This is a genomic window from Sphingomonas sp. GlSt437 (genome assembly GCF_048015635.2).
GTDB lineage: Bacteria > Pseudomonadota > Alphaproteobacteria > Sphingomonadales > Sphingomonadaceae > Sphingomonas.
Genome location: NZ_JBPGYA010000002.1, coordinates 226,015 through 283,212 on the forward strand (window position 1 = coordinate 226,015; position 57,198 = coordinate 283,212).

Annotated in this window: 50 protein-coding genes and 1 tRNA gene (2 of these 51 cut by a window edge); 33 read left to right on the forward strand and 18 right to left on the reverse strand. The window is 63.7% G+C overall.

Annotated features, from left to right (window positions below; translation table 11 throughout):
• The 4 genes from ACLB0R_RS10595 to ACLB0R_RS10610 form a co-directional block, all read right to left on the reverse strand.
• A protein-coding gene (locus tag ACLB0R_RS10595) for a phasin family protein (RefSeq protein ID WP_416643721.1) crosses the window boundary here: on the reverse strand, positions 1-317 show its 5' portion. The gene continues 34 nt to the left of window position 1, outside the view; only the first 317 of its 351 coding nucleotides appear in the window; the start codon lies at positions 315-317; its stop codon lies off the left edge, out of view.
• A complete protein-coding gene (locus ACLB0R_RS10600) occupies positions 317-1,876 on the reverse strand; it encodes a WS/DGAT/MGAT family O-acyltransferase (protein WP_416643720.1) in 1,560 nt (519 codons plus the stop codon). The genes ACLB0R_RS10595 and ACLB0R_RS10600 overlap by 1 nt, the downstream gene beginning before the upstream one ends.
• 115 nt (positions 1,877-1,991) lie before the next feature.
• Positions 1,992-5,189 carry a cytochrome P450 gene (locus ACLB0R_RS10605; RefSeq protein ID WP_416643719.1) on the reverse strand — a complete coding sequence of 1,066 codons (3,198 nt, stop codon included), beginning with the start codon at positions 5,187-5,189 and terminating at the stop codon, positions 1,992-1,994.
• Positions 5,190-5,356: 167 nt separating this feature from the next.
• Complete coding sequence (locus tag ACLB0R_RS10610) at positions 5,357-6,226, reverse strand: HpcH/HpaI aldolase/citrate lyase family protein (protein ID WP_416643718.1); 870 nt, start codon at positions 6,224-6,226, stop codon at positions 5,357-5,359.
• Positions 6,227-6,394: 168 nt separating this feature from the next.
• Between ACLB0R_RS10610 and ACLB0R_RS10615 the strand changes: the two genes are divergently transcribed.
• The 15 genes from ACLB0R_RS10615 to ACLB0R_RS10685 all read left to right on the forward strand — a co-directional run bounded on the left by ACLB0R_RS10615 (position 6,395) and on the right by ACLB0R_RS10685 (position 22,041).
• Positions 6,395-7,579, forward strand: coding sequence for an acyl-CoA dehydrogenase (locus tag ACLB0R_RS10615; protein WP_416643717.1), 1,185 nt, complete (start codon positions 6,395-6,397; stop codon positions 7,577-7,579).
• A gap of 82 nt (positions 7,580-7,661) precedes the next feature.
• Positions 7,662-9,704 (forward strand): DUF3857 domain-containing protein, encoded by a 2,043-nt coding sequence (locus ACLB0R_RS10620; protein ID WP_416643716.1) that lies wholly within the window; start codon positions 7,662-7,664, stop codon positions 9,702-9,704.
• A gap of 100 nt (positions 9,705-9,804) precedes the next feature.
• The gene (locus tag ACLB0R_RS10625) at positions 9,805-10,938 is read left to right on the forward strand and encodes a CaiB/BaiF CoA transferase family protein (protein WP_416643715.1); all 1,134 of its coding nucleotides are present in this window, start codon (positions 9,805-9,807) and stop codon (positions 10,936-10,938) included.
• Between the two features lie 43 nt (positions 10,939-10,981).
• Positions 10,982-11,527 (forward strand): (2Fe-2S)-binding protein, encoded by a 546-nt coding sequence (locus ACLB0R_RS10630; RefSeq protein ID WP_416643714.1) that lies wholly within the window; start codon positions 10,982-10,984, stop codon positions 11,525-11,527.
• A gap of 124 nt (positions 11,528-11,651) precedes the next feature.
• Complete coding sequence (locus ACLB0R_RS10635; RefSeq protein ID WP_416643713.1) at positions 11,652-12,587, forward strand: RcnB family protein; 936 nt, start codon at positions 11,652-11,654, stop codon at positions 12,585-12,587.
• Between the two features lie 95 nt (positions 12,588-12,682).
• Positions 12,683-13,357: a prolyl hydroxylase family protein gene (locus tag ACLB0R_RS10640; RefSeq protein ID WP_416643712.1), complete on the forward strand. Its 675-nt coding sequence runs from the start codon at positions 12,683-12,685 to the stop codon at positions 13,355-13,357.
• 105 nt (positions 13,358-13,462) lie between these two features.
• Positions 13,463-14,362 (forward strand): cobalamin B12-binding domain-containing protein, encoded by a 900-nt coding sequence (locus ACLB0R_RS10645; RefSeq protein ID WP_416643711.1) that lies wholly within the window; start codon positions 13,463-13,465, stop codon positions 14,360-14,362.
• Between the two features lie 160 nt (positions 14,363-14,522).
• Positions 14,523-16,289, forward strand: a complete 1,767-nt coding sequence (recJ, locus tag ACLB0R_RS10650) for a single-stranded-DNA-specific exonuclease RecJ (protein ID WP_416643710.1) — start codon at positions 14,523-14,525, stop codon at positions 16,287-16,289.
• Between the two features lie 19 nt (positions 16,290-16,308).
• Complete coding sequence (locus tag ACLB0R_RS10655) at positions 16,309-16,701, forward strand: VOC family protein (protein WP_416643709.1); 393 nt, start codon at positions 16,309-16,311, stop codon at positions 16,699-16,701.
• A 43-nt stretch (positions 16,702-16,744) separates the two neighbouring features.
• A tRNA-Glu gene (locus ACLB0R_RS10660) sits at positions 16,745-16,820 on the forward strand.
• Positions 16,821-16,984: 164 nt separating this feature from the next.
• The gene (locus tag ACLB0R_RS10665) at positions 16,985-18,202 is read left to right on the forward strand and encodes a tyrosine-type recombinase/integrase (protein ID WP_416643708.1); all 1,218 of its coding nucleotides are present in this window, start codon (positions 16,985-16,987) and stop codon (positions 18,200-18,202) included.
• A 104-nt stretch (positions 18,203-18,306) separates the two neighbouring features.
• Positions 18,307-19,722, forward strand: coding sequence for a phospholipase effector Tle1 domain-containing protein (locus ACLB0R_RS10670; RefSeq protein WP_416643707.1), 1,416 nt, complete (start codon positions 18,307-18,309; stop codon positions 19,720-19,722).
• A 171-nt stretch (positions 19,723-19,893) separates the two neighbouring features.
• Positions 19,894-21,201: a hypothetical protein gene (locus ACLB0R_RS10675; RefSeq protein WP_416643706.1), complete on the forward strand. Its 1,308-nt coding sequence runs from the start codon at positions 19,894-19,896 to the stop codon at positions 21,199-21,201.
• Complete coding sequence (locus ACLB0R_RS10680; protein WP_416643705.1) at positions 21,194-21,532, forward strand: STAS-like domain-containing protein; 339 nt, start codon at positions 21,194-21,196, stop codon at positions 21,530-21,532. Before ACLB0R_RS10675 ends, ACLB0R_RS10680 begins: the two co-directional genes overlap by 8 nt.
• Before the next feature lie 5 nt (positions 21,533-21,537).
• Positions 21,538-22,041, forward strand: coding sequence for a hypothetical protein (locus ACLB0R_RS10685; RefSeq protein ID WP_416643704.1), 504 nt, complete (start codon positions 21,538-21,540; stop codon positions 22,039-22,041).
• 139 nt (positions 22,042-22,180) lie between these two features.
• Here the strand turns inward: ACLB0R_RS10685 and ACLB0R_RS10690 are convergent, their stop codons facing one another.
• On the reverse strand, positions 22,181-22,390 hold the full coding sequence (locus ACLB0R_RS10690; RefSeq protein ID WP_416643703.1) for a helix-turn-helix transcriptional regulator: 210 nt from the start codon (positions 22,388-22,390) through the stop codon (positions 22,181-22,183).
• Between the two features lie 442 nt (positions 22,391-22,832).
• On the opposite strand from ACLB0R_RS10690, the gene ACLB0R_RS10695 reads away from it, so the two are divergent.
• A complete protein-coding gene (locus ACLB0R_RS10695) occupies positions 22,833-23,153 on the forward strand; it encodes a DUF736 domain-containing protein (RefSeq protein ID WP_416643702.1) in 321 nt (106 codons plus the stop codon).
• Here ACLB0R_RS10695 and ACLB0R_RS10700 read toward each other — a convergent pair.
• Entirely contained in the window at positions 23,131-23,340 is a 210-nt protein-coding gene (locus tag ACLB0R_RS10700) for a hypothetical protein (protein ID WP_416643701.1), read from the reverse strand. The genes ACLB0R_RS10695 and ACLB0R_RS10700 overlap by 23 nt on opposite strands.
• Positions 23,341-23,447: 107 nt before the next feature.
• Positions 23,448-23,693, reverse strand: coding sequence for a helix-turn-helix domain-containing protein (locus ACLB0R_RS10705; RefSeq protein ID WP_416643700.1), 246 nt, complete (start codon positions 23,691-23,693; stop codon positions 23,448-23,450).
• A gap of 60 nt (positions 23,694-23,753) precedes the next feature.
• Here ACLB0R_RS10705 and ACLB0R_RS10710 point away from each other — a divergent pair, with 60 nt between their 5' ends.
• Positions 23,754-24,329, forward strand: a complete 576-nt coding sequence (locus tag ACLB0R_RS10710; protein WP_416643699.1) for an RNA polymerase sigma factor — start codon at positions 23,754-23,756, stop codon at positions 24,327-24,329.
• Between the two features lie 15 nt (positions 24,330-24,344).
• Positions 24,345-25,328, forward strand: a complete 984-nt coding sequence (locus ACLB0R_RS10715) for a FecR family protein (protein WP_416643698.1) — start codon at positions 24,345-24,347, stop codon at positions 25,326-25,328.
• Here ACLB0R_RS10715 and ACLB0R_RS10720 read toward each other — a convergent pair.
• Both ACLB0R_RS10720 and ACLB0R_RS10725 read right to left on the reverse strand, forming a co-directional pair.
• On the reverse strand, positions 25,325-25,573 hold the full coding sequence (locus ACLB0R_RS10720; RefSeq protein WP_416643697.1) for a conjugal transfer protein TraD: 249 nt from the start codon (positions 25,571-25,573) through the stop codon (positions 25,325-25,327). The two genes, ACLB0R_RS10715 and ACLB0R_RS10720, sit on opposite strands and share 4 nt — an antisense overlap.
• On the reverse strand, positions 25,551-25,874 hold the full coding sequence (locus tag ACLB0R_RS10725; RefSeq protein WP_416643696.1) for a conjugal transfer protein TraD: 324 nt from the start codon (positions 25,872-25,874) through the stop codon (positions 25,551-25,553). The genes ACLB0R_RS10720 and ACLB0R_RS10725 overlap by 23 nt, the downstream gene beginning before the upstream one ends.
• A 171-nt stretch (positions 25,875-26,045) precedes the next feature.
• Here ACLB0R_RS10725 and traA point away from each other — a divergent pair, with 171 nt between their 5' ends.
• On the forward strand, positions 26,046-28,937 hold the full coding sequence (traA, locus tag ACLB0R_RS10730; RefSeq protein WP_416643695.1) for a Ti-type conjugative transfer relaxase TraA: 2,892 nt from the start codon (positions 26,046-26,048) through the stop codon (positions 28,935-28,937).
• 82 nt (positions 28,938-29,019) lie between these two features.
• On the opposite strand, the gene ACLB0R_RS10735 is transcribed toward traA, so the two are convergent.
• Positions 29,020-30,627 (reverse strand): hypothetical protein, encoded by a 1,608-nt coding sequence (locus ACLB0R_RS10735; RefSeq protein ID WP_416643694.1) that lies wholly within the window; start codon positions 30,625-30,627, stop codon positions 29,020-29,022.
• A gap of 182 nt (positions 30,628-30,809) precedes the next feature.
• On the opposite strand from ACLB0R_RS10735, the gene ACLB0R_RS10740 reads away from it, so the two are divergent.
• Entirely contained in the window at positions 30,810-31,220 is a 411-nt protein-coding gene (locus ACLB0R_RS10740) for a MerR family transcriptional regulator (protein ID WP_416643693.1), read from the forward strand.
• Positions 31,221-31,300: 80 nt separating this feature from the next.
• Here the strand turns inward: ACLB0R_RS10740 and ACLB0R_RS10745 are convergent, their stop codons facing one another.
• Positions 31,301-31,501, reverse strand: coding sequence for a hypothetical protein (locus ACLB0R_RS10745; RefSeq protein WP_434953837.1), 201 nt, complete (start codon positions 31,499-31,501; stop codon positions 31,301-31,303).
• 12 nt (positions 31,502-31,513) lie between these two features.
• Between ACLB0R_RS10745 and ACLB0R_RS10750 the strand changes: the two genes are divergently transcribed.
• From ACLB0R_RS10750 to ACLB0R_RS10780, 7 genes are all read left to right on the forward strand, one after another.
• Positions 31,514-32,638: a zinc-binding dehydrogenase gene (locus tag ACLB0R_RS10750; RefSeq protein ID WP_416643692.1), complete on the forward strand. Its 1,125-nt coding sequence runs from the start codon at positions 31,514-31,516 to the stop codon at positions 32,636-32,638.
• The gene (gene chrA, locus ACLB0R_RS10755; protein ID WP_416643691.1) at positions 32,638-34,020 is read left to right on the forward strand and encodes a chromate efflux transporter; all 1,383 of its coding nucleotides are present in this window, start codon (positions 32,638-32,640) and stop codon (positions 34,018-34,020) included. Before ACLB0R_RS10750 ends, chrA begins: the two co-directional genes overlap by 1 nt.
• 398 nt (positions 34,021-34,418) lie before the next feature.
• A complete protein-coding gene (locus ACLB0R_RS10760; protein ID WP_434953838.1) occupies positions 34,419-35,828 on the forward strand; it encodes a TolC family protein in 1,410 nt (469 codons plus the stop codon).
• Between the two features lie 10 nt (positions 35,829-35,838).
• Positions 35,839-38,994 carry an efflux RND transporter permease subunit gene (locus ACLB0R_RS10765; RefSeq protein WP_416643689.1) on the forward strand — a complete coding sequence of 1,052 codons (3,156 nt, stop codon included), beginning with the start codon at positions 35,839-35,841 and terminating at the stop codon, positions 38,992-38,994.
• Positions 38,991-40,106 carry an efflux RND transporter periplasmic adaptor subunit gene (locus tag ACLB0R_RS10770; RefSeq protein WP_416643688.1) on the forward strand — a complete coding sequence of 372 codons (1,116 nt, stop codon included), beginning with the start codon at positions 38,991-38,993 and terminating at the stop codon, positions 40,104-40,106. The genes ACLB0R_RS10765 and ACLB0R_RS10770 overlap by 4 nt, the downstream gene beginning before the upstream one ends.
• A gap of 55 nt (positions 40,107-40,161) precedes the next feature.
• Positions 40,162-41,643 carry a multicopper oxidase family protein gene (locus tag ACLB0R_RS10775; RefSeq protein ID WP_434953839.1) on the forward strand — a complete coding sequence of 494 codons (1,482 nt, stop codon included), beginning with the start codon at positions 40,162-40,164 and terminating at the stop codon, positions 41,641-41,643.
• A 124-nt stretch (positions 41,644-41,767) separates the two neighbouring features.
• Positions 41,768-43,606, forward strand: coding sequence for an alkaline phosphatase family protein (locus ACLB0R_RS10780; protein WP_416643687.1), 1,839 nt, complete (start codon positions 41,768-41,770; stop codon positions 43,604-43,606).
• Positions 43,607-43,808: 202 nt separating this feature from the next.
• Here ACLB0R_RS10780 and ACLB0R_RS10785 read toward each other — a convergent pair whose 3' ends face one another.
• A complete protein-coding gene (locus ACLB0R_RS10785) occupies positions 43,809-44,165 on the reverse strand; it encodes a PadR family transcriptional regulator (protein ID WP_434953840.1) in 357 nt (118 codons plus the stop codon).
• A 264-nt stretch (positions 44,166-44,429) separates the two neighbouring features.
• On the opposite strand from ACLB0R_RS10785, the gene ACLB0R_RS10790 reads away from it, so the two are divergent.
• Positions 44,430-44,798 (forward strand): hypothetical protein, encoded by a 369-nt coding sequence (locus ACLB0R_RS10790; RefSeq protein ID WP_416643686.1) that lies wholly within the window; start codon positions 44,430-44,432, stop codon positions 44,796-44,798.
• A gap of 32 nt (positions 44,799-44,830) precedes the next feature.
• Positions 44,831-45,046 carry a hypothetical protein gene (locus ACLB0R_RS10795; RefSeq protein ID WP_416643685.1) on the forward strand — a complete coding sequence of 72 codons (216 nt, stop codon included), beginning with the start codon at positions 44,831-44,833 and terminating at the stop codon, positions 45,044-45,046.
• Between the two features lie 381 nt (positions 45,047-45,427).
• On the opposite strand, the gene ACLB0R_RS10800 is transcribed toward ACLB0R_RS10795, so the two are convergent.
• The 4 genes from ACLB0R_RS10800 to ACLB0R_RS10815 form a co-directional block, all read right to left on the reverse strand.
• Positions 45,428-48,835: an error-prone DNA polymerase gene (locus tag ACLB0R_RS10800; RefSeq protein WP_416643684.1), complete on the reverse strand. Its 3,408-nt coding sequence runs from the start codon at positions 48,833-48,835 to the stop codon at positions 45,428-45,430.
• Positions 48,832-50,346, reverse strand: a complete 1,515-nt coding sequence (locus tag ACLB0R_RS10805; protein WP_416643923.1) for a DUF6504 family protein — start codon at positions 50,344-50,346, stop codon at positions 48,832-48,834. Before ACLB0R_RS10805 ends, ACLB0R_RS10800 begins: the two co-directional genes overlap by 4 nt.
• On the reverse strand, positions 50,279-51,049 hold the full coding sequence (locus ACLB0R_RS10810; protein ID WP_416643683.1) for an ImuA family protein: 771 nt from the start codon (positions 51,047-51,049) through the stop codon (positions 50,279-50,281). The genes ACLB0R_RS10805 and ACLB0R_RS10810 overlap by 68 nt, the downstream gene beginning before the upstream one ends.
• Positions 51,050-51,164: 115 nt before the next feature.
• A complete protein-coding gene (locus tag ACLB0R_RS10815) occupies positions 51,165-51,713 on the reverse strand; it encodes a DUF4337 domain-containing protein (protein WP_416643682.1) in 549 nt (182 codons plus the stop codon).
• A 113-nt stretch (positions 51,714-51,826) separates the two neighbouring features.
• Here ACLB0R_RS10815 and ACLB0R_RS10820 point away from each other — a divergent pair, with 113 nt between their 5' ends.
• The 4 genes from ACLB0R_RS10820 (at position 51,827) to ACLB0R_RS10835 (ending at position 54,286) form a co-directional block, all read left to right on the forward strand.
• Complete coding sequence (locus tag ACLB0R_RS10820) at positions 51,827-52,342, forward strand: DUF1003 domain-containing protein (protein WP_434953841.1); 516 nt, start codon at positions 51,827-51,829, stop codon at positions 52,340-52,342.
• A gap of 323 nt (positions 52,343-52,665) precedes the next feature.
• Positions 52,666-53,181 (forward strand): 50S ribosomal protein L10, encoded by a 516-nt coding sequence (rplJ, locus tag ACLB0R_RS10825; RefSeq protein ID WP_416643921.1) that lies wholly within the window; start codon positions 52,666-52,668, stop codon positions 53,179-53,181.
• A 90-nt stretch (positions 53,182-53,271) separates the two neighbouring features.
• Complete coding sequence (rplL, locus tag ACLB0R_RS10830) at positions 53,272-53,655, forward strand: 50S ribosomal protein L7/L12 (RefSeq protein ID WP_416643681.1); 384 nt, start codon at positions 53,272-53,274, stop codon at positions 53,653-53,655.
• A gap of 253 nt (positions 53,656-53,908) precedes the next feature.
• On the forward strand, positions 53,909-54,286 hold the full coding sequence (locus ACLB0R_RS10835) for a low affinity iron permease family protein (protein WP_416643680.1): 378 nt from the start codon (positions 53,909-53,911) through the stop codon (positions 54,284-54,286).
• 9 nt (positions 54,287-54,295) lie between these two features.
• Here the strand turns inward: ACLB0R_RS10835 and ACLB0R_RS10840 are convergent, their stop codons facing one another.
• Both ACLB0R_RS10840 and ACLB0R_RS10845 read right to left on the reverse strand, forming a co-directional pair.
• On the reverse strand, positions 54,296-56,200 hold the full coding sequence (locus tag ACLB0R_RS10840) for a CocE/NonD family hydrolase (RefSeq protein ID WP_416643679.1): 1,905 nt from the start codon (positions 56,198-56,200) through the stop codon (positions 54,296-54,298).
• Between the two features lie 119 nt (positions 56,201-56,319).
• Positions 56,320-57,198 carry the 3' portion of a hypothetical protein gene (locus ACLB0R_RS10845; protein WP_416643678.1) on the reverse strand. The gene runs 117 nt beyond the window's last position, so only the last 879 of its 996 coding nucleotides appear in the window; its start codon lies beyond the right edge, outside the window; the stop codon is at positions 56,320-56,322.

Here is a 57,198-nt window from a genome sequence, read left to right on the forward strand (position 1 = left end):
TTGCCGATCGACAGGATCAGCTCGCCGATTTCGCGCGCTTGCGTCATGCTGCGGGCGCCTTGTTCGCGCAGGAAATCGCCCTGGATTTTCATGACTTCGGTCAAGTCCTTGGCTTTGGTCGCGGCGCGCATCGCGGCGAAGGCTTCGCGGGTGTTGGCTTCGGCATGATCGATGATCTTGCTGCCGATCGCGGGGCCGCTTTCGGCGAGCTTGGCGCCCGAGGCGCGGGCGCGTTCGCCGGCTTGCTTGGCGGGTTCGACCAGCTTTTCCTGGATCGTCTCGCGGACTTTTGATGTGGGCTTTTTGGGCGTGGCCATCACACGGTCTCCTTGGTCTTGCGGGTAGTGGATGCGGGTTTGGCGGCGGGCTTTGCCGCAGCGGCCTTGCGCGGCGCGGCCTTGGGCGCCGCCGCTGCCTTGGGTGCCGCCGGCTTCGGCTTGGCCGGCGCAGCCGATGCGGCGGCCGCCGTCGCTGCCTTCAGTTCCTCGAACGCGCGGCGCAAGCCATCGGCATAAGCTTCGGGATCGGGCAGCATGTTGCGATCGGCGGTGAACGAAATCGCGATGGTGTCGACATAGGAATAGATGGTGTTGATCAGGCCCATCGAGTCGAAAATCGGCCCGAGCCCGTACATCGCCACCATCTGCGCGCCGCAGAAATAGAGCGGAATGCGGCTGCCCGGCACGTTGGTCGCGACCACGTTGAACAGCGGGGCATGCGCATTCGCCGCGCCGACCCGCGTGTAGAGCCGCGCCGAGAGCCCCGCGAGGCCCGAGGGGATCAGCTGGCTGTAATCGGTCAGCGTCCGCGCGCCGACCGCGCCGGTCATCGCCTTCGAATTCTGCGCTTCGTCATGGACGAATTGCAGCCGCTGCAGCGGATCGGCGATCTGCGTGCCGAGGCCGACGACCATGGCCGACACGAGATTGCCCAGCGCTTCCTTCTCGCCTTCGCCGCGCACCGAGATCGGCGCCATAGCGGAGAGCGTATCGCTCGGCAGTTCGCCCTTCGCGTCGAGATAATGCCGCAAGCCGCCGCCGATAATCGCGAGGATAACGTCGTTCACCGTCGCGCCCGGCACCGCTTCCTTGATCGCGCGAATGTCTTTCAGCGGAAAGGGCGCGGCGTCGAACACGCGATGCGCCGACACCTTGGCGTTGAAGCGCGTCTTGGGCGCGAGCCGGGTGTTGGACAAGCTGACTTCGCCCTTGCCGACGGTTGCCGCGAGCCGCGCCATGCCGGGCAGCGAGCGGCCAATCGTTTCCATCACCCGCATCGGCTGAACGAGCGAATTGAAATAGCTGCGCGCGAGCAGATCGGCGACGCGCGGCATATTCTCCGGTTTCCATTCGTCGGGCGCGTTGCGCGGCGTCATGAAGCGATCGATATCGTGGATCGCCGCCGACATCTCGACGCCCGACATGCCGTCGATCGCGGCATGGTGCACCTTGGCGACGAGCGCGAAACAGCCGGGCGGCAGGCCGGCGACATTGTCGAGCCCTTCGATAATCGTGAATTCCCAGAGCGGCTTGTTGAGATCAAGCGGGCGCGAATGGAGGCGCGCGACCTGGATGGCGAGCTGGCGCCAATCGCCCGGCTTAGGCAATGCGATGTGGCGGACATGATATTCCAGATCGAATTCCGGGTCCTCGATCCAGTAAGGATGGTCGAGATCGAACGGCACGCGCACCAGCCGCTGACGGAAGCTCCGCGCCCCGCCCAGCCGGCTTTCGATGAAGCGCAGGATATCTTTGAAGCGGACGAAACCGCCCGGCGCGGTGGACGGATCATAGATGCCGACCGAGCCGATATGCATCGGCGTGTGCGGCGTTTCGAGATAGACGAACGATGCGTCCTGCCCGGATAATTGCTGCATTTTTTCTCTCTCCCGCGCCTCTTATGGACGCCAAAATACAACTCCGTTACCCCAGCGAAAGCTGGGGTCGCTAGCCGATCAAAACGACCCCAGCTTTCGCTGGGGTGACGAAACGCTACTTCCCGAACCCGAACACGTCCTGGTGGAACCTGCCCTGCTCGATCATCGCTTCCAGCCAGTCCGATCCGCTGTCATGGTCGCCGCCCGATTGCTGCGCAGCAATCCGGATCAGCGTACCACGAACCGCCGGCGCCATATACTTGCCGTCGCCGCACACAAAGATATGCGCGCCCGCCTCGATCGCCGCCCAGACGCGCTCCTGCTCGTCCCACAGCGCGTTCTGGACGTATCGCCAGCGATGCCCGGCCAGCGCGGAAAAAGCGATGTAAGGCTCGATCACGCCCGTCGCGCCCCAGGCTTCCATCTCGGCGCGGCAATACCAGTCGTGATCGGGGTGGCGGCAACCGAAGAACAACAGGCTGCGAGCGATGGGTGCGCCGGCGGCCGCTTGTGCGGCGCGCTCGGCAATGAAGCCGCGCAACGGCGCAAAGCCGGTGCCGGGGCCGATCAGGATCATCGGCACCGCAGGGTCAGCGGGCGGCGCGAACGGCGGATTGGGGCGGCGGACATAGCCGAACACGTGATCGCCGGGCTTGACCATCTGCATATAGCTCGACGCGAAGCCGCGATGCTGGCCCAGGCCCGACCATGCAGGCGCTTCCATCGTGCCGACGATGAGATCAGCGATATGCGGGTCGTTAAGCGGTGACGAGGCGATCGAATAGAAGCGCGGGGCGATTGCGGCGGAGAGTTCGACAAGATTGTCGAGCGACAATTCGGCCGCCGGATAGAGATCGAGCAAATCGAGGATGGTCAGCCGCTTCGCCGCCACCTGCGCGTCGAAATCACTCTCGAGCGCGGCGAGCTTGGCCTTGGTATCGGGGCAACGGGTCTGCTCGGCGATCACCGCGAGTGCGCGGCGCGGCAGCGTGTCGCTGAGTTCGACGAATTCGCTGAGCAATTGCCGCACCGTCACCGTTTGCCCCAGCGGCAAGTGGCGGAAGCGGCCGCCCTGCCCGTCGATCCGCAGCATCGCCGCGCCGTCGAGCCCCAGCCGGGCAATCGCGCGCTCGACCAGATCGGGCCGGTTCTGCGCATAAATCGCGATGTGGTCGCCGGTGTTGTAGCTCTGCCCTTCCGGCAGCCGCAGCCGCACGAAGCGCGTGGAGGGGCGCGGCGGCTCGATGGCGAAATCCCACAGGCCGTCCGCCGGTTGGACCATCTCGTCATTGGCGACGATTTCGAGCTGCTGGGCATGCTCGGGCAGCACTTGCAGCCGCGCCTCGGCGGTATCGACCGGCTGCAGCGACAGCGTCGAGCGCGCTTCGGACGGGGCGACATCGCTGCCCAATGCCTTCCACAGATCGCGCACGAACGCCGCGACCGCGCCGTCGAAATCGCCCTGCCCATCCGCCTCGCCGCGCGGCAACAACCGCTTCGCCCCCAGCGCGGCAATCGTCTCGTCGACGCGCTTGGGGAAATGCTGGTAATTGGGCCATTGGCTGTTGCCGATGCCGAGCACGGCATATTGCGCGCTCGTCCAGTCGAGCTGATCGACCTGGCCCGAATCCATCAACCGCTCGATTTCGACCGCGCTGTCGGGCGCGCGACCGTTATAGGTGGCGGTCACGATGACGATCACCTTGTCCTCGGGCAGATAGCCGCCGGTAAAGCCTTCATCCATCGAGCGGACGGCGGTTTCGAAGCCGTCGACATTGGCGCGCTCGGCGATTTCCTCGGCAATGTCGCGCGCGGTGCCCAGGCTGGTGCCGTAGAGGACGACGAAGCGCCGGCCATTGCCCGAAACGGCCGCGGCGGGCGCCGCCTCCGCCTTGGGTGCAGGGGCGACCGGCACCACCATCCGCTCGTGCGGCCCGCGCAACCGCACGCGCATGTAGAAACCGTCCGGCTTGATCGACAGCGTTTCCTTGATGCGCAGCCGGTAGATATTGGGATCGCTGATCGCGAATTTCTGCAGGATCATCGCGAGGCAAAGCTTGGCCTCCACCATCGCGAACTGGCGGCCGATGCACGCACGCTCGCCATTGCCGAACGGCTTGTAGCTGTGCGGGTGATGCTGCGCTTCGTTCTCGGGCAGCCAGCGATCGATGTCGAACTCTTCGGGGTTCTCCCACGCGCCGGGGAAGCGGTGCAGGCCGGGCGAGAAGATGTTGACAGGGCGGTCCTTGCGCATCAGCCATTTGCCTCCGATCACTTCATCCTCGAAGGGCGCCAGGCTGAATGAGGGCGCGGTCGGCCACAGCCGCAGCGCTTCCTTCAGGATGCGCTCGACCACATCCAATTGCGCGTAGTGGCTGTAATCGGGGCGGGTGTCGCCCGGCAGCACGCGATCGACCTCGGCATAGGCCTGCGCCAGCACATGCGGGTTGCGCAGCAGATAATGGAAGGCGAAAGTCAGCATGCCCGACGTGGTTTCGTGCCCCGCGATCAGGAAAGTCAGCACCTGATAGCGGATGTTGACGTCGTCCAGCCGCTCGCCCGTTTCCGGGTCGGTGGCGGTCAGCATCAGGTTGAGCAGGTCTTTCCCGTCGCTCGGATGCGCACGGCGCTCGGCGATGATGCCGTCGACCAGCGCGTTCATCTCGGCGATGTCGGCATCGAACTGGCGCGCCGCGCGGCCCGCGAACGGCTTCTGGAACGGCATGCGCGTGATGATGTTGAGCGACTCACCGAGCGCCCGACCGAGCGCTTCCAAGAACGGATCGAGCTTGTCCTTCTCGAAGCTGTGGAACTGGTGGCCGAACCCCGCCAGGGCGATCGAATCGAGCGTGAAGCGCGTCATGTCGTCGGCGACGAGCACGTCGGCCCCCGAGGCGCGCGACCATTTGCCGACCAATGCATCGGCGGTCTCGAGCATCAAGTCGAAATAGCCCTTCATCGCGCGCTGGCTGAACGCCGGCAGCAGGATGCGGTGCGCCTTGCCCCAATTCTCCTCCTCGCTGAACGCAGTGAACAGCCCGTCGCCGGCGAATTTGCGCACCACGCGCAGGCCGGGGCCAGGCATCTTGCGGAAGCGTTTCTCGTCGCACAGCTCGGCGGCGAGATCGGGGTTGGTGACGAAGACGCCGATGCGGCTGCCGAATTTCAGCTTGAAGATGCCGTCGGGGAAATCGCGGCTGACGTGGAGCAGATAGCCCATCAGCCCTTGCCGCGCGATGAGCGGCAAATGCCCGACAATCGGCAAGGCAGGCGGCGACGGGATCTGCGCAACGTCGTCGATCAGCGTGGCCATCGTCGCTCCCCGTCTTATGCTGCGCACAAGACCATAGGTTGGGGGAGAGTGCAATTGGGGGGTGCGGTTGCCCAGGCTTTCCCCGTCACCCCGGACTTGATCCGGGGTCCCGCTGCCATAACCAACGGAAGAATAAGCGGGACCCCGGATCAAGTCCGGGGTGACGTTTAGGGAAAGGGTTTGTCTGGGGCGCCCGCCATCCCCAGCACCCGCTCAGCCTCGACCAAATGCAGCCGCTCGACCATGCGCCCGTCGATCTGGATCGCGCCCTTGCCGGCATTGGCCGGGTCGGCGAAGGCGGCGGCAATGCTGCGGGCGCGGGCGATTTCGGCGTCGGTGGGCGAGAACGCCGCGTTGCACGGCTCGATCTGCGCCGGGTGGATCAATGTCTTGCCGTCAAACCCCAGCGCCCGCCCCTGCTCGGCTTCGGCGCGGAAGCGATCGAGGTCGTGGAAGTCATTGCACACCCCATCCAGCACCGCCAGTCCGCGCGACCGCGCCGCCGCGACGCTGAGCGCGAGATAGGGCAGCAGCCCCGCCCGGTCGGCGCCCCGCCGCGCGCGCAGCTCCAGCGCGAGATCATTGGTGCCGATGACGAACCCGCCGAGCCGGGACCACAAGGCGCCATCGGCAATGTCCTGCAGATGCCCGATCGCCAGGCACGTCTCGATCATCACCCACAGCTTCAGGCCCTTCGGCGCCTTGCGGAGCGCGGCATCGGCGCGGCGCACATCCTCCGCCTCGTTCACCTTGGGCAGCAGCACCGCGTCGATCGGCAGCGCGGCGGCGGCTTTCAGGTCGTCGGCACCCCAGGGCGTGTCGAGGCCGTTGACGCGCAGCACGGTCGTCCGCTGCCCAAACCCGCCCTCGCGGAACGCCGCCGCCGCTCCGTCGCGCGCGGCAGTCTTCTGGTCGGGTGCGACCGCATCCTCCAGATCGAGGATCACCGCATCGCAAGCCAGCGTCCGCGCCTTCTCAATCGCGCGCGGGTTGGAGGCAGGGAGATAGAGCGCAGAGCGAAGCGGGCGTGTGGTCATGCCCCAACCTCACCCCAAAACACCGTTCGTGTCGAGCGCAGTCGAGACACGCTTCGCTCAGCCCCCGCCCCTCGACTTCGCTCGGGGCGAACGGTGGTGTATGGTCGCGGCTGGACAAATAAGACGCGGCGGGCATAGGCCGCCCGGAGAGAAACGCAGGAGCACGCGATGAGCACCATGGGCCGGTTCGATTGGGCGGACCCCTTCGACATCGAGGACCAGCTGAGCGAGGATGAGCGGCTGATCCGCGATACCGCGCATGCCTATGCCGAGGACAAGCTCGCCCCGCGCGTGATCGAGGCGTTCAACAACGAAACCAGCGATCCCTCGATTTTCCGCGAGATGGGCGCGCTCGGCCTGCTCGGGCCGACCATCCCCGAGGCTTATGGCGGCGTCGGCGCGACTTATGTCGCTTATGGCCTGATCGCGCGTGAAGTCGAGCGGATCGACTCGGGCTATCGCTCGATGATGTCGGTGCAGTCGAGCCTCGTCATGCACCCCATTTACGAGTACGGCTCGGAGGAGCAGCGGCTGAAATATCTGCCTAAGCTCGCGACGGGCGAATGGATCGGCGCGTTCGGCCTGACCGAGCCCGATGCCGGCTCCGACCCCGGCGGCATGCTGACCCGCGCCGAGAAGACCGCGACCGGCTACAAGCTTTCCGGCACCAAGACCTGGATTTCGAACGCGCCGATCGCCGACGTGTTCGTCGTCTGGGCGAAGAGCGACACGCATGGCGGCGGCATTCGCGGCTTCATCCTGGAAAAGGGCATGGCGGGGCTGTCGACCCCCAAGATCGAGGGCAAGCTCAGCTTGCGTGCGTCGATCACCGGCATGATCGTGATGGACGAGGTGGAAGTCGGCGAGGACGCCTTGCTCCCCAATGTGCAGGGGCTGAAGGGGCCGTTCGGCTGCCTCAACCGCGCGCGTTACGGCATCAGCTGGGGCAGCATGGGCGCGGCGGAATTCTGCTACCACGCCGCGCGGCAATATGGGCTCGACCGCAAGCAGTTCGGCAAGCCGCTCGCCGCCAACCAGCTCTATCAAAAGAAGCTCGCCGACATGGCGACCGAAATCGCGCTGGGGCTGCAGGCGAGCCTGCGCGTCGGCCGGCTGATGGACGCGCACAAATTCGCGCCCGAGATGATCTCGATCGTCAAGCGCAACAATGTCGGCAAGGCGCTCGATATCGCGCGGGCGGCGCGCGACATGCACGGCGGCAACGGCATCTCCGCCGAATATCAGGTGATGCGCCACCTGATGAACCTGGAGACGGTCAACACCTATGAAGGCGCGCACGACGTGCACGCGCTGATCCTGGGCCGGGCGATTACGGGGATTGCGGCGTTTTAGGGGGCGCTTGGGGCGCCGCAACAACCCCTTGGAAGGCGAGGCTTAATCTGCCACCTTCGCTCCCGACCGGGGGTAACTTTTCATGCGAATCATCGTTTTCGGGCTGTTGTCGCTAGTGGCTGCCGCAGCGCATGCGCAGGCCAAGGACGCGCAGGATGATAAAGTGCATCGCGGACCACCTCCCGATTGGACGAGGCCGTCTGCACTGCTCCCGGTGCCCGCGTCACCTAGTGGCGCGGTTTTTATTCGACGACAGGATCTGGAGACGCATCTATCCAGTCATGGCGCACTGAATTATGTCGGATACCGCGTCGCGATCCTGCAGCCGAGCGCGCTTGAGGCTGGTAACATTGCTATATCATGGAATCCGGCAGCCGGCGCGCCGACCGTTCATGAAGTCAAGGTGTATCGCGGTGGTCAGGCGATTGACGTCCTTGCCAGCACGTCGTTTGACATCCTGCGCCGCGAAAATCAGCTCGAAGCAGCCATGCTGGACGGCGTCCTCACCGCCGTGCTGCGCGTTCCCGATCTGCGGGTCGGTGATGAGCTTGAGGTCGATCTAACCGTCCCGGACAGCGACCCAACGCTTGGAGCAGACACCGCCGGCTTGCTGACGATCGGACAGAGCATTGCGCCCGGGCGCTATCATCTTGGTCTTAGCTGGGAAAATGAACAAACGCCTCAGATTAAGATCAGCGACGATCTGGCGAAGGCGATCACCAGAGGCGATCGTGCCCTGGATGTGCAGCTCGACAACCCCACGATAATCTCGCCTCCCAAAGATGCGCCTCCACGCTATCAGTGGCAACGGGTGGTGCAGTTCAGTCGATATGGAGATTGGGCCGCGCTTTCCCGAAAGTTTGCGCCCCTCTATGTCAGCGCGGCGAAGCTCGCCCCTGGCTCACCGCTCAAGGCCGAGGCAGCACGTATCGCTGCGGCGCAGCCCGATCCCATGGCGCGAGCAGCGGCGGCCCTAAAGCTGGTACAGCAGGACGTGCGCTATGTTTATGTCGGATTGAACGGAGGTAACCTGACGCCCGCAACGGCTGAGGAAACGTGGCAGCGCCGCTATGGCGACTGCAAGGCCAAAACTGCGCTGTTACTGGCGCTGCTCGGAGAGCTCGGCATCAATGCGGAGCCGGTGATTATCAACAGCAGCGGCAACGACGACGATTTGCAGGATCGGCTCCCGATACCAGCGCTGTTCGATCACGTCCTGGTCAAGGCGACGATCAACGGCGCCAGCTATTGGATGGACGCCACGCTGCCCCCCGTTGCCGTGCCGACGCTCCGCCCGCGTTATTCGTTTGGCTGGTATCTGCCATTGACGACGCAGGGTAGCCCTCTGCAAGAGATTAAGTGGGCACCGCAAGCGACCCCGGACGAAATCCATCTATTCGAAATCGATGCACGCACCGGCTTCGACAAACCGGTGCCGATTACGTCGACAACAATTATCCGCGGCATTGAGGGGCTGAAGCAACAGATCGCCTTGTCGGCGGCATCGCCCGATCAGCTTCTCAGCGCATTTCGACAGCACGCAGTTGGCGACACGTTTCAGCAGATCGACGCTGTCGACTGGCGATATGATACGGGTGCCGGCGCCAGCATTTTGACAATAAAGGGTATGGGCATCGTAAATTGGGATAAAGACGGCGACGGGGCGCGGTCACTTGCTCTGCCAGGGGGCGGATTTTCGCCACCCGAGCGCCGCGTCCGCTCCAGCGACCAGGATCAGCAGGCACCATTTTACCAAAAGCCAGAATATGAGTGTTACGCGACAACGGTTCGCCTGCCGATCGCAACAGCGCCTGCCAATTGGGAATCCAAAGAGGGCTTTGACACCATATTGTTTGGGCGGCACTACTTTCGCGCATGGGAAATGCGCGACGGCGCCATCCGCATGATACGCACGTCGCGCGTCGAGGATCGGGAAATCAGCCCCACCGTGGCGCGGCGCGATAATGAGCGAATTGCTCAGTTCGACAACAGCATGGGCTATATCTTTTACAGCCCGACGCGCCATAAAATGGCCGTTGGCGATGGCCAGCGAGTACCGGCAACATACGAGGGTGATTGGGCTCGCGACGACGTACCTTGCCTGCTGGCCAAGACTACCAAATAGCAGGCGTCCCAGCCGGGCAGACAGATCGCACTAGGATAAGGCTTGCAAAGCGCTCAAGCGATGCTTGACCAAGCCGCAGCTGAGGTCGAGTTAAGGAGGTATGTCCCCCCCTCCCCTCACCGGCATCAAAGTCGTCGAGCTCGCCCGCATCCTCGCCGGGCCCTGGGCGGGGCAGACGCTGGCGGACCTCGGCGCCGAGGTGATCAAGGTCGAAAGCCCCGAGGGCGACGACACGCGCATCTGGGGACCGCCCTTCGTCACCAATCCCGATGGCAGCCGCGATGCGGCCTATTACCATGCCTGCAATCGCGGCAAGCGCTTGGTCGTCGCCGATTTCCGCAACGCCGACGATCTGGCAAAAGTCCGCGCGCTGATCGCCGACGCCGATATCGTCATCGAGAATTTCAAGGTCGGCGGGCTCGCCAAATTCGGGCTCGATTACGCCTCGCTCGCGGCCGAGCACCCGCGCCTCGTCTATTGCTCGATCACCGGCTTCGGGCAGGATGGGCCGTACGCGCATCGCGCCGGCTATGATTACATCATCCAGGGCTTGTCGGGCTTCATGTCGATCACCGGCGAGCCCGATGGCGCGCCGCAAAAGGCGGGCGTCGCGATCGCGGATATCTTCACCGGCGTCTATGCGGTCGTCGCGATCCAGGCGGCGCTGATCCAGCGCGCGGCGACCGGGCGCGGCCAGCAGATCGACATGGCGCTGCTCGACACGATGACCGGCGTGCTCGCCAACCAGGCGCTCAACTATTTCGTCAGCGGCGAGAGCCCGCACCGCGTCGGCAACGCGCATATGAACGTCTCGCCCTATGCGGTGTTTCCGTGCCGCGACGGGTGGTTCATCCTGGCGGTGGGCAATGACGGGCAGTATCAGCGCTTTTGCACGGCGCTGGGGCTGAGCGAGCTCGGCGCTGATCCGCGCTATACGGCCAATGAAGGCCGCATCGAGCATCGCGAGCCTTTGTTCGCGGCGATCCGTGAGGCGACGGCGAAGCACCCGCGAGCCTGGCTGCTAGCGACGCTGGAGGCGGCGGGCGTGCCGGCCGGGCCGATCAACACCATTGAGCAGGCGTTCGCCGATCCGCAGGTGCAGCATCGCGGCATGGCGCTGAAGCTGGACCGCAACGGCCAGCCACTCCCGGGCCTGCGCACCCCGATCCGCTTTTCGGACGCGCCGCTCGCGCTCGACCGGGCGGCGCCGATGCTGGGGGCGGATGACGACTGACTCGCGCTCGACACGAACGGATCGCTTGGGCACATAGGCCGGGATGACCAAATTCACCGTCAACAACCAGCCGGTCGAGTATCTGATGGACCCGCAGACGCCGCTATTATGGGCGTTGCGCGATGCGTCCAACCTCACCGGCACCAAATATGGCTGCGGCAACGGCGCGTGCGGGGCGTGCACGGTCGATATCGACGGCGCTGCAGTGAGGGCCTGCCAAGTAACGATCGGCGCGATCGAGGGCAGTTTCGTCACCACCATCGAGGGGCTGTCGCGCGAGCGCGATCATCCCGTGCAGCAGGCCTTCATCGCCAACAGCGTGCCGCAATGCGGCTATTGCATCCCCGGCATCATCATGGCGGCCGCCGTGCTGATCAAGAAGAACCGCACGCCGAGCGAGGAAGAGATCGAAGCGGCGATCCCGCATATCTGCCGTTGCGGCATCTATCCCCGGCTGATCGAGGCGATCCAGCGCGCCGGGCGCATCGCGGCGGGCGATGAGACGGTGGCGATCGGCGCGCGGCCGGGCACGGATCCCAGCGAGGCGGCGCGCGTGGTGCCGGCACTGACCCCGGCCGGGCGCAGATAACGCGGCTGGCGAACAAATCCTTTCGCATTGCTGACAACCGAATTCAGATACGGCTCATCGACTCACTCGTAATTGGGCTTCATCAGCAAAGTCGGGGGTTCCGTCGGCGCTGGAGGAGGAAAACATGCGTAAGATGATTTTGATTGCGCTGCTCGCCACAGCCACCCTGACTCCGTCGGTCGCGATGGCCCAGCAGGAAGAGCGCCACCATGACGGCGGCGGCAATGGCGGCAATGGCGGCTGGCACAATGGCGGCGGCGATCGTGGCCAGGGCCAGCGACCGCAGTTCCAGGCCCCGCCCCCGCAACCCCAGGCGCAGCGCCCGCAATTCCAGGCGCCGCCGCAGCCCCAGGCCCAGGCTCAGCCGCCGCGCTTCAACACGCCGGCGTACCAGGGCAATCCCAACTGGCGCGGCGGTGATCGTGGCCAAGGCTGGCGGGGCGGTGATCGGTCGCAAGTCGTCCAAGCGCCGCCGCCCGCACCGACGCCGCAGGTCCAGCAGCAGCAGGGTTGGCGCGGCGACCGTCGCGATGGCGGCGCGGGCGACCGGGCGCGTGGTGATTGGAACAACGGTCGCGGCGACTGGAACCGTGATCAGGGCCGCAGAGGGGATTGGCGCGGCACCACCGATGCCCAGCGCGGGCGTGACAGCTGGCCCGGCGACAATCGATGGCAGGAGCGCGGCGAAGGCGGACGCGGCTATTACAATAACGGCCGTGGCTTCTATGGCGACCGCGACGGCGACCGCCGCTGGAACAATGACTGGCGGCGCGACCGGCAATATGATTGGCACGGCTATCGCGATTACAACCGCCAGCTCTACCACCTGCCGCGCTACTACGCGCCTTACGGGTGGAACTATGGCTATCGCCGCTTCACCATCGGGTTCACGCTCGACTCGATCCTGTTCGGTGAGAATTACTGGATCAGCGATCCATATTATTACCGCTTGCCGCCGGCTTACGGCCCCTATCGCTGGGTCCGCTACTACGACGATGCGCTGCTGGTGAACATCTACACCGGCCAGGTGGTCGACGTGGTGTACGACATCTTCTGGTAAGCACGGCCCGAAGATAAACTTGACGAGGGGGTCGGCGCCGCGGCGCGCTGGCCCCCTTGCTTTTTGCGGCCCGCGCCGTGATGCAATCGCGCATTATGGCACTCTTCAAGAAAGCGAACGGGCCGAGCCGCATCCGCGCCGACATCGGCCGCAAGGTAAGCGAGAAGCTGGCGCGCGAACCCGCCGTCACCGCTGTCCCCATCCCCGGCATACAAATCTATTATTGCGACGGCTTCCTCGACGAAGCGCGCTGCAAGACACTGATCGGCATGATCGACACCAATCGCCGGCCGTCGACGCTGCTTAGCGACAAGCCCGATTATGCGTTCCGCACCAGCGAAAGCTGCGACATGGATCGCTGGTCGCACGACGTGCGCCCGGTCGACGAAGGCATCGCCGCCTTGCTCGGCATCGCGCCCAAGCAAGGCGAGACGATGCAGGGCCAGCGCTATGCGCCGGGTCAGCATTTCCGCGCGCATCACGATTTCTTCTACGAAGACCAGCAATATTGGCAGCAAGTGAAGCATGAAGGCGGCCAGCGCACCTGGACCGCGATGATCTACCTCAACAATGTCGAAGAAGGCGGCGCGACGTGGTTCCCGACCGCCGGCATCAAGGTCGCGCCCAAGCGCGGCCTGCTGCTCATCTGGAACAACATGGCGGCCGACGGCAGCCCCAATCAGCTGACCCTGCACGAGGGCATGCCGGTGGTGCGCGGCGTGAAATATGTCGTCACCAAATGGTTCCGCGAAGGCGACTGGATCAAATAAAGGCGCCTTTGCGACAAAAATGCGGCTGCGCTCGCCAGACCGGTCGATAACGCGCGACAACCCCTTTTATTGGCGATATCATCCGCGCAACGGGAGAGAGCCAAAATGGCCTTGGCGACGCGGGTGAGGGAGTTGTTTCGGCTCGACCGGGGCAGTCTTCGTGTCCTTGAACGCCGTTATGTCGCGCCGCGAATCGCTGCTCGCGAGGATATTCATGATCGCCGCGCCAAGCTTGCCGCGATCATCGCCGGCGAAATCATTCCGCATCTCGTCCGCCTGCATCGCGACGTGCCGCTGAGCGAGATTATTCCCGACGTCCACCCGACCGAAGCCGACATCCATGAGCTCGCGCACATCGTGCTCGGGCCGGAAGGAGATGCCGCGGCAGCCTATGTCATGGCACTGCGCCATCGCGGCGTTTCCGCCGAGACATTGTTCGTCGAGCTGCTGGCGCCGACCGCGAAATTGCTCGGCGAGATGTGGCATCGCGACGAGTGCGATTTCATCGACGTGACGCTCGGCGTCGCGCGGCTGCAAAAGCTGCTGGCGGTGGGCAATGCGACGCATCGCGCGGCGATGCCGACCGATCGTCGGTCGATCCTGGTGGCGACGGCGCCGGGCGAGCAGCACCATTTCGGCGTCGCGATGCTCGAGCAGCTGCTCGATGCGAATCGCTGGACGATCGTCAGCGATCATCATGCGAGCTTTGACAGCTTGTGCACGGCGGTGGACGAGCATTGGCTCGCCGTCGTGGCACTGTCGCTCGGCACCGATTCGCTGGCCGATGATCTGAAGCACGCGATCGGCCTGATCCGCTCGCATTCGCGCAACAAGGCGGTGCGGGTGATGGTCGGCGGTTCGTCGATCAGCCGCCGTCCCGAGCTTGCCGACTGGTGCGGCGCTGACGCGAGCGCGCTCAACGCGCCATCGGCCGTGCTCCTCGCGCAAAAGCTGTTCGACGAGGGCGCAGTGGCGCATTGGGGCGAAGCGCGCTTGTCGGCCTAAAGAACCACGATCTCGCTCAACTAATCCACCGTCATTCCCGCGCAGGCGGGAATCCATTTGGTTGGTCGTTGATGCAGACTATTCCGATCAGCGACAATGGATCCCCGCCTGCGCGGGGATGGCGGTTTGACCTTGGCGTCCAGGGGGGTAGACGACTCAGGTGCCCCCTGTCCTGAACATCAGCCAATCAATCCTCGGCCAGCCATGGCGCTGGCGTGCGCTGGCGGCCGATCATCGCGACGCGGGAGCAACGCCGGACGATCTGACGACGCAATTGCTGCTCGCGCGCGGGGTTGCCAGGGCCGAGCTCGACCAGCATCGCGCGCCCAGCATCCGCGCCTTCATGCCCGATCCGTCGATCTTCAACGATATGGACCGGGCGGCCGAGCGACTCGCCGATGCCGTCACGGGCGGTGAAGCGATCGCGGTGTTCGGCGACTATGACGTCGATGGCGCCACCTCAGCCGCGCTGCTCATCCTGCTGCTGCGCGCGCTGGGCGTGGCGGCGCGGCCCTATATCCCCGACCGACTGATGGAGGGCTATGGCCCGTCGAGCGAGGCGCTCGTCCGGCTGGGCGCGGAAGGCGCGCGGTTGATCGTCACGGTCGATTGCGGCGCGCAAGCGTTCGAGGCGCTGGCGATGGCGCGCGAGGCCGGCGTCGACGTGATCGTCGTCGATCACCACAAATGCCTGCCCGCGCTGCCGGTGGCTTATGCGCTGGTCAATCCCAACCGGCTCGACGAGGTCGACGGCGCCGCCGCGCATGGCCACCTCGCGGCGGTCGGCGTCGCGTTCCTGCTCGGCGCCGCGCTGCTGCGGGTGCTGCGGGCGCGTGGCTATTTCGCCGAGCGTGCCGAGCCGCGCTTGCTCGATCTGCTCGACATCGTCGCGCTCGGCACCGTTGCCGATGTCGCGGCGCTCAAGGGCCTCAACCGCGCCTTCGTGGCGCAGGGGCTGAAAGTGATGGCGCGCGGCGGCAATATCGGGCTCACCGCGCTGGCCGAAGCCTCGCGCCTCACCCGCGCACCGACCGCGACCGATCTCGGCTTTGCGCTCGGGCCCCGGATCAACGCCGGCGGCCGCGTCGGCAAGGCCGATCTGGGCGTGCGGCTGCTGACGACGACCGACGCAGCCGAAGCCCGCGCCATCGCCGCCGAGCTCGACCGCCTGAACGAGGAACGCCGCGCGATCGAAGCCGTCGTGCAGCAGGAAGCCGAGGACGCCGCCCGCCACCAGAGCAATCGCGCGGTCGTCGTCGCCGCCGGCCATGGCTGGCACCCCGGCGTGATCGGCATCGTCGCCGGCCGGTTGAAGGAGAAATTCGGCCGCCCCGCCATCGTCATTGCGCTCGATGAGCATGGCGTCGGCAAGGGATCGGGTCGGTCGGTCTCGGGCGTCGATCTCGGCGCGGCGGTGCTGTCCGCCAAGGATCAGGGCTTGCTCGTCGCCGGCGGCGGCCATCCGATGGCGGCGGGGCTGACCATCGCCGCCGATCGCGTCGAGGCATTCGGCGATTTCCTCGAAGATCGGCTCGCCAGTGCCGTCGCCAATGCTGCTGACGGCCGCGCGCTGCTCGTCGACGCCATCGTCGCGCCCGGCGGCATTACCCCGGCGCTGGTCGAGGCGCTGGATGCCGCCGGCCCCTATGGCATGGGCTGGCCGGCGCCGCGCATCGTCGCCGGGCCGGTGCGGGTGGTGAAGGCGGATGTGGTCGGCAACGGCCATCTCCGCGCGGTGGTGGCAGGCGATGATGGCCGCTCGATCAAGACCGTCGCGTTCCGCCAGGCGCACAGCGCGCTGGGCGAGATGCTGCTCGGCGCGCCCAGACATCGCCGGCTCTGGGTGGCCGGCCGCGCCAAGATCGACGACTGGAACGGCCGCACATCCGCCGAGCTGCACCTCGACGATGCCGCCTGGGCCGACTGACTTTTAGGGGAAACGCGCCATGTTCAGCCACATCACGCTTGGCACCAGCGATTTCGCGCGATCGCGCCGCTTCTATGAGCCGGTGATGGCGGCGCTCGGCCTGACCGAGCCGTTCAAGATGGACGACGCAATCGTGTTCGGCACGCTCACCGGCCCTAAATTGTTTGTGGTCGCCCCGTTCGATGGCGGCGCGCCCTCCCCCGGCAACGGCCCACACGCCGCCTTGCTCGCGCCCGATCGCGCTGCGGTCGATGCATTCCACGCCGCCGCGCTCGCTTATGGCGGCAGCTGCGAAGGCCCACCCGGCCCGCGCCCGCAGTACCACGCCCATTATTACGCCGCTTATGTGCGCGACCCCGACGGCAACAAGCTGCAAGCGGTCTGCCACAGCCCGGCCGCCAAGCCAGCTTGACCCGCAAGCCCAAGCCGGTATAGGGCGCGCTCTGCTTCGGCATGGCCCCTTCGTCTAGCGGTCTAGGACGCGGCCCTTTCACGGCTGAAACACGGGTTCGATTCCCGTAGGGGTCACCAAGATGCCATCCCAGGGGGTGTCTTGGCATACCATAAATGGCTGTTTTTCGGCCATTTTACGTGGTATAAGCGTCGCATCGGGATGGACGCGATACCAGCAGATACCAACAAATCGATGGTAGTTTTGATGGCACGCCTCGGTCCTTGCGATCGGAGATACCATCATGGCTGGATTGTCGGTGCTGGCGATCAAGGCGGCGAAGAGTCGCGATAAGGCGTATAAGCTCACGGATAGCGATGGGCTGTATCTGTTGGTGACCCCATCTGGCGGTCGCTGCTGGCGGATGAACTACCGCTATCTCGGTAAGCAAAAGACGCTTGCGTTCGGTACCTTTCCCGAAGTGAGCCTGGTCGATGCGCGCGAGCGCCGTGATGCAGCCCGGAAGGTATTGGCGCGGGGCGACGATCCGGTCGAGCAGATCAAGCTGGAGCGGATGGCGGCGAGCGTTGCCGCCGCCAATAGCTTCGAGGCCGTTGCCAGCGAATGGCTGACCAAGGTCGAAAAGGAAGGCCGCTCGGCGGTCACGATGAAGAAGCTGCGTTGGCTGCTCGCCTTTATCAATGCCTCGATCGGTAAGCGACCCATTGCCTCGATCACCGCGCATGAACTGCTGCTGATGCTCCGCAGGATGGAAAGCAAGGGCAAGTATGAGACCGCCAAGCGGTTGCGCAGCACCTGCAGCCAAGTGTTCCGCTATGCCATTGCCACCGCGCGCGCCGAGCGTGACGTTGCCGCTGATCTGCGCGGCGCGCTGATCGCGCCCAAGCCGGTGCATCGGCCGGCGATTACCGATGCGAAAGGTGTTGGTGCTCTGCTCCGCGCCATCGAGGCGTTCGAGGGTCATGCCAACACCAAGGCAGCTCTACACTTGCTGCCGCTTGTTTTTGTGCGACCCGGCGAACTCCGTCATGCCGAATGGGCGGACTTTGACCTCGACAAGGCAGTGTGGACCATACCTGCGCGCAAGACCAAGATGCGTCGGGCTCATCTCGTCCCCCTCTCTTCTCAAGCGCTGTCGATCATTACGTCGATCGAGCATGACGCCAAGTACAGCTCGTTCCTGTTCCCCTCCCTGCGCTCGATTGATCGGCCGATGTCGGAGAACACCATCAACGCCGCTTTGCGCCGCATGGGCTATGCCCAGGACGAGATGACCGGCCATGGGTTCCGCGCCATGGCGTCCTCGCTCCTCAACGAGATGAAGCTTTGGCATCCCGATGCGATCGAACGGCAGCTTGCCCATTGCGACACCAACAGTGTTCGTCGTGCCTACGCCCGCAGCGAATATTGGGACGAGCGCGTCGCCATGATGCAGCATTGGTCTGACCACCTCGATTTCCTGCAAACCAAAACGAAGGTAATTGGAATCGCAGCGAAATAATCCGAGTCAGAAAGATTATTTCTCCAAAACGAACAAAAATTCCGTTGTTGTGTTGTAACCATTCGGCTAAAGTTTTGCCGTTTAAAAAGCCATCAGAGGCACTCATGCGACGCCTTATATTTTGCTTCGACGGCACCTGGAACCGTCTGGACGCACCATATCCCACGAACGTAGTATTATTGGCTGAGGGTATCACTCCGATAGCCCGTGATGGCACGCCACAAATCATTCATTACGACCCCGGAGTGGGGACCGGTCATGATGATAAATGGAAAGGCGGCCTATTCGGCGATGGATTGATCGACAAAATCGTAGATGCCTATACATTTCTGATATTTAATTACGAGGTGGGGGACGAAATATTCGTTTTTGGCTTCTCAAGGGGCGCTTTTACAGCGCGAGCCTTCGTGGGTTTTATAAGGCAGGTCGGTATCATTCAGCGGAAATCCGCCGCCGCAATCACGGAGGCGGTTGAACTCTATAAAAAGCGCCAGCCTGGCGACGGACAAGATCGCGAAGAGTTACTCCAATTCCGCAGCAGGGTCTCGCCAGAAATTTGCATCGACACTGTAGAAGACACTTGGCGGGTGGAACATTGCGAGGGCTATAAGACTGGTAATGCAACCGTCGTCCGTATCAAATATCTAGGTGTCTGGGACACGGTTGCCGCAGTCGGCGTCCCAAGCGATATTTTCTTCGCTCCGTTTGCTAACCGTGGCGAGCGATACTTCGATGCCGAGTTGAGCCATCTGGTAGTCAGTGCGAGACATGCCGTTTCGATCGACGAGGATCGGGTAACTTTTACGCCAACCCTTTGGCCCAATATCGCAGAGCTCAACAGCAGCTTAGGCTTCGCAAATTCTACCGGCATCGCGCCCTATCAGCAAAAATGGTTTCCTGGCGACCATGGCTCCGTTGGAGGCGGCGGAGACATACGGGGTCTGTCCGATCGGGCACTTAGTTGGATACTTGACGGTGCACTTGCGATGGGTCTCGAGGTGGACCTTGACGAAGGCTCACCGCTTTTTGGCTTGGCTCCAGACGATTTAGCACCGCTAAAGAACATGCGTCCTGCGCAACCTACTCTTTTAGAACAAGCCGAGCATTTGCTGCTGACGCATCATCCAAGAGAACACGGTCCTACTAGCCTGCAAGAGTTAAGCGACAGCGCGATAAATCGCTGGCGTCAATCCGCGGACGCTCTTCCCGAAAAGGCACTATATCGTCCTAAGCCTCTCGAAGGAGTGGCTGGGTTACTGGAGCAGCTCGCCAGCGATCAACCGCTTCCAGCTCCAACTGCGGCTCATGCCACGGTCACCGCCCCCAACCCCACCGCTGGGTGCCTCTACAAAATTGTCTTTGGTGATCAACTTCGGAAGATAGCCGAAAAGGTGTACGGTCAAGCTGATCGCGAGGATATCATCGTCAAAGCTAATCCAGCTATCACTGACCCCAACCGCATTTACATAGGACAAATAATATTTTTGCCCAAAGATAGCGCCACGCCGAGCACCGAGTAGCGTAAGGTGCCGGTCAAGAGACCCGCTATCGCAGGGCCCAGTCAAGCTGCCAGTGATAGTGTTGGCTGGGTTTACGGTACCGTTCCAGCCGTTGGCAGCGGGTTGTGACGAGCTCAACCGTTTCGTCATGCGGACTCCACGGCAACGACACGGGCGTGCTTCGGGGTCTTATTGGCACGCGTCAAGCTCGATAAAGTACGGCAGCCTGCCTCCATTCGGAAGAAACAAGGAGCGACAGGCCAGGAGTTGCACATTAGCGTGCGGACGCGACTTGACGGTCGCGAATTTGGACACGAGGACAGTGATTGTTTTCGTCTTTTGGGGAAGGACGATCAAAACAATCGGGGCACCGTGAGACGGCTTTCTTTCCGACAAAAACTGCGCTCGCTACGGATTGGCCATCGCCGACTTCGACAACGCAGGTTGCGAGCGCTGAGCAAGGTGGAGCGCGAGATTGTGGTGCGCGAAGCTTTGCAGGAGCGATTGGCATTTGCACGCGCCCACAACATTCCCGTCGATCGCGAATTAGGCCGTCGTCAGATCGTGCTCCCAGAAATATTTTCACTGGCGAACAATTTCGATGCCACAGTTGGCGCGGTCGCCGAACTTAGAACCTGTGTTATGGGCAACCGACAGCGGGCGATGCTGTTTTTTGAACACGTCCGCGAAATCGAACCGGCTGCAGCGCTACTGCTTGCAGCTGAACTGTTCCGGTGCCGTCGTCTGCACATGGGATTGAGCGGGTTCGCATCGGGGACGTATCCGCAGTCCCCCGAGGTCTACCGCCAGATGGAGGAGATGGGCTTCTTCAAGCTGCTCAAGATAGCCGCTACCGAGCAGCCTCTGGCGGCCACGACAAACCGCGGCGCACCGATCTTTTTGCAATTTATAACTGGGGACCGGTTTTCAGCAGAATTGATTGACCGGCTCGTTACCGTCATCGAAAAGCGAGTTGTTCCCCTTGATGCCGCTGCCCGGCAGCGATTGGTTGGCTCAATTAAGGAAGCGATGGGCAACATATGCGAACATGCCTACCGCCGCGACGGACAAAGCGTTGGCACAGGAGGGCGCTGGTGGCTCAGCGCTGCAGTCAATATCGAACGCCACGAGGTCGACGTGATCATTGTCGACCAGGGTGTCGGCATTCCGAAGTCGCTCCCCCGGCGTTTGGGCGAAGCATGGCGGGCGCTACTGCCCGGCGGTCACGATGGTGCGCCCGCAGATAGCTATATCATTCAAGCCGCAACTGTGCTTGGCCGCAGCAGCACCGGCGAACGCAACCGCGGCCGGGGCTTCAACGATATGAAAACCTTCATCAACCGCTGCGGGGACGGAGAGTTGCGGGTTATTTCAAATTTCGGCACTTATCGCTATATGCCTAACCAAGAGAGTCGGAGCGACGGGAACGCCTCTATTGGAGGCACGTTGATCCACTGGCGTTTTCAAAGTGATGGTATGGTGAGCATCAGCGATGACTGAGATCGCATTCTCGATCGCGAGAGATTTTAGCCGGAACCCCGGGCCGCGCCTCAAATCGCAGGGCGCAGCAAGCGGCGAAGCTCTGCGCGAGGCGATTAAGCGGAACCTGCAGAACTTTGCGGGTCGAATTGTTATTGATCTTGACGGCACAGCTGGCTTTGGCTCTTCGTTCCTAGATGAAGCCTTCGCAGGTCTCGTGAGAAAGGGAGTCCTTTCACGTGCCGACGCGCATCGCCGCCTTGCGTTTAAGTCGCAGATTGATCCCACTTACGTTACGGAAATCTGGGAAGCGATTGACGACGCGCCCGAGCCGCGCTCCGAGACAAGCTAATAAGAATGGCGGCCGCTGCGCTGCATTGGTGGACGCCGCTATTCAATTCATGGCCGGTTACGGCGCTCGGCCTTCTGAGCCTGTTCGCGGTCCATCGTCTTACTGAGGCACGAGACCGGCGCAAAGCGACGTCAACCGCGCTTTTTGAAATTGACAAGTTGCTCGATACGATTGGAACCGTGGCACGTTCCGCCTGGACCGACGCCTGCCAATACAAACGCCACGCCGCAGCGGTGGAAACTGTCGCCAGGATTCAGATTCTCGCAGCTGCGTGCCAACGGCTGAAGCGCATGACGTCGCCAAGTTTAATTTCGGATTATTTTTGGCCATTCACTCTAATCGATCTCGGCGCCGACGTTAAGCTGCTTCGCAAAACAATCACCGAAGATCCCTTCACGATACCAGGGCACGCGATCGACAAAACAAAAATGGCCGAAGTAGAAGGCGCAATCGCCGTCTTCCGTGGCCAGCTTGTACAGGCATTCGACGCGTTCGGTTCCACGATCTAGTGAGCCACCCTCAGTCTTTGATCAAGGTACCTGAACTAAGAATCCGCGCTTCCTATTTTTGAGCTGACCGCGCGAATGGCGAATTTCAGGGCACTGAAAAGTTCGGCGGTACGACCAATGCTTGTGCAATTTGCTGCTACTATCGGTCAGCGTCATCTACAGAATAAAACATCGGGTTTTTGAGCCACTCGTTGATGGCGGATTCACGCCAGCCAGCGCAGCGTGTGCTGATCTTGATGTTGTGCGGAAACGTGCCGTTGTCCATCTTGCGGTAGAGAGTCGAGCGGCTGAGGCCGGTGCGGGCGAGTACGGCATTGAGCCGAAGAATACGGTCGGGGACAGGTTCCATGGCGATCCTCTTTGCACTTTGTGCAGTTGAGTGGTCCCCCGCGCGCCATCATGAGCCAGCATGGGCATTGTTCAAATGACCGTTGCGGGGTCGCGGCTGTCCGATCTGGTGACCCCGGGCACGGGCGTCAGGCTCCAAGCTGCTTTGAACATCCAATGGCGTCTGAATGCTCACCGAAGAGGGTCGGATCATCCCTGCGATCATCGCGGACCAATTCCCGGTTGAAACGCCCGTGACCTGGGCCGGTCGGGAGCCAGTGCAACCTGCCGTCCGCGCCATTTTCCCCGCCGACCACGTCGGCTCCTCGCGCTCCAAAATAGCGCCGCCGTCAGGTCCTTCGCTTTGCTGCGGTCGCTTGCGCGATGCACCGGCCCCCTGCACCCGGCCCTTTGGCACGGCATCGACGGGAATGGGTCGCGTCGATCATTCAGGAGTAAGATCAATGCCTGCCATCGGTTATGTCACCAAGGACGCATCGGGCTCGTTCAAGGGCCAGCTGAAGACCCTCAGCATCAAGGCTGAGATCACCATCACTGCCAACACCCGCAAATCCAATGACGTGCAACCCGATTATCGGGTTCATTCAGGCGATGTTGAGATCGGCGCTGGTTGGAACCGTCGCTCCGAAAGCTCGGGCAACAGCTACGTCTCGCTCAGCTTGGCCGCCCCTGAGTTCGGGCCGCGTCGGCTCTACGCCAATCTCGGCCGCGCCGCCGATGGCGGCGAAGACCGGTTCGCGATCATCTGGAACCCGGTTGATTGAGATTATTGCCCGGCGGCATTGCCGCCGGGCCTTCGCCGTGGTCAGCAAGTGCGGTTGCGATCATCGCCGCCAACGCCTCTTCTGCACGCGTGCGGCTCGCATTGTCCTTGGCGACGAGGTCATGGCGTATCCACTCGGGTGTTCTCGCAAGAACTGAGGCAATGGTGTCGGTAAACTTGGCTGTCATCGGTCGGCTATCGACGCTGCTACAAAGGTCCCCAAGACAGATGCTCCTATCACGGTAGGCGACCTGCCGTTAGAGTGCGCTGTGCGCGCACAAGCCTCGTGGTCAGTTTACAGCTTTGCGTCCGCTAAAAGGGCCGACGCCGACGTGTTGAGCACCCCAGCGATCCGCATGATGTTGAGTAGCGTCACATTGCGTTCGCCGCGCTCAATCTTACCCATGTGAGATCGATCCAAACCAGCGGAATTGGCCACAGCTTCTTGGGACAGGCCGATCGACTTCCGTCGGGCACGGATGGCAACACCAAGCGCGATGAGCGCCTTCGAATTCGCCTGTGCTCCTGAAACCCTTGCCACACGTGAGAGGGTTGATCGGCAGTGTATTTAAGGCCACGGTATTTACGACCCATTTAAGTTATGGCATTCTTTCGGCTTTGTAATTGGTCCGCAAAAAGACGGGAGCCATTGGTGCCTGGATCAGACAGAACTCGCTGGCCCAATGCCGATCCGGCGAATGCCGCGTCGATCGAAGACCTATACCGCGACCATGCCGAGTGGCTGCGCCGGTTAGTGGCGGGACGCCTGCGACTGCAACCCGCCGACGTTGACGATATCGTGCAAGATACCTGGTTGCGCGCGGCGCGCCCGGCGGCGGACGGGATCGCGTACCCGCGCGCCTTCCTGTTTCAGACAGCGCTCAACCTGTTTCGCGACCGCACGCGACGTGACGCCGTGCGCGAGCGGCATCGCGACCGCAGCATATCCGAGCAGCGGTTCGGCGGCTTTGAAGGTATGTGGGAGCAGGAGGCAGCGGTCGAGCTTGAGCGCCTCATTCTCGAACTACCCGAGAAGCTGCGTGATGTGTTCATGCTCAGCCGTTTTCGCCATATGACCAATGCCGAGATCGCATTGGCACTCGGTATCTCGATCAAGACCGTCGAGTGGCGGATGGGCAAGGCCCTGGCATTGTGCATGAGCAAGTTGCACAAATAGGCAACAGCAACGCTCATGAACGATAATGCCCCAAGCGGTGAGGATCGGGAGGCTGAGGCCGCACAATGGTATGCGCGGCTGAAGACCCTGCCAGTTTCGGCTGACACTCTTAGTGAGTTCTTCGCGTGGCGTAAGACGCCGGAGAACAGCGAAGCGTTCGACACGGTCGATTGCTTCTACACCTCCGCAGGCGCGCTTGCTGGTCGGCCTGCTATTGCTGCTGCAACCGATCAGGCGATGCGCCGGTCCGCCAATCGCTCTGCGCCACGCTGGCGGCACGGCGCTACCGCTGCCGTTGCTGCTGTGATTGCGGTCGTTGGCATAGCAACCATTGCCGCATGGCCTTGGGGTGGCGATCGATATTCGACCGCGATTGGCGAACGCCGCACCATCGCCTTGGCCGATGGATCGAGAATCATGCTCGACACCGACACGTTGCTGACCGTCGAGCTTGCCAAGGACGCACGTCGCGTATCGCTCGTTCGCGGGCAAGCCTATTTTACGGTCGCACATGACGCATCTCGGCCGTTCACAGTCGACGCGAGCGACACGCATGTGCTTGCGACCGGCACCGAGTTCGATGTTCATCGCAGCGGCCAACAGATCGACGTCATGTTAGTTCAGGGGCACGTGCGGATCAGCTCGGGCGAGCATGTGGTAGCGCAACTTCAGCCAGGTCAGGCACTGACGGTCGATGGAGAACGCGCCACGCCGGTGCGCGCGATCGACACAACGCCGAGGCTCGCATGGATGCGTGGGCGGATCGTGCTCGACGGGATGACGCTTGAGCGCGCGGTCGCCGAGGTCAATCGCTACGTCAAAACCCCTGTGCGTCTCGACGCGGCGCGCTTTGCCAATACGCGGATCAGCGGCACGGTCGATGCGGGTGACACCGGCAGCTTCACCAAAGCCGTGACTGCCATCCTGCCGCTCAAATCCGAAATCAACAGCGATGGATCGATCACGTTGCAGGACAGGCAGCCCAACGCGTCGACCTAATCGTCCGCCGCCTCGAACGCGCGCTTCCCGCGCCGTCGCCACATCAGCATGACCTGCTCCCGTCGTTCGCTTCGCAAGATCGCGGCAGCTTCGACCATAACGCCAAGCATCACCGCACGATCGTCGTCGGTCAGCTCGACCAGCCCGGCCTTCACCACCAGCCCACCTAGCTCGATCAGCTGCCGGGTGCGCTCGCGGCGCTTCGCTTGCCACTCACGTTGGTCAACCCGCGCCTGTTTTGCCATCAGGCGGTTCCGTTGTGCCGTTGCCCGATGCAGCGCCTGGCTGGTTCGGTCGAGCGCTCCCCGATGCTTCGGTCTTCCCCTGAAACATCGCAGCGCCGGCCTTGCGCCATGCCTCCCTGGTCGCTGTGTCCTTGGTGACGGCTGCAGCGAGGAGCGCGCCGGCAAGGACATCGATGGGGAGTTCGTCAGCGCTCGTTGCGATGACCAGCTCGCCAAGCTGCATGATCTTGCGCTGGCGAAGGGTCCGCGTCTTCTGCTCCAATGCAGCGAGTTCGGCGTCGAAGTCGCGCGGTTTGCGCATCTTGGTCCTTTCGATTGCGTGGCGTCTATACCTGGGTTATCGCCTCGGTCGATCAGCGCCAACACCCTGACATTGCTTGGGACTTACCCATCCCGAGACAGATGAAATCTTTCGAGGGCGCGCTTATACGTCGTGCCGACGTGCTCTTTTAGGTGTAATTGGATCGCCATCATGGCGATCTATCATTTCTCGGCCAAAGTCATCTCGCGCGCTGCTGGATCGAGCGCGGTGGCAGCCGCTGCCTATCGCTCGGCATCGCGGCTGCACGACCAGCGCCTCGATCGTCATCACGACTTCTCGAACAAGGCCGGCGTCGTTCATTCCGAGGTGTTGCTGCCGGATGGCGCTGACGGGGCTTGGCGTGACCGGCAGCAATTGTGGAACGACGTCGAAGCGGCCGAGGTCAGGAAGGACGCGCAGCTTGCCCGTGAGGTTGAGTTCGCGATCCCGCGTGAACTCGATCAGGCCGAGGGGATTAGGCTGGCGCGGGAGTTTGTCGAGCGGGAGTTCGTGTCGCGCGGCATGGTCGCGGACCTGAACGTCCATTGGGATATGGGCGCAGACGGTAAGCCCAAGCCGCACGCCCATGTCATGCTGACGATGCGCGAGTTGGTCGAGCGCGAGCAGGGCGATATCGCGTTCGGCGCGAAGGCACGCAACTGGAACCGGACCGAGCTGCTCGAACATTGGCGTGAGGCTTGGGCGGACCACGTCAACGCGCGGCTAGCCGAACTCGATATCGACAAGCGGGTCGATCATCGCAGCTTGGAGGCGCAAAGCATCGATCTCGAACCGCAGCACAAGATCGGTCCCGCCGCCTCGCGGATGGCGGCGCAGGGCTTCGCGACCGAGCGGCTCGACGAGCACCACGCCATTGCGCGCGCCAATGGCGACAGGATCATTGCCGATCCTTCAATCGCGCTTGATGCGATCACCCGGCAACAGGCGACGTTCACGACCCGCGATCTGGCGATGTTCGTGCACCGGCACAGCAACGACAAAGAGCAGTTCGACCGGGTGATGAGCGCGGTGGGCGCATCGCCGGAGCTTGTGAAGCTCGGCAAGGACGGACACGGCGAAGAACGGTTCACCAGTCGCGACATGATTGAAACCGAGCAGCGGCTCGAGCGCGCGACAGCCGCGCTCGATGCGCGGCGGCGGCATATCGTACCGGAGCGCGACCAGCAGAGTGCGCTGGCGCGCGCAGAAGCGCGCGGGCTGGTGCTATCGGCGGAACAGCGATCGGCGTTCGACCATGTCACCAACGCACGCGGGATGAGCAGCGTCATTGGTTATGCCGGGACCGGCAAGAGTGCGATGCTCGGCGTTGCGCGCGACGCATGGGAGAGAGCCGGCTACGAGGTTGTTGGCGCGGCGCTATCGGGCATTGCCGCTGAGAACCTTGAGCACGGCTCGGGCATCGCATCACGGACATTAGCAAGTCTCGAGCACCAATGGGGCCAAGACCGCGACCTGCTGACCGATCGCCATATCATTGTCATCGACGAAGCCGGTATGATCGGCACGCGCCAGCTCGAGCGCGTGATCACCGAAGCCGAGAAGCGTGGCGCGAAGGTCGTGCTGGTCGGCGATCCCGAGCAACTGCAGGCAATCGAAGCAGGCGCTGCGTTCAGGGCAACCGCCGATCGCCACGGCGCGATCGAGATCACCGATATCCGCCGCCAGCGCGAGGACTGGCAGCAACGTGCCGCAAGGCATCTGGCAACCGGGCGCACCGCCGAGGCACTCGGGGTGTACGACCATCGCGGTCATGTTCACATGGCCGACACCCGCGACACGGCCCGCGCCGAGCTGATCGATCGCTGGGATCGCGATCGGCTGGCATATCCCGGTGCCAGCTGCATCATCCTCACCCATATAAACGACGAAGTGCAGGCACTCAATGAAGCCGCGCGACGTCGACTGCGCGCAGCGCAACTGCTCGGCCCCGATGTCGATCTCATGGTCGAGCGCGGACAGCGATCGTTCGCGGCGGGCGACCGGGTGATGTTCCTCAAGAACGAGCGCAGCCTCGCGGTGAAGAACGGCACGCTCGGCACGATCGAGCGGGTTAGCCCTACCGCCATGCGCGTTCGCACCGATGATGGGCAGCGCATCGCGTTCGACCTCAAGGACTATAATCAGCTCGATCACGGCTATGCCGCGACCATCCACAAGGCGCAGGGCACGACGGTCGACCGGGTGCAGGTGCTGGCAACGCCGGGGCTCGATCGCCATGCGGCTTACGTCGCGCTGTCCCGCCATCGCGACAGCGTGGACCTGCATTATGGCCGCGACGATTTTGCCGATCACGAGCGGCTTGTCGCGACCCTGTCGCGCGAGCGCACAAAGGATATGGCGTCCGACTATGCGCCGGCATTCGCCAAGCGGCGACAGATCGTGGTGCCAACGCCCGAGCACGATCCGGCCCTGCCCAAGCGCAACATCTTTGCCGAGCTCAAATTGTCCGTGCCGCCCGAGCTGGGCTCATCGCTCCAGACAACGGCAAGCAATCTGGCAACACTGCTGTCTCGCGCAGTCACGCGCCATGCGGTGATCGTGCGCGAGATGCGGATGGCGAATAGCCTCAATATGCCGCACACCCCTGAGCAGCGGCAGGAGTTGCGGGCAAGCCGTGCCGCGCTCGATACGCTTCGGCCCAACAGCAGGGTCGATCTGGAGACAGCGTTCGCCAGGGACGTCAATCTGATCGAGGAATCCGCACAAGGGCGTACTGCTGCCACTATCCGCGCAATGCAGCTTGAGACTGAACTTCGGGTCGGAACGGAAGCCCGGGCGGACCGGTTCGTCCAGCAGTGGCAAACGCTTGATCGTCAGCGCCGCTTGCTACTCCGTCGTGACGAGACCGTGTTTGCGGGTGAGGTGGCTGACCGCATGGCCGGCATGGCTAAGAGACTCGAGCGCGATCCGCAGCTTGAATCCATCCTGCGCAATCGCCGCGTGCAGCTTGGCCTGCCCGAAGCCGACGGGCGCAGCATCGGGCAGAGCCTGGCCGACATGATCGGACGCGGGCGCAGTCGAGGGATAGGTATCGGTATGTAGGAGCTATGGCAGTATTGCGGCTCACAAGCGGACGCTAGACGCTTGCCGAGCCAGGCCTAGAAGCTGCCGTCCATCGATCGGCTTAGTCAAGCTTGAAGCGGATGAACGCTTCGCCCGACCAGCGATCACCGCCATAAGCCGCACTCAGCCCTTGCGGCACGAAGGTGCGCGACGCAAGCGCGCCAAGCCCTATCTTGAGATGCGGCACAAGTTGGAAGTCACGGATGGCGCCTGCCGAGACCTTGTCGACGGTGAACGCCGGGCCGTGGAACGAACCAGGCGCCGGCAGCAACTCGTCATTATCAACCCGCTCGCCGCGGCCGAAGAAAGTCCACCGATCATCGGGGTGGATGGCGCTTTCGAGCACGAAGGCATCGAGCGCATCACTTGGCGCGCCGGGCTCAATGTCGATCCGCCGCCCCCAGGCGAATGTGGTCGACCAATAACCGATCGCGCCGACGCTGCGGGTGTAGATCGCGCTGGCCGAGTAAAGACGCTGATTTTGATCCGGCGTCACTTGCTCAGGGCTGCGCTGAAAGGCGTAGGACGCTTGAAGCGCAAGTGTTGCGGTTGGGTTCCAGCTGACGCGGGCCGCAAAGGAATCAAACTTAGGAGCTTCGATATCGTACCGGTTCTGATCGGGCTCGCGTCCCCGGAATGTCGAGGCTTCTACCTTGAGGTTGCCCAACACCAGCCCGCCGGTAATGACCCCTTGTGTGCCGTGCATGCTGTCGAGCCAATGATGGCTGATCGGTGCCTCCGGGTCGTCCTGGATCGATAGGCGGTGGATATAGGCTGGCGGTCCGAAGGCTGGATCGCCGACTTCGCCGTAGAACAAATAGCTGCTCAGCCGGTCTGTGAAGCGATGCGACAGCGACACCGACAATTCGCTGATCAGATCGTGCGGGTGCTGACGATCGATCAGCTGGGTGCGTCCGTCAGCGGTCTCGCCGGTTGCGAATAGAAGCGGATAGCCGCGAGGTCCCATGAACGGGTCTGGGGTGACGGCGACACGGAGTTGCAGGCGATCTCGCGCAGACAAATCCCTCGCCGCCGAACCCATGATGTGACCCAGCACGAACGCCTTTTCACCGCCGCGTGGCCCGGATTGATTGTCATAGACCACATTGACGGTGCCATGCAGCATCAGGTCCCACCCTCCGTGCTCACCGTGCAGGCCATAATGCGGCGATAGGTCCGGCTGCCAACTCGTTCCCGATGCGTCTCGGTTGCCAGGATAAAGGCCGAATGCACTTTTCATGACGTGGTGACCGGCGTGGGACATGCTCTCCATACCAGTCATTTCCGGCATGTCGTGGTGCATCAGCGGCGCTTCGGCCTGTGCCGGCGGACCGGCCGGTGCAACCGGGGTTGGTTCCGTCGGCGTCGTCATGTCCATGCCGGCCATCGGCATGGTCGGGTCCATCGGCTCGGTAGTTGGCACCGGCTGCGACTTGGCGCTTTCCTGCACAGGCACCGGCGTTGGCGATGCGGATCGAGCGTGCTGCGCCGGATGGCCCGCCGGCGCTTTCGGCTTCGGCTTAGGCTTCGGCTTCGGCACGGGCTTCGGCGCTGGCATCTGCATCGTCATCCCCGGCATCATGTGGTGCCCGGAATGCGGCTCGCTCTGCGCCGTCGCCACCCCCGGCAGCATCAGCAACGCCGCCCCCGTCAATTCAAGTCTCTTCACTTCACCATCGTCCAGATCGCCATCGCCACCATCATCAGATTTTCAGTCAACGAAATGAAGCCCAACGGCATGTTGGACGGCCTTGCGCGCAACGGCAGTCATTGAACCATACTCCTGCTGGCGTGCTTGCGCGGCGTCTCGCGCTCGCCATATAGGGTCCGTACCATAGTCCGGAGTCAAGCATGGCAACGATCACTATTGCCGGCCTTGCCCGCGCAGGCGGTGTCGGCGTCGAAACTGTGCGTTATTATCAGCGCCGTGGGCTGTTGAACGAGCCGGAGCGGCCCAAGGGTGCGACCATAGCGGGTGGGGCCCGGCGCTATGGCGACGACGATATCAGACGCTTGCGTTTCATCCGCGCGGCACAAAGTGCAGGCTTCTCGCTCGATGATATCCGCGAGCTGCTCGACCTAGACGCGATCAGCGACCGCGACCGGGCACGTGCGATTACCCGTGCTCGGCTGGAGGAACTTGATCGCAGGATCGCTGAGTTGAAGAAGGCACGCGGTTGGTTGCTCGAGCTCGAGCGCGATTGCGCGAATGGCGAGCCGGGACCATGCCCGATCCTACGGGCGTTCGAAGGAACGACCTGACCAAGCGTTTGCGCCTCCCGCGCGCCGAAGGCAATGCGTGCGTTGCTGGGTTATCTCGGGGTGCATGACATGAGGCTGTGTTACAGGCCGGCTGAAATACGCCCCAGAATGGGCGCGCGTTGGGGATCGTCGGCCTTGGCTGCAAAAGCGGCCTTTGACTCCTGCCCACAGCGGGTGTTCGCGATGACGCGAATTTCCGGTGGCAGTCGCAGGCGCATGCAGCCAGATTCAGCTTGCAATGCCGTCTGCCATCGGCACCCTTCCGCGATCCAGACTACCAACAGGAGACGGCAATGAGCTTTACCGGGCGCGAGCTGCGATCGAAGGTCGATCGGGACGGCATCCTCACCTTGTCGCTCGAAGAGGTCGAGATTGGCGATCCGGCAGACGACGAAATCATCGTTCGCGTTGAGGCCGCGCCGATCAATCCGAGCGATCAGGGCCTGCTACTCGGGCCAGCGGATTTGTCGACCCTGAGAACACGGCCGGATGGTCAACCGGGCCTGCTGCTCGACGTTCCACAACCGCGGCTTGGCAGCGTTGCCGCCAGGCTTGGCCAATCGCTGCCGGTCGGTAACGAAGGCGCCGGCACTGTGGTCGCGGCGGGCCGTGACGCAACGGCTTTGCAAGGGAAGCGGGTGGGGATGATCGGCGGCGGCATGTATGCCGATTATCGTCGTATCAAGGCGCGCGACGTCATCCCGCTGCCTGACGGCGCCACCGCCGCCGATGGCGCGTCGATGTTCGTCAACCCGCTCACCGCGCTGGGCTTTGTCGAGACAGCGCGGAGTGAGGGGCACAGCGCGATCGTTCACACCGCCGCCGCGTCGAACCTCGGGCAAATGCTCCAGAAAATCTGCCTCGCCGACGGCATTCCCTTGGTCAACATCGTGCGATCGCAAGAGCAGGTCGACATTCTGCGCGGCATCGGCGCTGAGCATGTCATCAACAGCAAGGACGTCGATTTCTCTACGCAACTCAGGGCGGCGGTCGAACAAACCGGCGCGACCATCGCTTTCAACGCAATCGGCGGAGGAACGCTGGGCAGCGACATCCTGCAAGCGATGGAACGCGCGGCGGTCCAGCGGATGTCCGAATACAGCCGATATGGCTCGAACACGTTCAAGCACCTCTATATTTACGGCGGCCTCGATCTGTCGCCCATCGTGCTCAACCGGATCACCTTCGGTTTTGGCTGGAGCGTCTCGGGCTGGCTGCTCTTCCCGTTTCTGCAAAAGGCTGGCCCGGAAACGGCGCAACGGATGCGCCAGCGTGTGGTCGATGAGCTCACGACGACCTTTGCCAGCAGCTATACGCGCGTCATCGGTCTGGCCGAAGCGCTCGATCCCGACGTGCTGCGGGCCTATGAGCGCAAGGCGACGGGCGAGAAGTTCCTGATCGATCCGACGCGGGGGTGATGCCCCAAACGCCGACCCGGCCGCAGCCCGTCACGCTCCACCAAGCCTTCTGGGTCTGGCTGCGCATCGCCGCCTTGTCCTTCGGCGGACCGGCCGGCCAGATCGCGGTGATGCACCGCATACTGGTCGAGGAAAAACGCTGGATCGGTGAGCACCGATTCCTGCACGCACTCAATTATTGCATGCTGCTGCCGGGACCCGAGGCGCAACAGCTCGCCACCTATATCGGCTGGCTCATGCACCGCACGGCGGGCGGTATCGTCGCAGGCGGACTATTCGTCCTGCCGGGCGCCATGTCCATCATGGTACTCAGCTGGATCTATGTCCTCTACGGCCATGTCGGGCTGGTCGCCGGGCTGTTCTTCGGCCTAAAATGCGCGGTGCTGGCGGTCGTCCTGCAGGCGGTGGTGCGGATCGGCAGCCGCTCGCTCAAGAACAATGTGATGCGCGGACTCGCGGCGACCGCGTTCGTGTTGATCTTTTTTCTCGGTGTACCCTTTCCACTGATTGTGCTCGGCGCAGGACTGATCGGCTATGTCGGCGGTCGCGCGGGCGCGCCTGCGTTTCAGGTCGGCGGTGGGCATGGCGGCAGCAAGGGCGTGATCGTTGCCGATGCCGACACGTTGCTCGGCGAGGAACTGCCAGCCCATGCCAGCCCGACGATCGGCCAGTCGCTGCGGCAGGCGGCGGTCTGGCTGGTGCTATGGCTTGCGCCCGTCGCGGCGATGGTCGTGCTACTGGGCCAAGACAATGTCTTCACCCAGATCGCGACCTTTTTCTCGACGATGGCGGTCGTCACCTTTGGCGGCGCTTATGCCGTGCTCGCCTATGTCGCCCAGCAAGCGGTCGAGCAGTATCATTGGCTCGCGCCGAAGGAGATGCTCGACGGGCTAGGCATGGCGGAGACGACCCCGGGGCCGCTGATCATGGTGCTACAGTTCGTCGGGTTCCTGGGCGCGTATCGCCACCCGGGCATGTTGGCGCCACTGCTCGCCGGCACGCTCGGCGCGCTGCTCGCGACGTGGGTGACGTTCGTGCCGTGCTTCTTGTGGATATTCCTCGGCGCGCCGTTCATAGAGCGGATGCGCGGCAGCCGGGCGCTGTCAGGGGCGCTATCGGTGATCGCCGCCGCCGTGGTTGGTGTCATTCTCAACTTGGCGGTGTGGCTCGCCATCCACACGATCTTTCGAGTGGTTACGCCGTTACGGGCTGGCCCGATCCATGTCGACGTACCGATGCTCGCCAGTGTGAATGGCTGGGCGCTAGCCTTGTCGGCGATCGCCATCGTCGCGGTATTCCGGTTCAGGATAGGTGTCATCCAGATGCTCGGTGCCGCATCGGCGACAGGTATCGCGCTTTATTTCAGCGGTGCGCTGGCATGAGAGAAAGGACATAAGCCGGCGCCCGCCGATGCCTAGATCGATCATCGGTCCCTTATATTGCGAACGTCCGCGCGCCGGGCAAAGGCGGCGTCAGCCGTCTTATTTTCGAAGCACTAGGAGGTCATTTTCCCGGTTGGCTGGACCCGCCAATTCAGCCTCCATTCGCGATGCCAGCAACCACGATAAAATGCGGTGGAGACCCACGCAGCGGGTTTCCAGGCCCGGTAGCCAAACTGATGTACTGGGTCGCTGAACTCCCGCTTGACGGGTGAAGTTCAGCTATTTAACGACATTCGTTATCGAATTGCGACATTCGAAACGAGGGCGTCGGCTGGGGTCTGGAGACCAGCCAGACCTTGTATACCAGTAAATCTACCATCGGGGGAGCGCCGACGACTATGCTTGCACGGTTGCGAGTAGAAACTGCGGTTTTGTTCGGCCTTGTCGTCGTCCACGCATCGCCGGCTTTGCCGCAGACCGTTGCTCCAGCGGAAGGGCAGCACGCAACACCGCTCACCTTGTCCGACGCCGTGGCTTATGCCCGCACCCATCTTCCCGCCGTCAAGGCGGCGCTTGCGGACAAGGTCGCCGCAGGAGAGGACGTCAAAGTTGCTCGGACCGCATATCTGCCGCAAGTTAACATTCTCGCTCAGATCAACCGGTCGACGGTCAACAACGTTACCGGGTTGCTATTCCCACAAGCGGGATTGCCGGCAATCTCGGGGCCCGTGCTTCAGGAGACCGGACGAAGCACCTGGAACAGCACGATTGGCCTTTCCGCGAGCTGGCGGCCAGTTGATTTCGGGGTGCGCGCTGCCCGCGTTCGCGCGGCGCGCAGCGCCGAAGAGGTCGCGGGCGATAACGCCGATCTGACCCAACTCGACGTTCAATTCGCGACAGTGAACGCGTTTCTCAATCTCGTCGCCGCGCAGAAGCTGGAGCAGGCAGCGACCGCCAATCTCACGCGTCTCGACTCGTTTCGCGCCGCCGTGCGCGGCCTGGTCGCCAACAAGCTGCGCGCTGGTGCGGACGGCGAGCAGGCCGACGCGGCCGTGGCGCTGGCCCAGTCATCGTTGGTCGCTGCGCAAGCCAATGTTGCGGCCCAGCGCGCGGTGCTGGCGCGGCTGGTCGGACGTCCAGTTGGCGACGTAACTGTCGATGCTGCAAACCTCGATCAGCTTCCCGTATCATTACCGACCACGGCGTCGGTGGATGCGCACCCGGCCGTAAAACTCGAAAAGGCGCGCACCGACCAGCAGGCGGCGACGCTGACGTCTATCGCCCGATCGGCCTCCCCGCAGCTCGACCTTGTCGGCGGTGTCTATGGCCGCGGTAGCGGCAAGACGAGTGACGGCAGATATCTGGGCGGGACATCGGGACTGGACCCCAGCGTCTCGAATTGGGGTGTCGGAGTGCAGTTCAACTTCGCACTCGGCAATCTGCCGGCGATCAAGTCGCAGGAGCGTGCCCAACTGGCGCGCGTCAATGCGCAACGCGATCGATATGAACAAGCGCTGCTCGATGCTCAAGAAAGGCTCGAGTTGGCCAAGGCGGACCTCGCGGCCGCGCAACAGATCGAAGGCCTCACGCCGACGGCATTGCAAGCCGCACGAACGAGCGAACAGCAGCAGCGCATCCGCTTTCAGGCAGGGCTGGCGACGTTGGTCGATGTGACCAATGCCGAAGCCGTCCTGGCCCAAGCCGAAAGCCAGGACCTGATCGCGCGCCTCAACATCTGGCGAGCGCAAGCATCGCTTGCCGCCGCGCAAGGCGACTTCGCGCCGTTCGAACAACTTTTGCGCCCTTGAGGTCGATCCAATGTGGCTAATCCGTGCAGCACTGCGTCGACCAGTCATGATGGTCGTCATTGCGATCTCGCTTGCCTTAACGTCGATCCTGGCGATCTCGCGCAGCCGAATAGACATCTTCCCGGACATGAACGCGCCGGTCATCTACGTGGCCCAGCCCTTTGGTGGCATGAGCCCCCAGCAGATGGAGGGCTATCTATCCTATTATTATGAATATCATTTTCTTTACATCGGCGGCATCGAAAGCGTCGAGGCAAAGTCGATCCAGGGCGCCGCGCTGCTACGACTGACCTTCCATCCCGGCACCAACATGAGCCAGGCGATGGCGGAGACGATCTCCTACGTGAACCGCGCCCGAGCGTTCATGCCACCGGGAACGGTATCGCCCTTCGTGGTGCGCTACGACGCCGGGACGCTGCCTATCGGCTATCTGGTCTTCTCCAGCACGACGAAGACGCTGGGCGAAATCCAGGATGCGGCACTGAACCGCGTCAGGCCGGTGTTCGGCACCTTGCCGGGTGTGTCGTCGCCGCCGCCCTTTGGTGGCAACCAGCGCACCATTGTGATCAACGTCGATCCGGCGAAATTGCGCGGTTATGGGCTGGCGCCGAACGATGTTCTGCAATCGCTCGTCAGCGGGAACAGCATCCAGCCGGCGGGCACGGCGAATATCGGCGCCAAGCAGACGCTGATCACCACCGACTCGTCGGTCACCAAGATCGATAATCTGCTCGACATCCCGGTCCGGCAGGCAGCCGACAGCGCCGTCTATCTGCGCGATGTGGCAAGCGTGGCGGACACCGCCGACAATCCGGCGGGCTATGCGCTGATTAACGGCAAGCGGACCGTCTACATTCCCGTCACCAAGCGAGCCGACGCATCGACGATCGCGGTTGTGGGTGAAGTGCGCCAGAACCTCCCCCGTTTCCAGAGCCTGCTGCCGGACGATGTGTCCGTCAGTTATCAGCTGGATCAGTCCGGCTATGTCACCGATGCACTCTGGTCGGTCGTCAGGGAAGGTGCGCTCGGTGCGCTGCTTGTCGGACTTACTTTGCTCTATTTCCTGCGCGACTGGCGAAGCGCGCTGTTCGTCGTCGTCATCATTCCCTTCTGCCTGCTGAGCGCGGTCGTCGCACTCTGGCTGAGCGGCCAGACGATCAACATCATGACGCTTGGCGGTCTGGCGCTGGCGATCGGCATCCTCGTCGACGAAGGGGTCGTGCTGCTCGAAAACATCCATGTCCATCTTGCGCGCGGGAAGACGCCGGCAAGAGCCGTGCTCGATGCGGGCAGCGAAGTCGCGGTGCCGCAGCTCCTGGCGATGGCGTGTATCGTTGCCGTATTCCTGCCGTCCTTCTTCATGACGGGGCCAGCGGGCGCGCTGTTCGCCCCATTGGCGCTTGCCGTCGGTTTTTCGATGGTCGCGGCTTACCTGCTCTTCACATTGCTGTTGCCGATCCTGTCGGTATGGTTCGCCAAGCCGCAAGACGACAAGCCTCACGTCGCCAACGATCCGCTCGACAAGGTGCGTCACTATCTGGATGGTCTGCAGGGGCGCCTTGCGATGCGCGCGCCGCTTGTGCTCGGAGGCTATCTGGTTATCGCGGCGATCCTGGCGGCAGGGTCGTTCAGCTTGCTACGCGCGGAAATCTTTCCGTCGTCCGCTGCCCGGGATCTGCGCATCCGGCTCGATGCACCCCAGGGCACGCGGATCGCAGTGACGGAGGAACGAACACGCGAAGTCCTTGATGAGATTCAGCGGATTGCCGGGCGAGGCGCCGTCGAAATCACGTTGAGCTATGTCGGCGTACAGGGCTCATCATACCCCATCAACACGGTCTTTCTGTGGACCGGCGGCCCGCATGAAGCGGTGATCAATCTTTCGCTGAGCCCTAACGCCAGCATCGATGTGCGCGAGCTGACGGCCAAGTTGCGCGACGATTTGCCCGCAAAGTTTCCGGACACGCAATTCTCGTTCGAACCTGGCGATCTGGTCAGCCAGATCCTCAATTTCGGGACGTCGTCGACCGCCGATATCGCGGTCCTCGGGCCACAATTTGCCGATGTTCGCGGCTATGCGACGAAACTGAAGGAGGCACTTGCGCACGCCAAGGGCCTTGCCGATGTCAAGTTCGGCCAGTCGCTCGATTACCCCAATCTCGATGTCCGCATCGATCGCGTGGCGGCGGGCCAGCTCGGCACCACGGCAGAGAAGGTCGGCCAGGCAGTCGTTGCTTCTACCGCTTCGACTCGATTCGTGACGCCCAATTACTGGCGCGATCCGAAATCGGGCATCAGCTATCAGGTCCAGGTCCAGGTTCCGCAACCACAGATGACCTCGGAATCGGCACTGGCCTCGATCCCGGTGCCGACCAACAGCGGCGACCTGGTGCTTGGCCAGCTTTCATCCATCCGGCAGCAGACCGTACCGGGGGAGCTTGACCGCAAGAATGGTCAGTGGCTGGTCAGCGTGACCGCCAACCTATCCGTGCAAGACCTAACCCTTGCCCAGCAGTCGATCGCGTCGGCGATTGCCTCTGTCGGTCCGGCGCCTAAGGGGGTCACGGTCGACGTGCGAGGGCAGCCGGCCGTCATGCGCGAGATGCTTTCCAACCTCGAGGGCGGTCTGGCGCTGTCGGTGCTTGTCATGCTCTTGTTGCTGACCGCGAACTTCCAGTCGGTGCGGCTGGCGCTTATCGCCTTGTCGACCATTCCGGCGGTTCTCGCCGGCGCGCTCCTCTTCCTGCTCATCACCAACACCAGCATCAATCTCGAGAGCTTGATGGGCATGATCATGGGCATCGGGGTGGCGCTCGCCAATGCCATCCTCGTGGTCACTTTCGCCGAGCGCGGGCGGCGCGAGGGTCTTTCGTCCTTCGAGGCGGGGCGGCGGGCCGCGTCGGAGCGCTTGCGGCCCGTCATGATGACCAGCTTTGCAATGATCGCGGGCATGGTGCCGATGGCGCTCGCGATCGGCGGCGGCGCCGAAACCGCACCCTTGGGTCGCGCCGTCATCGGCGGGCTATTGGCGGCAACGGCTGCAACGCTCGTCATTCTGCCGCTCGTCTTCGGCATCGTGCAGCGCAAGGCGTCGCTGCGCAGTGCATCGCTGGACCCCGATGATCCGATCAATGCTTCCCTTGCGGGAATGGAGATGACTCGATGAGAGCCTTTGTCGCTTTGACCCTGTGTGCAGGATCGCTTGCTGCCTGCAGCCAGGCGCCGTCCCAACCGAAATCGAGCGAGACCCCCGACGCGGCCTCGGAAGTCAGCAGCGTTACGGTTGTGCCGGTCAAGAGCGATACGCTGTCCACGCATGTGTCGTTGCCGGGCCAGTTTCTGCCGTTCGAGAGCGTCGATCTCTACGCCAAAATTCCAGCGTTCATTGAAGCCATCCCGGTTGACCGCGGATCGCGCGTCCGGGCGGGGCAAGTGCTCGTGCGCCTGTCCGCGCCCGAAATTGCGGCGCAACAGGCTCAGGCGGCGGCAACATACAGGGCGGCCAGCGCGAAATTCTCGTCCGACAATGCGACTTATGAACGCCTCGCGAATGCTGCCAAGACGCCGGGGATCGTTGCCGAAAACGATGTGAATGTCGCCCGGCAATTGGCGGCCGCATCGGCTGCTCAAGCGCAATCCGCCGAAGCCGGCATGCGCAGCGCGCGCCAGCTTACCAGCTATCTCACCATCAGAGCGCCCTTCGATGGCGTGATCACGGCGCGGAATCTCCATCCAGGAGCAATCGCCGGGCCATCGGGGGCCCCGATCCTGCAGCTCGCCAAGGCCGACAAGTTACGGCTCGCCGTGGCCATTCCGGCCAACGATATCCAGGCAGCGACCGTCGGCTCGCCGATCACCTTCACCAGCCCGACCGCGCCGGGCAAGACCTTCCCGGCGACGATTGCGCGCATGGCGCAGGCGGTCGATCCGCGTACGCGCACGATGACAATCGAAGCCGACGTCCCGAGCAGCAATGAACTGGTCGCCGGCGGGTTCGTGTCGGTCAATTGGCCGATCACGCGGTCGTATCCGACATTGCGGGTGCCGCCGAGCGCAATTGCCAATGACCAGCAGCGCCAGTTCGTGATCAAGGTCGCCAACGGCAAGGCCAAATGGGTCGATGTGACGACGGGGCTCAACGCCGACGGCCTCGTTGAAGTGTTCGGTGACCTGAAGCCGGGTGACTTGGTCGCAGACCATGGGACCGATGCGCTGCGCGACGGCAGCCCTGTCAAGGCAAAGCGCAAGCCGCCGGAGGCGCAGGGCGGCAAGAGCTGATCGTGTGAGCGGGGGCAAGGAGGATCAGGGGCAGTCGAGGAGTGAAGGAAACGTGATGCCGCTCGATCGTCGATCTTTTTTCGGGCTGGGTGGCGCGGCCATTCTGTCCGGCGCCTTTCCCGGGCGCACCGATGCGCAAATGTCAATGCCTGCCGCCCCGGCACAGCCGCTCGGCGGTCCGCCGGATCATACGCTTCGCATCGCCAAGGGGCTCGTTGAACTGGCGCCCGACAAGATTGTCTCGACGACCTTGTATAATGGTCAGTTTCCCGGGCCGCTCCTGCGCTTTCGAGAAGGCAAGGAGGTAACCGTCGATATCTACAACGACACCGATGTTCCTGAACTGGTGCATTGGCATGGCCAGATCATTCCGAGCGCGGTCGACGGCGCCGCCGAGGAAGGAACGCCGTTCGTACCGCCGCACGGCATGCGGCGCATCCGCTTCAAGCCCCAGCCAGCGGGCTTTCGCTTCTATCATACTCATGTGATTGCGGGCGACGACTTGAGCCGGGGAACCTACTCCGGTCAGGCCGGTCCTTTGTATATCGAGCCAAAGAACGAGCCCGGGCATTATGACCGCGAGGTCTTTCTGGTCCTGCGCGAGTTCGCGCCGAGCTTCAGCAAGGGCGGCGACATGGCGATGGACGTGCTGGCGGGCCGGGAAAATCCCCGCCTCAAGGCGATCGGCGACGCCAATGACGCGGCCGCGCGCACACAGACGCGGGGATATGAAGTCGGATACAGCCTGTTTTCCATCAACGGCAAGATGCTCGGGCATGGCGAGCCGATCCGCGTGCGGCAGGGCGAGCGCGTGCTCTTTCATGTGCTCAACGCCAGCGCGACGGAAATTCGCAGCCTTGCGTTGCCCGGGCACCGCTTCAAGGTGGTCGCGCTCGACGGCAACCCGGTGCCGAACGTGACTGATGTGCCGGTTCTCTGGCTGGGCACCGCCGAGCGCGTCTCGGCGATCGTCACCATGGACCATCCTGGTGTCTGGATCATGGGCGACCTGTCCGACGACGACCGAGGTAACGGCATGGGTATCGTCGTCGAATATGCCGATCGCACCGGCGAGCCGATATGGACCAAGCCGCTAGCGTTCAAATGGGACTATTCGTTCTTCGGTTTGACGCCCGTGCGGCCCGAGCCCGATTGGCCGATCCCTGAGTTCGACTTCCTGATCGAAAAGCATAACGCCGCGCTCAACGACTTCAACCAGTGGACATTGAACGGTAAGGCCTATTCGATGGCCGAGAGCTCGCCTGTCTATACGTTACGCAAAGGGCAGCGCTATCGAATGCGGTTCCGAAACGCGAGCGATGATATCCATCCTTTGCATCTCCATCGCCACAGCTTCGAGTTGGTCGACATCCACGGCAGGCCAACGTCTGGTGTCTTGAAGGATGTGGTCATGCTTGGCGGCTATCAGGAGCTGAGCTTCGAGTTCACCGCCGAAAATCCCGGCGACACCCTGTTTCACTGCCACCAGCAGTTACACATGGACTACGGGTTCATGGCGCTTTTTCGTTATGCTTGACGGCCAGCACCTCGACGAACATGCGCGCCTGCCGGCGGGCGCCAGGGAACGACCGACGATACCCCCCGGTCGCTCAAGCGTTGGTTGCCCGGGCCGCAAGCCTGCTTGAATTGGGGAGATAAAGATGATGCGTGCATTCGGGGCTGCCCTGCTGGCCGGTTTCGCGATCCTTCTGCCGGTGCGCTCGTCCCCCCAGACGCCGCCACAACGCCACAATCTCATCATCTTCGTGGCGGACGGCCTGCGTTCGCGCATCGTCAGCGACAAGACTGCGCCGACCATGGCGGCGATCCGGCGCGACGGGGTTGATTTCGCCGACAGCCATTCTGTCTATCCTACGTTGACCACCGCCAATGCATCGGCTTTCGCAACGGGCCACCAGCTCGGCGACACTGGCGATTTCGCCAATACCATTTACCCCGGCTTCCGGGTCACGGCACAGCACGGCAGCCCTACGCCCTTCCTGGAAAATGATGGCGTGCTTGCCGAACTGAACGAGCACTTCGTTGGCAATTATCTCAATGAGACTTCCATTCTGACGGCGGCCGCTGACGCCGGCTATGCGACCGCGGCGGTCGGCAAGCTCGGACCTGTTGCGATCCAGGCCAATCCGCAGCGCGACGGGGCAAGGACGATCGTGATCGACGACGCGACCGGTCATGATGGCGGACTGCCTATCCCGGATGCGATCGCTGCCGCGATCGTAGCGGCGGGGCTGCCGGCCACTGCGCCGGGTCGCGGCGATAATGGCAAGTCGGGTGACTTTCGCACCCCGGGCACGCGCATGGCCAATCTCGACCAGATCGGCTGGTTCACCAAGGTGGCGACCGACGTCGTGCTGCCACGATTTCAAAAGGCCGGTGTGCCCTTCGCAATGGTGTTCTGGTCGCGCGATCCCGACGGCACTCAGCACAACCAGGGCGACAGCCTCAATCGGCTCGAGCCGGGTATCAACGGCGCTACTTCGATGGCGGCGATTCGCAACGCCGATGGCGCTTTGGCAGCGCTACAAGGCGCGCTCAAACGGCTTGGCCTCGACAGGACCACGGACATCATCGTCGTTGCCGATCACGGCTTCTCGACCATTTCGCGAGATGGTGTCGGCAGCGATGCAGCCAAGGCGCGCTACGGCGATGTCGTGCCAGGCATGCTGCCGCCCGGCTTCTTGGGTCTCGATCTCGGTCAGGCCATCGGGCTCCGGATGATCGACGCCGATACCGGCAGGCCTGTCGACCCGGCCAAGGGTATTCATCCCCTCGCCGGTAATCTGCTGCTCGGCGGTACAGCCGACGCGCCCGCTGCGGTGATTGCTGCGAATGGCGGTACTGACCTCATCTACCTCACAGGAAATGATCGCCAGGCACTGGCGTTGCGCATGGTCACGGCACTTGAAACCCGGCCATATGTCAGTTCGATCTTCGTTGCCGATGATCTCGGCGCTATTCCCGGCACGCTGCCGTTGTCTCGCATCAATCTCGACGGTGGCGCGCGGACGCCACGGCCAGACATTGTCGTGGGCTTCACGACCAAATCGACCGGCTGTGCCAATGCGGAGCTCTGCGCGACAGAGATCGCCGACACGACACTGCAGCAAGGCCAGGGCATGCATGGCAGTTTCAGCCGCGCCGACACCCACAATTTCATGGCGGCGATCGGCCCCGATTTCAAAGCCGGTTTTCGCGACCCGATGCCGGCTGGCAATGCCGATGTCGGCATGACGGCGGCCAGGCTGCTGCATCTTATCCTGCCGGCCAAGGGGCAGCTCGTTGGACGGGTGCTCGACGAGGCATTAAGGGGTGGCATGGCTGCGCCGGTCGAATATGGCCGCATCGCCGCCGTGCCAGCCGACAACGGTTTCCGGACCATCCTCGATTTCGAGCGGGTCGGATCGGTTACTTATCTCGACGCGGCCGGCATGCCTGGGCGAACCGTCGGCTTGGCGCCCGAGAAGGCGCGCAGGTAGTGATCCGCAGGAGAGGCTAGCATGGCAGACGGCGGACCTCTGTCAGTAACGGCCTTGGCTTTGGGCGGTGATGTGACCCACTGTCGCCGCTCGGGGTGGATCGTGCAATCACGTCAATTTTCCTGCTTCAGTGCCTCGCCTGTCAGCTCGCGCAGGCGCGTCTTGGCGAGCGCGAAGCCTTCGCGGCCATAATCGGTCGCTGTTAGAGCTTGCGGACGGTGCGTCCCTCGCGCATGCGGCGACACGACAGATATCCCTTCCGCTCCATGGCGTGCAGCATCGGGTAGAGCGTGCCGGGACTGAGCTTATAGCCGTGGCTCGCCAGTTCATCGATCATCCACTGTCCGTAAATTTCGTGCTCGCTGGCATGGTGGAGTATGTGCAGCCGCACCAGACCTGCCAGAAGATCGTGATGTTCGATCAAAGCCATTTTCAATTCCGCCACTTTTTCCAGCAAGCCGCTTGCCAGCAGCTTTGCGCCATGTGTGTCAACCTTGTTGCGCGCGTGGATAGGACTGGCTGGCGCCGAGCGCCATCCCGTTTGCAACCGGCCCGCCATCCTCGCGCTTGGATCGCCTGGTTTTGGTCATCGACGGGTGGCCTCGTGCAACGGCATGCCGGGTCGGCAGGCATTCCAGAAGAACCGCTGTGTCGATATTCGATAGCGTATTCCGATAAAATCTTCTACGCTTCCATTGGTGGATGCTGACCGAGGAGCGGGGAGCTGGCAAAGGTCTCAGTTATTCGGAAGCGCCCACAAATTTGTTCCACGCACAGACACTTCTGTTGTCGTGGATATGTCGATTCGAGGGGAGTGGAGAGCATGAAAAATTCGATGGTATTGACACTATTGCCGCTGCTGGCGGTGCCGGCAGCCGCACAGCAGGCGACGGCCGACGCTCCCGGATTTTCGGTCAAGGGCGATGGCAGCTGGGAGCTGATCTGCCACGTCGTCGGCCGTGGCGAGGATCAGCCCGGCATCGTGCTGAGCCCGCGCCGCAGCAGCTATTACAGCGCTGCACTGCTTCATGCCGATTGCCAGAGCACCGCGACTGCGCCGAGTGACCTCGCGATTACGATCTCTGGTGCCAAGAAATGCCCGTTCAAGAGCGCGAGCGCCGATGCTTGCACAACCACGATCCACAAGGGGCGCGTTGTCCAATTTGAATTTAGCGCCAACGGTACCCGATAGACCGAGGCGAGGCGGGTTTTGATGATCGTTGCATGCGCCAAGGTATCGTCCTGGATTTGAAATCCGCCGTTGCCGCTCTCGCGGCGCTTGCGCATGAAGGCCGTCTCGTCACGTTTCGCATGCTTGTGCAGGCGCGGCGGGACGGCATCGCACCCGGTGAAATTGCGCGACGGTCGAACACGGCGCCCAACACCTTGTCTTCCAACCTGTCGATCCTTGCCCATGCGAGATTGATCGATAGTCGCTGACCCTGTCCCGTAAAATCTGTTGAGCGAAAAGTTGGCGACGCTGACGGTGGACCGAGAAAGCCACGGGAGGTGGGCTTTCTGTTTGACTTTAGTGGCCTCCAGGAAACAAATCACACGCGATAGATTTTGTGTAAGCCGCCAGTTATTGAAGCTGATTGCGTTCAGCTCGGCCGCATAGTCGAAAAGAGCCCGTCTGGCGAAAGTTCTGATGGCATCTTTGAGGGTATGTCAAAGATCGACTAGCGTTTTAAACTGAAAAGTCAGTGCTTTATTCAACGCCAAAGTCGTCCGTAGGGGTCACCAAATATCAAGCGCAAGCGCTTGATTTGCTTGATTATTCTCACTTCGATCGAAAAGTCTCGCGCGCGCGTATGACCGCGCTCAATGAAAATCCCGCGACTTAGGCAGCACGCGCACGTCGCGGGGGTGGCGCGTGCGGGGATCGTGGTCGCGCGGGCGTGCGGCGGCGGGCGGGTGGAGCGGCGGCGGGCGGCCGGTGTCGGTCAGCTCGGCAAGCCAGGCGGAACGATCCTGCACGCGCGAAGCCATCAGGTGGATGACGCCTTCCTCGCTTTTCTGCACTTCGCCTTCCACCAGCATCAGGCGCGAGGCCATCACCGGGCGGCGCATCGTTTCGAACAAGCGCGCCCATAAGACGACGTTGACGATTCCGGTCTCATCCTCGAGCGTGATGAAGATCGCGTTGCCTTTGCCCGGCCGTTGCCGCACCAGCACGATGCCGGCGCCGCGCACCCGGGCGCCGCTTTTGGCGGCGCTAACCTCGGCGCAAGTCAGCGCGCCGGCAGCACGGGCGTGCTCGCGCAGGAACGCCATCGGATGGCCTTTCAACGACAGCCGCGTCATCTGGTAATCGAGCGCGACCTGCTCGGCATCGCGCATCGCCGGCAGCGCCATGTCGGGCTCCTCACCCAGCTCGCGCGCTTCCGCTGCGGCGAACAGCGGTAAGCTGGCGGTCGGTGTGCGGCGGACCGCCCAGAGCGCGGCGCGGCGGTCGAGGGCCAATGAACCAAACGCATCAGCGTCGGCGAGCAGCTTCAGCGCGGGGGCCGGCAACTCGGCGCGGCGAGCGAGGCTCTCGATCGAGGCGAAGCGACCATTGGCACGCTCGTCAGCCAGCCGGCTCGCCCATTGCTCGCGAAAACCGTCGAGCTGGCGCAGGCCGAGCCGCAGCGCCAGCCGACCGCGCTCGTCGGCTTCCAGGCTGTTGTCCCAGCCGCTGGCGTTGATGTCGACCGGCCGCACCTCGACGCCATGCTCGCGCGCATCACGGACGATCTGGGCCGGCGCGTAAAAGCCCATCGGCTGCGAATTGAGCAGCGCGCAGGCAAACACCGCGGGGTGGTGGCATTTGATCCAGGAAGAGACATAGACGAGCCGCGCGAACGACAAGGCATGACTTTCCGGAAAGCCATAGCTGCCGAACCCCTCGATCTGCTTGAAGCAGCGTTCGGCAAAGTCGCGCTCATAGCCGCGCCGCACCATGCCATCGACCATCTTGTCGCGGAAATTCTGGATGGTGCCGACATTGCGGAACGTCGCCATCGCGCGGCGGAGCTGATTGGCCTCAGCGGGGCTGAAATCCGCGGCGACGATGGCGAGCTTCATTGCCTGTTCCTGGAACAGCGGCACGCCGAAAGTCTTGCCGAGCAGGTTCTTGAGCTCGTCGGGGTCGTGCGGCGGCTTGGGTGAGGGATAGTCGATCGGCTCCTTGCCCGAGCGCTGGCGGAGATAGGGGTGGACCATGTCGCCCTCGATCGGGCCGGGCCGGACGATCGCGACCTGGACGGTCAAGTCGTAGAGCGTGCGGGGCTTCAGGCGCGGCAGCATGTTGATCTGGGCGCGGCTTTCGACCTGGAAGACGCCGATGCTGTCGCCCTTGCACAGCATGTCGTAGACGGGCTCGTCCTCGCTCGGCACGGTGTCGAGCTGGAGGTCGGCGAGGCCCTGCTCGCGCAGCAGGTCGAAGCTCTTGCGGATGCAGGTGAGCATGCCGAGCGCGAGGACATCGACTTTCATCAGCCCGAGCGCGTCGATATCGTCCTTGTCCCACTCGATGAAGCTGCGGCCCGGCATCGCGCCGTGGTGGATCGGCACGGTCTCGTCGAGCCGGTCCTCGGTCAGCACGAAGCCGCCGACGTGCTGCGACAAATGGCGCGGGAAGTTGAGCAGCTGATCGACCAGATCGCGCAGCTGCGCGATCGCCGGGTTGGCGGGGTCGACGCCCGCCTCGGCATAGCGGCGCTCCTCCATCGATCCGGCAAAGCTGCCCCATACCGTGCTCGCCAGCCGCGCGGTCATGTCTTCGGTGAAGCCGAGCACCTTGCCGACCTCGCCGACCGCGCTGCGTGGCCGGTAATGGATCACCGTCGCGGCGATGCCGGCGCGGTGGCGGCCATAGCGCTCATAGATATACTGCATCACTTCCTCGCGCCGCTCATGCTCAAAATCGACATCGATATCGGGCGGCTCGTTGCGATCCTCCGACACGAAGCGCGAGAAGAGCAGGTCATGCGCGACGGGATCGACCGAGGTGACGCCGAGCAGATAGCAGACGATCGAATTGGCCGCCGATCCGCGCCCCTGGCACAGGATCGGCGAGGGGCGCGAGCGGGCGAATTTGACGAGATCGTAAACGGTCAAAAAATAGCAGGCATAGCCGCGCTTGCGGATCAGCCAGAATTCCTCGGCGAGCAGCGCGCGGACCTTTGGCGGCAGCACCGCGCCGTAACGCTCATGCGCCGCTTGCTTGACGATATGGTGGAGGTAGCTGAGCGGTCGCCAGCCCGGCGGTACCGGCTCGTGCGGATATTCATAGCGGAGATCGTCGAGTGTGAAGGTGATGCGCGCGATGAAGCGCAGCGTCTCGTCGACCGCGTGACCGTGGCGGCGGAACAGGCGGCGCATCTCGGCTTCGGGCTTCAGATGCCGCTCGGCATTGGCTTCGAGCGCGCGGCCGGCTTCGGCGATCGTGGTGCCGCGGCGGATGCAGGTCAGCACATCGTGGAGCGGGCGTTCTGCGGGGGTTGCGTAGAGCACGTCGCCGGTCGCGAGCAGCGGCACGCCTGCCTCGGCGGCAATCGCCGCCAGCCCCGCCACGCGCCGGGCATCGTCTCCGCGATAGGCCATGGTGGCGCCGATCCACACTCGCCCCGGCGCCGCGCGGGCGAGCGCCGTGACCGTCGCGGCGAGATCGACGGGCGCTGCCGGCGGCACCAGCTTGAGCAGCGCGGGCGCGCCTTCCACCGGCGGATAAGCGACCGGCGCGCGATGCGCTTCCTGCGCCTCGGCGGTCGAGTCGGGCAGCACGATCAGCAACAGATCGTCCAAGTGATCGATGAGGTCGGCGAAGCGCAGGATACAATCGCCCTTCACCGCGCGCAGATTGCCGCGCGACAGCAAGCGCGTCAGCCGCCCCCAGCCATAGCGTGTCGCGGGATAAGCAACGATGTCGGGCGTGCCATCATCGAACACCAGCCGCGCGCCGACGACGAGCCGCAGGTCAATGCGGCACGCCGCCTCTTCCGCCGCGCTCAGTTCTAACGGCTCGCCTGCCTGCTGCTTCGCCGCCATCAGCGCCGCGCGGGCGCGTTCGGGCGCGTCCTTCAGCGCGGCATAGGCCCGCACCACACCGGCCACGCTGTTACGATCCGCAATGCCAATCGCGGCCAGGCCAAGCTCATGCGCGCGCGCGACCATGTCCGAGGGGTGCGAGGCGCCGCGCAGGAAGGAGTAGTTGGTCGCGGCGACCAGCTCGGCAAAACCGCTCATGCGAACAGGCCGTGGATGTACCAGGCGGGATCGGCCTGCTCGCCGTACAGGCCGTGGCGGAAAATCCAGAAGCGATGGCCGCGCGCATCCTCGACGCGGTAATAATCGCGGGTCAGCCCCGGCCGGGCGCCGCGCCACCATTCCGCCGCGATCCGCTCCGGCCCTTCCTGGCGGGCGACGTCATACGTCGCGCCGCGCCAGCGAAAGCGCCGCGGCGGCCCATCGGGCAGCTCGACGATCGCGCTGATCCGTTGCGGCGGATCGAGGAGTTGCAGCGGCCGCAGCGGCGGTTCGCCCGGCAAAGGCGCGGGCCAGGGCGCGCGGTGATGGCGGCTGGCGGCGGGCTCGGTCGCGAAGGCGCGCTCAGGGATATGGCTGTCGCGCGGCACCACGCGGCGCACCCGCTCGCGCCCGAGCCGTGCGCTCAGCCGATCGACGAGCGCGGCGATATCCTCCTCGCCCGCCGGGCTTTCGGTCAGCACCATCTGGCCGGGCGCGAGCGGCTCGATCACCGGCACCGCCAGCCGGATCATGTCGAAGCCGAAGCCGGGGTCGAGCGGATCGGCAAGCGCAGCGATCCGTTCGCGGAACAGCCGCATCACCGTGGCGGCGGTGCGCGTCGGCCGGCTTGTCTCGACCGCAAGATCAGCGAGCGCGCCATCGCTGCGGAACAGCCGCGCGGCAAAGCGACGGCCGCCCTTGCCGCGTTCCTCGAGGTCCACCGCCGCTTCGCCGATCAGCTCTTCCAGCACCGCCAGCGCGGTATCCACATGCGCGATGGGCTCGGCGAAGCGGCGCTCGACTTGCAATGCGGGCGGCAAGCGGCGCGGGGTGAGGCGACTGTCAGCGCGACCGAGCAGCCGGTCGAGCGCATCGACCGCCACTGCGCCGAACCGGGCGGCCAGCGGCGCGGTCGGTCGGTCCGCGAGATCGCCGATGGCGGCAAGCCCCGCACGGCGTAGCGCGGTTGCGACCTCGCCATCGAGCCGCAGCGCGGCGACCGGGAGTGCGCGGATCGCTTGCCCCTCGTCGCTCCGCTGCGCCATGCCATAGCGCGCCAACGCCAGCGCGGCTTCGGGGGTCGCGCCAGCGGCGATGCGCAGATGCAGGCCGGCCAGGCGCCGCTCCATATCGGCGATCATCCCCGCCTCATCGCCATAGGGGTGCAAGCATCCGGTCACGTCGAGCACCAGCGCATCGGGCGGATCGATCGCGACGCTGGGGCTGTAGCGGTCGCAAAAGTCGGCGAGCCGGGCGAGCCATTCGGCATCGGCGCCGGGGTCATGCGGCAGCACCTCGATATCGGGCACCTGCGCGCGCGCATCGGCGAGCGCCATCCCAGCCGACAAGCCAAGCGCGGCCGCCGCTGGCGACAGCGCCGCGATCCGCATCGCGCCGCGCTGCTTTTCGGCAAAGACGACGGGCGCTTGGGCGGGCGTCGCGTCAGCCGGCGGCGCGGCGGCCGAGCGCTTCGCCGACCAGCGATCGGCCGCCAGGAACGGCAGCCACATCGCCAGATAGCGGCGCGCGGAAACAGGCTTGGTCACGGTCCCACTCCACGCGCCAGCTGAGGCCCGACGGGCCGCCACGCTGGCGCAACAAGTTGAGGTCGAGGGTCGGCGGCCCCGGCGCGTTGGCCGGCAATGGCGTCGACGGCGCGGCGCTGACCGACCAGCGCAGATGCGCGGCATTGGGCAACGGCTCGACCGCGATCCTGACGAGCAGCACAGTCACGCCCGAGCTTTCCGCGCCGAGCACCAGCCGGCGGCTCGCGGTCAGGTCGATGCGCTGCGGTTCCCGCCACAGCTCGATCACGACGGTGTTGAGCGCGGTGCAGCGCAGCGCTTCGCTCGCCGCGAGCAGCAGCGCCGGGGGATCGGGCGCGGAAACGAGCAGCAGCTGGCGCGGATCGAGGCCGATGTCGCGCACGCCATGCGGATCGAGGCCATGGCCGCTGCGCTCGACGAACAGCCACGCGATCGGTCCGCCGATGCAGCGCGCGCACATTGCCGCGAAGCCGGCGGCGCTGGCGGCATCGTCCGCCTTGCCAGTCACGATCTCGCACAATTTCGCGCGCGCCAGGCCGCCGCCCAGCGCCGTGTCGATTTCTTCATGCCCCAAGGGCGCCAGCCCCGCCGACGCGACCGCGCGCGCGGGCGACAAGCGATCGATGCGGCGCTGCAAAGCCGCATGGAGAGGCAACGAATCGGGCACAATGTTCTTATTATGTTCTACAACGCGTGCCGCGCAAGCGATGATTGCCCATAGGGGAAAAGCCGAGCGCCCCTTCAGCGCCCGGAACCGCAGCTAATCGATTGTCGCCTCTGGTTTAGATCCAGGCCGCCAGCGCCAACGCAACGCCGGTCAACGCCGCGAGCGCTGCCCCGATGAACAGCCAGCGCCGCCGCGTCAGCGCCGTGATCGAGGCCAAAGCGATCGCGACCTGCAGGAACGTCATCGACACCGAGAGCTTCAAGTGCGGCCTCGTCGCATGCTGCGATTCTTCATTGGCTTCGTCGGATTTCCTGTCGAATTCCTCGGCCTTGCTGCGTAGCGCGGCGCTCTTGCGCGCATAATCGGCGGCACGCTTGGCATTGGCGGGATCGTTGCTGCCACTCGCGAGATAAAGGTGCCGCTTGATTTCCTCGGCCTGGTAATAAGACCAGGTGTCGGATGCGCGCGCCTTCTGCAGCACCGCTTCGTTCTTGTAATAGAGCGCATCGGTCTCGGTATGGCCGCCGAGCAGGCTGACCACCGCGCCCAGCGTCGCCAGGATTGCGGAGAACAGCGCGACTCGCTGCTCGAACGGCTCGTGGTGCGCCGCCCGTTCCTCGACCATTTCCTCATGATGGCCACGCACTTCGAATTCTTCCGACATTGCTGTCTCCACAAGCGATTAGCGGCACGCCATGCCGCGACGAAGCCGTTGCTTCAACTCTCCAAAGCCGTCATCACCCGTCGTGTCATCCGCACGAAGTTGGAGCCGACATCGTGAAAAAAGCCGAAGAACGCCTTCTCGATACCGAAACCGCGCTGCTGAAGGAACTCCGCGCGCAACGCCTGCAAGAACGCCAGGTGAAGATGAGCTGCCAGGAAATACCGCTCACCACCGGTGAGCGCGTGGCCGATGCGGTGGCGGCGGGGATGGGATCGTGGCGGTTCATCATCATCCAGTCGACGATCCTCCTGTTCTGGATCATCCTCAACGTGGTCGGCTTTGTCGAGCATTGGGACCCCTACCCCTTCATCCTGCTCAACCTCGCGCTGTCGTTCCAGGCAGCTTATGCGGCGCCGTTCATCATGATGAGCCAGAACCGCCAGGCCGATATCGACCGCAAAAAGGCCGAGCTCGACTATAACGTCAACATCAAGGCCGAACTCGAGATCGAACTGCTCCACCACAAGGTCGACGAGCTGCGCGAGCGCGAAGTGCTGTCGCTCGTCGCCTCGGTCGAACGATTGTCGAAGCTGCTCGAGGAACAGCGCGAAAAGTCCAATCAGCCTTGACTTTCACGGTGGCCGGGGTAATGGCCCGCCCGCATCCATAGGGCTCTGCCCCGTGGATTTCCGTCCGAGACGGCAGGTGCGGGTTTCCCGCTTAATCTCCTGCCATAGACGGGGAAATGGATTTTACGCCGGTTGAACGCGTGCGATGCGTGTCCGGTCTGCTGCCAGCCGCCGCTTACAGGCGCGCTCCAAGCGTCCCATGCCCCCATCGAACGGACAGCCCGGCGGAACGGCCTGGGGATGTCTCCCCGCGCTTGCCTGCCGGATCAGTCGGCCTGTCGCGGTTTCGTGCCGGGGCAGGTCATGTGAACGTGGAGAATGGCATGGATCGTGCTCAAAAAGCCGAGTTCGTCGCCGAGCTGAACAAGACTTTTTCCGAAGTCAGCGTGGTCGTGGTCACCCGCAACCACGGGCTGACGGTCGCGCAATCGACCGAGCTTCGGAACAAGCTGCGCGAAGCTGGCGCGACCTACAAGGTTGCAAAGAACAAGCTTGCCAAGATCGCGTTGGGCGGCACCGATTATCTCGCGCTGGGCGATCTGCTCACCGGGCCGGTCGGGCTGGCCACTTCCGTTGATCCCGTTGCGGCCGCCAAGGTGGCGGTCGATTTTGCGAAGACGAACGACAAGTTCGAAATCGTCGGCGGGTCGATGGGCGCGACGCTTCTCAACGTGGACGGCGTGAAAGCGCTCGCGACGATGCCGTCGCTGGATGAACTGCGTGCCAAGCTCGTCGGCTTGCTTCAGGCGCCTGCCCAGAAGCTCGCTGCCGTCACGCAGGCCCCGGCGGCGCAACTCGCGCGCGTGCTCAAGGCCTACAGCGAAAAAGAAGCGGCTTAAAAATTGGTGTCATCCCAGCGAACGCTGGGATCGCTTTGAAGCAAACGACCCCAGCGTCCGCTGGGGTGACGAACAGATTGGAGACTTAAAATGGCAGACCTGAACGCGCTGGTTGACCAGCTGAGCGAACTGACCGTCCTTGAGGCGGCCGAATTGTCGAAGCTTCTTGAAGAGAAGTGGGGCGTTACCGCCGCCGCCGCTGTAGCGGTTGCGGCGCCTGCCGGCGGTGCCGGTGGCGCGGCGGCCCCGGCCGCCGAAGAGAAGACCGAATTCGACGTCATCCTGACCGGCGACGGCGGCAAGAAGATCAACGTCATCAAGGAAGTCCGCGCCCTGACCGGCCTGGGCCTCACCGAAGCCAAGACGCTGGTCGAAAGCGCGCCCAAGGCCGTCAAGGAAGGCGTGTCGAAGGACGAGGCCGAGAAGGTCAAGAAGCAGCTCGAAGAAGCCGGCGCAACCGTCGAAATCAAGTAAGCCGGCGTCGGCACGGCGGCAGGCAAGCCTACCGTCGAGACCGATGCGGCCGGCCGGCGGGCCAAACGGCCCGTCCGACGGCATGGGCTTCGCCCATGCCGGGCCGAGCTTCAACAAAGATCAGGGCGGCCCTTCAACAGGCCGCCCTTTTCTTATCCTACCGACAAGGAACACCCGCCGCTCGTGATCGTTGAACGGTCGTTATGATGCGACTCTCGCCTCACCGGCCCACCGCGCGCCTCGCAGCGCCGCAATGACCAAAGCCACCAAGCCCCCCTCGCCGATGCGCCACATCGTCCTGATCGGCGGCAAGATTTCAGACATTGTCGCCAACCTCGCCGCGCATCCCTTCGCGATTGCCGGCATGCTGGTCTTCTGCACGATCTGGTTCGTGGTCGGTGGCCCCGATTCCGAAAATGCGCTGACCCTGGCGCTCTCGGTGCTGGCGATCACACTGACCCAGATGGTGCTCAACCAGCAGAAGCGCAGTGAAGCCGCGCTTCACCTCAAGATCGACGAACTGATCATCGCGATGCAGGGCGCGCGCAACGAACTCGCCGGCATCGAGGGCGCGAGCCATGAGGAAATCGAGGAGCTGCGGCGGACGGCGAAAACCGGCACCGAGGACTAGCCGGCCGCGCTATTCCTTCACCACCGGCAGCCACACCGCGCTGGCCTGCGCGCCGCCGCGCACCAGCGTGATCGTCGCCTTCTGGTAATCCGCCTTCTTGGCGAGGAAGATGTTGGGGACGAACTTCTGCGGGTTGCGGTCGTAAAGCGGGAACAGGCTCGACTGGACCTGGACCATGATGCGGTGGCCGGGCTTGAAGATATGGTTCACCGTCGGCAGGCGGAATTTATATTCCTGCACCTTGTTCGCCGGAATCGCGCTGGGCTGCGCGAAGCTGTCGCGATAGCGGCCGCGGAAAATGTCGAGGCTGATCGCCAGCTGATAGCCGCCCATCTTGGGATCAGTCGCGTTTTCGGGCGGGAAGACGTCGATCAGCTTGACGACGAAATCGCCATCGGTGCCGGTCGTCTTGGCGAAGATGTCGGCGATCGGCGCGCCTGAGAGCCGCACCGCGTGATCTAGCGCCGGCGTTTGATAGGTCATCACATCGGGCCGGCCATCGACGCTGCGCTGGTCCTGCACCAGCCAATCGCCCCAGCGGCCATCGTTGAAATTCACCGGGCGCGGCAAATGCGGCACCGGCTTGGCGGGATCGGAGACATAGCTGTCACCGCCCGCCGCGCCCTTGGCGAACGACAAACCGCCCTCGCCGGTCAGGTAAATCGGCTGCAACGGCGCCGCACAACCCGAGGCGCAGGCGAGCGGCCAATCGGCGAAATGGTCCCAGTGGTTTTCGGCGTCATTGTAAATCGTGACGCGCGCCAGATCGGCGGGCGGACCGTCCTTCAGATACTGGTTGAACAGCGGCAGGATCATCTGCTCGCGGAACTGCGCGGCGGTATCCCCATTCCATTTGAACGGGCCAAGCTCGCGGCCTTCGCGATTGACCTGGCTGTGGCGCCACGGCCCCATCACCAGCCAGTTATTGCCCGCATGGCCGGCGGCTTTCAGCGCTTCCCAGGCGTGGATCGCGCCGTACATATCCTCCTGGTCCCACAGCCCCTGTTCCCAGATCGTCGGCACATTCGACGGATTGGCGGCGATCAGCTTGTCGAGCGCCTGGCCCTGCCACCAATCGTCGTACGCGACATGGCGGACCATGCGTTGCCACGCCGGCAGTTGATCGAACCCGGATTTCTTGGCCCAATCGCCCGCCGAGCCGATGTCGCGGAACTGGTCGTAATCGTCATACATGCCCGAGGGCGGCTCGGTGCCGGCGCCTTTGTAGCCGGTCTGGCTTGCGATCCAGCCGATATTGGCGAGGCGGAAAGCGCCATAGTGGAACCAGTCGTCGCCCATCCAGCCGTCGATCATCGGGCTTTCGGGCGCCGCGACCTTGAGCGCCGGGTGCGGGTGGAGCAGCGCCATCACCACGGTGAAACCTTCGTAAGACGAGCCGATCATGCCGACCTTGCCGTTCGATTCGGGCAGGTTCGCCTTGTTCACCAGCCAGTCGATCGTGTCATACGCGTCGGTGGTGTGATCGACCTTGGTCGAATTGAGCGGGCCGACCGGCGGGCGGGTGACGATATAGTCTCCTTCCGACTTATACTTGCCGCGAATGTCCTGGTAGACTCGGATATAGCCGGCCTTGACGAAGATTTCGTCGGCGAGCGGCAGTGCCGAGACCATATACGGGCTGTCCGACCGCGCGGCGCGCGCATCGGCGTGATAAGGCGTGCGGGTCAGCACGATCGGCGCGCCCTGCGCGCCCTTGGGGATGACGATGACGGTGTGGAGCTTCACTCCGTCGCGCATCGGGATCTCGACTTCGCGCTTCACATAGTCGCGGTTCTCGATCGGCGGCTCGAATTTCGCGGGGATGTCACCGCCGGGCGGCATGTCCTGCGCGATGACGGGGGCAGCGACAATCGTCAGCGCAAGCGCGGCACCGGCAAGCAGCGATTTGGTCATTTGGGGCACATCCTCGGCGTGATTTGCTGGGATACTGCACCAATACCGTTTTCGCGCAAGTCGCCGTCGGGTCGAAAAAATCTGGCCGGCCACTTACTAGCGGCCGGCCAGAGCGACATTTACGCCTTCTTCAACACCGGCGTGGCGATCCAGCCCGGCTTGCGATCCTTGCCGAAGCTGTAGGTCAGCTGCGTCGCGGGATGGCGCGCGGGCGCCGCAGCGACTTCCGCTGCCGCCATGGGTGCCTGCCGTGCCTCGCCGGCCTCCGCCGCCAGCCGCTCGCGGCGATCGTAGAAGCGCGCGCGCTTTATCCGGGCCTTGCGGGTAAGGAACGGATTGTCGGGCGTCGGCCCCTGCTCGGCCATCCGCTCGTGGCGACCGATGGTGCCGACCGTGGCCAAGGCGTCGCGCGCCATCACCGGACGCGTCATCACGGGCTCGGCAGGCAACGCGGTCGGGGCGAGCGGCGCGGGTGTCGAGACGATCTGCGCCGTTTCGACTTCGCCCGTCAGCGGTTCGGCTGCATCATCCTCGCGGCGACGGCGACCCGCCATCGCGATCCCGGCGCCTGCTGCGCCCAGGGCGACCACGCCACCGGCCACGCCGATCAGCGTCCAGTCAGGTTGGGCCGGCTGCGCAACGCTGGCCGTTTGGGTCGATGTGGTCTGCGATTGTGTGGCGTCGACCGCCTGGGTCGGCGCGGGTGTCGCGCTGACGGGCGCGGCAGGCGCGTCGATCTTTTTGGCGGGCGCCGGCGTTGCCTTGGCGACCGTTTTGCTCACCACTGCCGGTTTGGTAGCGGCTACAGCAGTCGGTTTGCGCGGCGCGGCGCGATCGGCGGTCGTTTCGGCGACCGACGATACCGGCGCGGGAGTCGCTTCAGGCGCGACCGTCGGCTGCTGCGCAACCGGCGCTGGCGTTTCGGCGACGGGGGCCGGCGTCGCGGCGACCGGCGGCGGCGCTTCCGTCGTCGTCGCAACCGGGGCGGGTGCCGGGGC

What these genes read in the sequence shown, in the direction of transcription:
- ACLB0R_RS10610 (WP_416643718.1), bottom strand. Translation starts at nt 6,226, where the DNA reads ATGACCACACGCCCGCTTCGCTCTGCGCTCTATCTCCCTGCCTCCAAC.
- ACLB0R_RS10630 (WP_416643714.1), top strand. Translation starts at nt 10,982, where the DNA reads ATGACCAAATTCACCGTCAACAACCAGCCGGTCGAGTATCTGATGGAC.
- ACLB0R_RS10770 (WP_416643688.1), top strand. Translation starts at nt 38,991, where the DNA reads ATGAGAGCCTTTGTCGCTTTGACCCTGTGTGCAGGATCGCTTGCTGCC.
- ACLB0R_RS10740 (WP_416643693.1), top strand. Translation starts at nt 30,810, where the DNA reads ATGGCAACGATCACTATTGCCGGCCTTGCCCGCGCAGGCGGTGTCGGC.
- ACLB0R_RS10785 (WP_434953840.1), bottom strand. Translation starts at nt 44,165, where the DNA reads ATGGCGGGCCGGTTGCAAACGGGATGGCGCTCGGCGCCAGCCAGTCCT.
- ACLB0R_RS10645 (WP_416643711.1), top strand. Translation starts at nt 13,463, where the DNA reads ATGGCCTTGGCGACGCGGGTGAGGGAGTTGTTTCGGCTCGACCGGGGC.
- ACLB0R_RS10760 (WP_434953838.1), top strand. Translation starts at nt 34,419, where the DNA reads ATGCTTGCACGGTTGCGAGTAGAAACTGCGGTTTTGTTCGGCCTTGTC.
- ACLB0R_RS10700 (WP_416643701.1), bottom strand. Translation starts at nt 23,340, where the DNA reads ATGACAGCCAAGTTTACCGACACCATTGCCTCAGTTCTTGCGAGAACA.
- ACLB0R_RS10790 (WP_416643686.1), top strand. Translation starts at nt 44,430, where the DNA reads ATGAAAAATTCGATGGTATTGACACTATTGCCGCTGCTGGCGGTGCCG.
- ACLB0R_RS10840 (WP_416643679.1), bottom strand. Translation starts at nt 56,200, where the DNA reads ATGACCAAATCGCTGCTTGCCGGTGCCGCGCTTGCGCTGACGATTGTC.
- ACLB0R_RS10685 (WP_416643704.1), top strand. Translation starts at nt 21,538, where the DNA reads ATGGCGGCCGCTGCGCTGCATTGGTGGACGCCGCTATTCAATTCATGG.
- ACLB0R_RS10710 (WP_416643699.1), top strand. Translation starts at nt 23,754, where the DNA reads ATGGCATTCTTTCGGCTTTGTAATTGGTCCGCAAAAAGACGGGAGCCA.
- ACLB0R_RS10670 (WP_416643707.1), top strand. Translation starts at nt 18,307, where the DNA reads ATGCGACGCCTTATATTTTGCTTCGACGGCACCTGGAACCGTCTGGAC.
- traA (WP_416643695.1), top strand. Translation starts at nt 26,046, where the DNA reads ATGGCGATCTATCATTTCTCGGCCAAAGTCATCTCGCGCGCTGCTGGA.
- ACLB0R_RS10605 (WP_416643719.1), bottom strand. Translation starts at nt 5,189, where the DNA reads ATGGCCACGCTGATCGACGACGTTGCGCAGATCCCGTCGCCGCCTGCC.
- ACLB0R_RS10600 (WP_416643720.1), bottom strand. Translation starts at nt 1,876, where the DNA reads ATGCAGCAATTATCCGGGCAGGACGCATCGTTCGTCTATCTCGAAACG.
- ACLB0R_RS10625 (WP_416643715.1), top strand. Translation starts at nt 9,805, where the DNA reads ATGTCCCCCCCTCCCCTCACCGGCATCAAAGTCGTCGAGCTCGCCCGC.
- ACLB0R_RS10690 (WP_416643703.1), bottom strand. Translation starts at nt 22,390, where the DNA reads ATGGAACCTGTCCCCGACCGTATTCTTCGGCTCAATGCCGTACTCGCC.
- ACLB0R_RS10800 (WP_416643684.1), bottom strand. Translation starts at nt 48,835, where the DNA reads ATGAGCGGTTTTGCCGAGCTGGTCGCCGCGACCAACTACTCCTTCCTG.
- ACLB0R_RS10780 (WP_416643687.1), top strand. Translation starts at nt 41,768, where the DNA reads ATGATGCGTGCATTCGGGGCTGCCCTGCTGGCCGGTTTCGCGATCCTT.
- ACLB0R_RS10635 (WP_416643713.1), top strand. Translation starts at nt 11,652, where the DNA reads ATGCGTAAGATGATTTTGATTGCGCTGCTCGCCACAGCCACCCTGACT.
- ACLB0R_RS10805 (WP_416643923.1), bottom strand. Translation starts at nt 50,346, where the DNA reads ATGTGGCTGCCGTTCCTGGCGGCCGATCGCTGGTCGGCGAAGCGCTCG.
- ACLB0R_RS10695 (WP_416643702.1), top strand. Translation starts at nt 22,833, where the DNA reads ATGCCTGCCATCGGTTATGTCACCAAGGACGCATCGGGCTCGTTCAAG.
- ACLB0R_RS10715 (WP_416643698.1), top strand. Translation starts at nt 24,345, where the DNA reads ATGAACGATAATGCCCCAAGCGGTGAGGATCGGGAGGCTGAGGCCGCA.
- ACLB0R_RS10725 (WP_416643696.1), bottom strand. Translation starts at nt 25,874, where the DNA reads ATGCGCAAACCGCGCGACTTCGACGCCGAACTCGCTGCATTGGAGCAG.
- chrA (WP_416643691.1), top strand. Translation starts at nt 32,638, where the DNA reads ATGCCCCAAACGCCGACCCGGCCGCAGCCCGTCACGCTCCACCAAGCC.
- ACLB0R_RS10615 (WP_416643717.1), top strand. Translation starts at nt 6,395, where the DNA reads ATGAGCACCATGGGCCGGTTCGATTGGGCGGACCCCTTCGACATCGAG.
- ACLB0R_RS10680 (WP_416643705.1), top strand. Translation starts at nt 21,194, where the DNA reads ATGACTGAGATCGCATTCTCGATCGCGAGAGATTTTAGCCGGAACCCC.
- ACLB0R_RS10620 (WP_416643716.1), top strand. Translation starts at nt 7,662, where the DNA reads ATGCGAATCATCGTTTTCGGGCTGTTGTCGCTAGTGGCTGCCGCAGCG.
- ACLB0R_RS10835 (WP_416643680.1), top strand. Translation starts at nt 53,909, where the DNA reads ATGACCAAAGCCACCAAGCCCCCCTCGCCGATGCGCCACATCGTCCTG.
- ACLB0R_RS10775 (WP_434953839.1), top strand. Translation starts at nt 40,162, where the DNA reads ATGCCGCTCGATCGTCGATCTTTTTTCGGGCTGGGTGGCGCGGCCATT.
- ACLB0R_RS10765 (WP_416643689.1), top strand. Translation starts at nt 35,839, where the DNA reads ATGTGGCTAATCCGTGCAGCACTGCGTCGACCAGTCATGATGGTCGTC.
- rplJ (WP_416643921.1), top strand. Translation starts at nt 52,666, where the DNA reads ATGGATCGTGCTCAAAAAGCCGAGTTCGTCGCCGAGCTGAACAAGACT.
- ACLB0R_RS10750 (WP_416643692.1), top strand. Translation starts at nt 31,514, where the DNA reads ATGAGCTTTACCGGGCGCGAGCTGCGATCGAAGGTCGATCGGGACGGC.
- ACLB0R_RS10655 (WP_416643709.1), top strand. Translation starts at nt 16,309, where the DNA reads ATGTTCAGCCACATCACGCTTGGCACCAGCGATTTCGCGCGATCGCGC.
- ACLB0R_RS10640 (WP_416643712.1), top strand. Translation starts at nt 12,683, where the DNA reads ATGGCACTCTTCAAGAAAGCGAACGGGCCGAGCCGCATCCGCGCCGAC.
- ACLB0R_RS10795 (WP_416643685.1), top strand. Translation starts at nt 44,831, where the DNA reads ATGCGCCAAGGTATCGTCCTGGATTTGAAATCCGCCGTTGCCGCTCTC.
- rplL (WP_416643681.1), top strand. Translation starts at nt 53,272, where the DNA reads ATGGCAGACCTGAACGCGCTGGTTGACCAGCTGAGCGAACTGACCGTC.
- ACLB0R_RS10720 (WP_416643697.1), bottom strand. Translation starts at nt 25,573, where the DNA reads ATGGCAAAACAGGCGCGGGTTGACCAACGTGAGTGGCAAGCGAAGCGC.
- ACLB0R_RS10815 (WP_416643682.1), bottom strand. Translation starts at nt 51,713, where the DNA reads ATGTCGGAAGAATTCGAAGTGCGTGGCCATCATGAGGAAATGGTCGAG.
- ACLB0R_RS10665 (WP_416643708.1), top strand. Translation starts at nt 16,985, where the DNA reads ATGGCTGGATTGTCGGTGCTGGCGATCAAGGCGGCGAAGAGTCGCGAT.